Annotated in this window: 48 protein-coding genes and 1 pseudogene (1 of these 49 running past the window's edge); 33 read left to right on the plus strand and 16 right to left on the minus strand. The window is 73.6% G+C overall.

Features of this window, described 5'->3' with window-relative positions:
- Positions 1–571, minus strand: partial view of a transglycosylase domain-containing protein gene (locus tag ONA70_RS00890; protein ID WP_265004352.1) — the 5' portion only. It extends 1565 nt beyond the left edge of the window; only the first 571 of its 2136 coding nucleotides appear in the window; its start codon is at positions 569–571; its stop codon lies beyond the left edge, outside the window.
- A 133-nt stretch (positions 572–704) separates the two neighbouring features.
- Here ONA70_RS00890 and cobC point away from each other — a divergent pair, with 133 nt between their 5' ends.
- Genes cobC through cobA form a run of 3 tightly spaced genes read left to right on the plus strand, consistent with a single transcriptional unit; the run spans position 705 to position 4137 of the window.
- Positions 705–1847: an Rv2231c family pyridoxal phosphate-dependent protein CobC gene (cobC, locus tag ONA70_RS00895; RefSeq protein WP_265004353.1), complete on the plus strand. Its 1143-nt coding sequence runs from the start codon at positions 705–707 to the stop codon at positions 1845–1847.
- The gene (cobT, locus tag ONA70_RS00900; protein WP_265004394.1) at positions 1847–2917 is read left to right on the plus strand and encodes a nicotinate-nucleotide--dimethylbenzimidazole phosphoribosyltransferase; all 1071 of its coding nucleotides are present in this window, start codon (positions 1847–1849) and stop codon (positions 2915–2917) included. The genes cobC and cobT overlap by 1 nt, the downstream gene beginning before the upstream one ends.
- The gene (gene cobA / locus ONA70_RS00905; RefSeq protein ID WP_265004354.1) at positions 2914–4137 is read left to right on the plus strand and encodes a uroporphyrinogen-III C-methyltransferase; all 1224 of its coding nucleotides are present in this window, start codon (positions 2914–2916) and stop codon (positions 4135–4137) included. The genes cobT and cobA overlap by 4 nt, the downstream gene beginning before the upstream one ends.
- A 138-nt stretch (positions 4138–4275) precedes the next feature.
- Here the strand turns inward: cobA and otsB are convergent, their stop codons facing one another.
- Positions 4276–6873 (minus strand): trehalose-phosphatase, encoded by a 2598-nt coding sequence (gene otsB / locus ONA70_RS00910; protein ID WP_265004355.1) that lies wholly within the window; start codon positions 6871–6873, stop codon positions 4276–4278.
- On the minus strand, positions 6870–8273 hold the full coding sequence (locus ONA70_RS00915) for an alpha,alpha-trehalose-phosphate synthase (UDP-forming) (protein WP_265004356.1): 1404 nt from the start codon (positions 8271–8273) through the stop codon (positions 6870–6872). Before ONA70_RS00915 ends, otsB begins: the two co-directional genes overlap by 4 nt.
- 321 nt (positions 8274–8594) lie before the next feature.
- On the opposite strand from ONA70_RS00915, the gene ettA reads away from it, so the two are divergent.
- The 4 genes from ettA to ONA70_RS00935 all read left to right on the plus strand — a co-directional run bounded on the left by ettA (position 8595) and on the right by ONA70_RS00935 (position 12103).
- On the plus strand, positions 8595–10271 hold the full coding sequence (gene ettA, locus ONA70_RS00920; protein ID WP_265004357.1) for an energy-dependent translational throttle protein EttA: 1677 nt from the start codon (positions 8595–8597) through the stop codon (positions 10269–10271).
- Entirely contained in the window at positions 10264–10725 is a 462-nt protein-coding gene (locus ONA70_RS00925) for an acyl-CoA thioesterase (RefSeq protein ID WP_265004358.1), read from the plus strand. The genes ettA and ONA70_RS00925 overlap by 8 nt, the downstream gene beginning before the upstream one ends.
- Positions 10722–11387 (plus strand): hypothetical protein, encoded by a 666-nt coding sequence (locus tag ONA70_RS00930; protein WP_265004359.1) that lies wholly within the window; start codon positions 10722–10724, stop codon positions 11385–11387. Before ONA70_RS00925 ends, ONA70_RS00930 begins: the two co-directional genes overlap by 4 nt.
- A gap of 131 nt (positions 11388–11518) precedes the next feature.
- Entirely contained in the window at positions 11519–12103 is a 585-nt protein-coding gene (locus tag ONA70_RS00935; protein WP_265004360.1) for a type III secretion system chaperone family protein, read from the plus strand.
- A gap of 33 nt (positions 12104–12136) precedes the next feature.
- Here ONA70_RS00935 and ONA70_RS00940 read toward each other — a convergent pair whose 3' ends face one another.
- The 3 genes from ONA70_RS00940 to ONA70_RS00950 form a co-directional block, all read right to left on the minus strand.
- Positions 12137–12547, minus strand: a complete 411-nt coding sequence (locus ONA70_RS00940; protein WP_265004361.1) for a globin — start codon at positions 12545–12547, stop codon at positions 12137–12139.
- 57 nt (positions 12548–12604) lie between these two features.
- Entirely contained in the window at positions 12605–13981 is a 1377-nt protein-coding gene (locus ONA70_RS00945; RefSeq protein ID WP_265004362.1) for an MFS transporter, read from the minus strand.
- A 238-nt stretch (positions 13982–14219) separates the two neighbouring features.
- Complete coding sequence (locus ONA70_RS00950; protein WP_406601123.1) at positions 14220–15356, minus strand: mechanosensitive ion channel family protein; 1137 nt, start codon at positions 15354–15356, stop codon at positions 14220–14222.
- Between the two features lie 208 nt (positions 15357–15564).
- On the opposite strand from ONA70_RS00950, the gene ONA70_RS00955 reads away from it, so the two are divergent.
- Positions 15565–16104: an HNH endonuclease gene (locus ONA70_RS00955; protein ID WP_265004363.1), complete on the plus strand. Its 540-nt coding sequence runs from the start codon at positions 15565–15567 to the stop codon at positions 16102–16104.
- An 8-nt stretch (positions 16105–16112) separates the two neighbouring features.
- Here ONA70_RS00955 and ONA70_RS00960 read toward each other — a convergent pair whose 3' ends face one another.
- From ONA70_RS00960 to ONA70_RS00970, 3 genes are all read right to left on the minus strand, one after another.
- Complete coding sequence (locus ONA70_RS00960; RefSeq protein WP_265004396.1) at positions 16113–16886, minus strand: class F sortase; 774 nt, start codon at positions 16884–16886, stop codon at positions 16113–16115.
- 459 nt (positions 16887–17345) lie between these two features.
- Complete coding sequence (locus ONA70_RS00965; protein WP_265004397.1) at positions 17346–17810, minus strand: hypothetical protein; 465 nt, start codon at positions 17808–17810, stop codon at positions 17346–17348.
- A 171-nt stretch (positions 17811–17981) separates the two neighbouring features.
- The gene (locus ONA70_RS00970) at positions 17982–18452 is read right to left on the minus strand and encodes an Lrp/AsnC family transcriptional regulator (RefSeq protein WP_265004364.1); all 471 of its coding nucleotides are present in this window, start codon (positions 18450–18452) and stop codon (positions 17982–17984) included.
- Positions 18453–18594: 142 nt separating this feature from the next.
- On the opposite strand from ONA70_RS00970, the gene ONA70_RS00975 reads away from it, so the two are divergent.
- Genes ONA70_RS00975 through ONA70_RS01040 form a run of 14 tightly spaced genes read left to right on the plus strand, consistent with a single transcriptional unit; the run spans position 18595 to position 31533 of the window.
- Positions 18595–19479 (plus strand): tryptophan 2,3-dioxygenase, encoded by an 885-nt coding sequence (locus tag ONA70_RS00975; RefSeq protein ID WP_265004365.1) that lies wholly within the window; start codon positions 18595–18597, stop codon positions 19477–19479.
- A 14-nt stretch (positions 19480–19493) separates the two neighbouring features.
- Complete coding sequence (gene kynU, locus ONA70_RS00980; RefSeq protein ID WP_265004366.1) at positions 19494–20771, plus strand: kynureninase; 1278 nt, start codon at positions 19494–19496, stop codon at positions 20769–20771.
- Positions 20768–22099 carry an FAD-dependent oxidoreductase gene (locus ONA70_RS00985; RefSeq protein WP_265004367.1) on the plus strand — a complete coding sequence of 444 codons (1332 nt, stop codon included), beginning with the start codon at positions 20768–20770 and terminating at the stop codon, positions 22097–22099. The genes kynU and ONA70_RS00985 overlap by 4 nt, the downstream gene beginning before the upstream one ends.
- 20 nt (positions 22100–22119) lie before the next feature.
- Entirely contained in the window at positions 22120–23601 is a 1482-nt protein-coding gene (locus ONA70_RS00990) for a 2-hydroxymuconic semialdehyde dehydrogenase (protein ID WP_265004398.1), read from the plus strand.
- Positions 23602–23654: 53 nt separating this feature from the next.
- The gene (locus tag ONA70_RS00995) at positions 23655–24449 is read left to right on the plus strand and encodes a 2-keto-4-pentenoate hydratase (RefSeq protein WP_265004368.1); all 795 of its coding nucleotides are present in this window, start codon (positions 23655–23657) and stop codon (positions 24447–24449) included.
- A 58-nt stretch (positions 24450–24507) separates the two neighbouring features.
- Complete coding sequence (locus ONA70_RS01000; RefSeq protein WP_265004369.1) at positions 24508–25440, plus strand: acetaldehyde dehydrogenase (acetylating); 933 nt, start codon at positions 24508–24510, stop codon at positions 25438–25440.
- Positions 25437–26498: a 4-hydroxy-2-oxovalerate aldolase gene (gene dmpG / locus ONA70_RS01005; RefSeq protein ID WP_265004370.1), complete on the plus strand. Its 1062-nt coding sequence runs from the start codon at positions 25437–25439 to the stop codon at positions 26496–26498. Before ONA70_RS01000 ends, dmpG begins: the two co-directional genes overlap by 4 nt.
- Entirely contained in the window at positions 26495–27268 is a 774-nt protein-coding gene (locus ONA70_RS01010) for a 2-keto-4-pentenoate hydratase (protein ID WP_265004371.1), read from the plus strand. The genes dmpG and ONA70_RS01010 overlap by 4 nt, the downstream gene beginning before the upstream one ends.
- Positions 27269–27303: 35 nt before the next feature.
- Positions 27304–27732 (plus strand): RidA family protein, encoded by a 429-nt coding sequence (locus tag ONA70_RS01015; protein ID WP_265004399.1) that lies wholly within the window; start codon positions 27304–27306, stop codon positions 27730–27732.
- Positions 27729–28253, plus strand: coding sequence for a 3-hydroxyanthranilate 3,4-dioxygenase (locus ONA70_RS01020; RefSeq protein WP_265004372.1), 525 nt, complete (start codon positions 27729–27731; stop codon positions 28251–28253). The genes ONA70_RS01015 and ONA70_RS01020 overlap by 4 nt, the downstream gene beginning before the upstream one ends.
- A complete protein-coding gene (locus ONA70_RS01025) occupies positions 28253–29257 on the plus strand; it encodes an amidohydrolase family protein (protein WP_265004373.1) in 1005 nt (334 codons plus the stop codon). The genes ONA70_RS01020 and ONA70_RS01025 overlap by 1 nt, the downstream gene beginning before the upstream one ends.
- Positions 29258–29307: 50 nt before the next feature.
- Positions 29308–30771, plus strand: coding sequence for an amidase (locus ONA70_RS01030; RefSeq protein ID WP_265004374.1), 1464 nt, complete (start codon positions 29308–29310; stop codon positions 30769–30771).
- Between the two features lie 56 nt (positions 30772–30827).
- Positions 30828–31133 carry an aa3-type cytochrome oxidase subunit CtaJ gene (ctaJ, locus tag ONA70_RS01035; RefSeq protein WP_454557351.1) on the plus strand — a complete coding sequence of 102 codons (306 nt, stop codon included), beginning with the start codon at positions 30828–30830 and terminating at the stop codon, positions 31131–31133.
- Positions 31120–31533 carry a DUF5130 domain-containing protein gene (locus ONA70_RS01040; protein WP_265004375.1) on the plus strand — a complete coding sequence of 138 codons (414 nt, stop codon included), beginning with the start codon at positions 31120–31122 and terminating at the stop codon, positions 31531–31533. The genes ctaJ and ONA70_RS01040 overlap by 14 nt, the downstream gene beginning before the upstream one ends.
- Before the next feature lie 62 nt (positions 31534–31595).
- Here ONA70_RS01040 and ONA70_RS01045 read toward each other — a convergent pair whose 3' ends face one another.
- Together ONA70_RS01045 and pepN are read right to left on the minus strand one after the other, a co-directional pair.
- Positions 31596–31976 carry a Uma2 family endonuclease gene (locus tag ONA70_RS01045; RefSeq protein WP_265004376.1) on the minus strand — a complete coding sequence of 127 codons (381 nt, stop codon included), beginning with the start codon at positions 31974–31976 and terminating at the stop codon, positions 31596–31598.
- A gap of 84 nt (positions 31977–32060) precedes the next feature.
- On the minus strand, positions 32061–34607 hold the full coding sequence (gene pepN / locus ONA70_RS01050) for an aminopeptidase N (RefSeq protein WP_265004377.1): 2547 nt from the start codon (positions 34605–34607) through the stop codon (positions 32061–32063).
- A 227-nt stretch (positions 34608–34834) separates the two neighbouring features.
- Between pepN and ONA70_RS01055 the strand changes: the two genes are divergently transcribed.
- The 4 genes from ONA70_RS01055 to ONA70_RS01070 all read left to right on the plus strand — a co-directional run bounded on the left by ONA70_RS01055 (position 34835) and on the right by ONA70_RS01070 (position 37875).
- A complete protein-coding gene (locus ONA70_RS01055) occupies positions 34835–35458 on the plus strand; it encodes a DsbA family protein (protein ID WP_265004378.1) in 624 nt (207 codons plus the stop codon).
- Between the two features lie 173 nt (positions 35459–35631).
- A complete protein-coding gene (locus ONA70_RS01060; protein ID WP_265004379.1) occupies positions 35632–36003 on the plus strand; it encodes a hypothetical protein in 372 nt (123 codons plus the stop codon).
- 128 nt (positions 36004–36131) lie between these two features.
- The gene (locus tag ONA70_RS01065; protein ID WP_265004380.1) at positions 36132–37340 is read left to right on the plus strand and encodes a DUF1015 family protein; all 1209 of its coding nucleotides are present in this window, start codon (positions 36132–36134) and stop codon (positions 37338–37340) included.
- Between the two features lie 64 nt (positions 37341–37404).
- Positions 37405–37875 carry a ribose-5-phosphate isomerase gene (locus ONA70_RS01070; protein ID WP_265004381.1) on the plus strand — a complete coding sequence of 157 codons (471 nt, stop codon included), beginning with the start codon at positions 37405–37407 and terminating at the stop codon, positions 37873–37875.
- An 87-nt stretch (positions 37876–37962) separates the two neighbouring features.
- Here the strand turns inward: ONA70_RS01070 and ONA70_RS36800 are convergent, their stop codons facing one another.
- Positions 37963–38442, minus strand: a complete 480-nt coding sequence (locus tag ONA70_RS36800; protein ID WP_406601124.1) for a hypothetical protein — start codon at positions 38440–38442, stop codon at positions 37963–37965.
- A gap of 57 nt (positions 38443–38499) precedes the next feature.
- Positions 38500–39717 (minus strand): GNAT family N-acetyltransferase, encoded by a 1218-nt coding sequence (locus ONA70_RS01080; RefSeq protein ID WP_265004382.1) that lies wholly within the window; start codon positions 39715–39717, stop codon positions 38500–38502.
- Positions 39718–39816: 99 nt separating this feature from the next.
- Here ONA70_RS01080 and ONA70_RS01085 point away from each other — a divergent pair, with 99 nt between their 5' ends.
- On the plus strand, positions 39817–40353 hold the full coding sequence (locus ONA70_RS01085; protein ID WP_265004383.1) for a hypothetical protein: 537 nt from the start codon (positions 39817–39819) through the stop codon (positions 40351–40353).
- Between the two features lie 178 nt (positions 40354–40531).
- Here the strand turns inward: ONA70_RS01085 and ONA70_RS01090 are convergent, their stop codons facing one another.
- Both ONA70_RS01090 and ONA70_RS01095 read right to left on the minus strand, forming a co-directional pair.
- A complete protein-coding gene (locus tag ONA70_RS01090; protein ID WP_265004401.1) occupies positions 40532–41824 on the minus strand; it encodes a PQQ-like beta-propeller repeat protein in 1293 nt (430 codons plus the stop codon).
- Between the two features lie 634 nt (positions 41825–42458).
- Positions 42459–43151: pseudogene (locus tag ONA70_RS01095) on the minus strand (Hsp70 family protein); the annotation flags it as partial.
- Between ONA70_RS01095 and ONA70_RS01100 the strand changes: the two are divergent.
- The 5 genes from ONA70_RS01100 (at position 43042) to ONA70_RS01120 (ending at position 47435) form a co-directional block, all read left to right on the plus strand.
- Positions 43042–43329, plus strand: coding sequence for a hypothetical protein (locus ONA70_RS01100; protein ID WP_265004402.1), 288 nt, complete (start codon positions 43042–43044; stop codon positions 43327–43329). The pseudogene ONA70_RS01095 and the gene ONA70_RS01100 overlap by 110 nt on opposite strands.
- Positions 43326–44963, plus strand: a complete 1638-nt coding sequence (locus ONA70_RS01105; RefSeq protein WP_265004384.1) for an MDR family MFS transporter — start codon at positions 43326–43328, stop codon at positions 44961–44963. Before ONA70_RS01100 ends, ONA70_RS01105 begins: the two co-directional genes overlap by 4 nt.
- Before the next feature lie 103 nt (positions 44964–45066).
- Entirely contained in the window at positions 45067–45948 is an 882-nt protein-coding gene (locus tag ONA70_RS01110; protein WP_265004385.1) for a phosphatase PAP2 family protein, read from the plus strand.
- Positions 45949–46053: 105 nt separating this feature from the next.
- Positions 46054–46800 carry a lytic polysaccharide monooxygenase gene (locus ONA70_RS01115; RefSeq protein WP_265004386.1) on the plus strand — a complete coding sequence of 249 codons (747 nt, stop codon included), beginning with the start codon at positions 46054–46056 and terminating at the stop codon, positions 46798–46800.
- 74 nt (positions 46801–46874) lie between these two features.
- Complete coding sequence (locus ONA70_RS01120) at positions 46875–47435, plus strand: DUF305 domain-containing protein (protein ID WP_265004387.1); 561 nt, start codon at positions 46875–46877, stop codon at positions 47433–47435.
- Positions 47436–47452: 17 nt separating this feature from the next.
- On the opposite strand, the gene ONA70_RS01125 is transcribed toward ONA70_RS01120, so the two are convergent.
- Complete coding sequence (locus ONA70_RS01125) at positions 47453–47938, minus strand: anthrone oxygenase family protein (RefSeq protein WP_265004388.1); 486 nt, start codon at positions 47936–47938, stop codon at positions 47453–47455.
- Positions 47939–48042: 104 nt separating this feature from the next.
- Between ONA70_RS01125 and ONA70_RS01130 the strand changes: the two genes are divergently transcribed.
- Positions 48043–48660 (plus strand): cupin domain-containing protein (locus ONA70_RS01130; RefSeq protein ID WP_265004389.1); only part of this gene is annotated, 618 nt, incomplete at its 3' end.

The following is a 48660-nucleotide window of genomic DNA, read 5'->3' on the forward strand; positions in this document are numbered from 1 at the left end:
AGCGCTCCAGGACCTGTTCCTTGCTGAGATGCTTCTCGATCTCCAGCGCCATGCGCATCTCCTTGACCTTGCGCAGGCTGGTCTGCTGGGTGGCCTCCTGGACCTCCTTCGGCGTCTTGGCGCTGTCCCGCAGGGCCATCCGGACGTACTGCATGGTCAGCGTCGAGGCGCCCTGGGAGACGCCGCCGGAGCGGGCGTTGGACACGAAGGCGCGGGCCACGCCCTTCGGGTCGACGCCGTGGTGCTGGTAGAACCGGTTGTCCTCGGCGGCGACGATCGCCTGCTGGACGTTCGGCGAGATGTCCTCGATCTTGGTGTACTGCCGATACTCCTCATAGAACATCGTCAGCACGGTCTTGCCGTCGGGCGCGTAGAGGTACGAGGTCTCGGCGGGTAGCGCGGTCTTCAGGATGTCCGTCTTCTGCTCCACTGCGTGCGCGGTGGCCTTGGCGCCGATGCCGGTGAGGGCGGCAAGCGGGTACGCCACGGCGGCGACCACGATGCCGGCGATCAGCCCGGCGCGGAGGAGGGGAATGGCACGACCAGCGGAGGCAAGGGGTCGGTTGCTCACGAGGTCAAGCTATGACATTTCCGATTCGGAAATGAGAAGAATTCATAAACGGGCGAGCTGGTGCAGTGGTGGTGACGCGGCCCACGCCGGGATCGGCTGTCCCGAGCGACGGCTTCCCGGCAGGATCGCGGACATGCGCGCTCAGCTCACCGGGACCGCGCCGGACGCCGGGCCGGCCGTACGACAACTCCAGCTCGGCGCGTCTGACGCCGCGCCGCGACCTGGAGCCGACGAGCCCGACCTCGGGCACCACGGGGACGTCGAGGCCACCCCCGGCCTGGTCGACCTGGCGGTCAACGTCCGCCGCGCCCCGATGCCCGACTGGCTGGCCGATCCACTGGTCGCCGCCCTCGGCCGGCTCGCCGCGTACCCGGACCCCGGGCCGGCCCGGGCCGCCGTCGCGCACCGGCACGGGCGCCCCCCGGAGGAGGTGCTCCTGACCGCCGGCGCGGCCGAGGGCTTCGTGCTGCTCGCCCGGGCGCTGCGGGGCGCCCGGCGGCCGGTGGTGGTGCACCCGCAGTTCACCGAGCCGGAGGCCGCCCTGCGGGCCGCCGGGCACCCCGTCGAGCGGGTGCTGCTCGACCCGGCCGAGGACTTCCGGCTCGACCCGGCCCGGGTGCCCGCCGACGCCGACCTGGTGATGATCGGCAACCCGACGAACCCGACCTCGGTCCTGCACCCCGCCGAGGCGCTCGCCGCGCTGGCCCACCCCGGCCGGGTGCTGGTGGTCGACGAGGCGTTCGCCGACACCACGCTCGCCCCGGGCCTCGACGGCGAGCCCGAGTCCCTCGCCGCGCGTCGCGACCTGCCCGGTCTCGTGGTGGTCCGCAGCCTCACCAAGACCTGGGGGCTGGCCGGGCTGCGGGTCGGCTACCTGCTCGGCGACGCGGAACTGCTCGCCCGGTGCGCCGCGGCGCAGCCGCTCTGGGCGGTCTCCACCCCGGCGCTTGCCGCCGCGACCGCCTGCGCCGCCCCGGCCGCCGTCGCGGCCGAGCGCGCCATCGCCGCCGGGCTCGCCGCCGACCGCGAGCACCTGGTGGCCCGCCTCTTCGCCCTGCCCGGGGTACGCGTCGCGGGCCGCCCGGCCAGCGCCTTCGTGCTGGTCCACCTGCCCGGCGCCGCCGGGGTGCGGGAGCGGCTGCGCGAGCGCGGCTGGGCGGTACGCCGGGGCGACACCTTTCCCGGGCTCGGCCCGGACTGGTTGCGGATCGCGGTGCGCGATCCGGCCACGACCGACGCGTTCACCGACGTGCTGGCCGAGATCCTGGAGGCATGATGCTGGAGACCACCGTCGCGGCGATCCGTCCGCTCGACGAGGCCGCCATGGCGGCCGCCCGTGAGCTGCAGGGTCGGCTGACCAAGCCGGCCGGCTCGCTCGGCGCCCTGGAGCCCCTCTCGGTACGCCTCGCCGGGCTGGCCGGGAACTGCCCGCCGCCGCTGCCCGAGCCGGCCGCGGTGGCCATCTTCGCCGGTGACCACGGCGTGCACGCCCAGGGCGTCACCCCCTGGCCGCAGGAGGTCACCGCCCAGATGATCGGCAACTTCCTGGCCGGCGGCGCGGTGGTCAACGCGTTCGCCCGGCAGGCCGGCGCCTCGGTCACCGTGGTCGACGTCGGGGTGGCCACCCCGCTGCCGGTGGACGCGGCCGCCGACCCGGCCGGTCCGCGCCTGGTCGCCGCGAACGTACGGCCCGGCACCCGGGACCTGACGGTCACCGCCGCGCTCACCCGCGACGAGGCGCGGGCGGCCGTGGAGACCGGCATCCGGGTGGCCGGAGAGCTGATCGACGGCGGGGCGGGGATCCTGCTCACCGGCGACATGGGCATCGGCAACACCACCCCGGCCGCCGCGCTGATCGCCGCGTTCACCGGCGTCGACCCGGCCGAGGCGACCGGTCGCGGCACCGGAGTGGACGACGAGACGTACGCCCGGAAGGTCGGCGTGGTGCGGGCGGCGCTGGCCCGGCACGCCCCCGACCCGGCCGACCCGCTGGGCGTGCTGGCCGCCGTCGGCGGGCTGGAGCACGCGGCGCTGGCCGGGCTGGTCCTCGGGGCCGCCGCCCGCCGGGTGCCGGTGCTGCTGGACGGGGTGATCGCGGTCAGCGCCGCGCTCGTCGCCGCCGCGTTCGCCCCGGACGCGGTCGGCGCGATGGTCGCCGGACACCGCTCGGCCGAGCCCGGTGCCACGGCGGCGCTGCGGCACCTCGGCCTCGACCCGCTGATCGACCTCGGGCTGCGCCTCGGCGAGGGCACCGGCGCGCTGCTCGCGCTCCCGGTGGTCAGCGGCGCGGTCCGGGTGCTGCACGAGGTGGCCACGTTCGACGCGGCGGGAGTGGCGGAGAAGTGAGCAGTCCGTACCCTCTCGGGCTGCGGCTGGCCGGCCGGCGGGTGGTCGTGGTGGGCGGGGGAGCGGTGGCCACCCGGCGGGTACCCGCGCTGCTCGACGCCGGCGCGGACGTCCTGCTGGTGTCCCCGGAGCTGACCCCGGCGCTGCGCGCCCACGTCGACGCGGGCCGGCTGCACTGGGAGCCACGCCGGTTCGCCCCCGACGACCTGGACGGGGCCTGGCTGGTCCAGGTGGCGGTGGACGACCAGGCCGCCGCGGCCGCGGTCAGCGCCGCCGCCGCCGAGCGCCGGGTCTTCTGCGTACGTGCCGACGACCGGACGGCCGCCACCGCGTGGACTCCGGCAGTCACCCGGCACGGCCCGGTCACCGTCGCCGTGCTCGGCGGCGGCGATCCCCGCCGGGCGATGGCCGTCCGGGACGCCGTCCGCGACCTGCTCAGCGTGCGCCCCGACCTGGCCGGCGGTGGGACCGGCGGCGCGCCCGGACGGGTGGCGCTCGTGGGGGCCGGCCCCGGCGATCCCGAGCTGATCACGCTGAAGGGTTGGCGGCTGCTCACCGAGGCCGAGGTGGTGGTCGCCGACCGTCTGGTCCCCGGGCTGCTCCTCGACGAGCTGCGCCCGGACGTCGAGCTGGTGGACGCCTCCAAGATCCCGTACGGGCCGTCCCGCGCCCAGGAGGAGATCAACCGGATCCTGGTGGACCGCGCCCTGGCCGGGAAGTCGGTGGTACGGCTCAAGGGCGGCGACCCGTACGTCTTCGGCCGGGGCGGCGAGGAACTGCTGGCCTGCGCCGCGGCGGGCGTCCCGGTGACCGTGGTGCCCGGGGTGACCAGCGCGATCGCCGTGCCGGGGGTGGCCGGGGTGCCGGTGACCCACCGGGCGGTGGCGCACGAGTTCACCGTGGTCTCCGGGCACGTGGCGCCCGACTCCCCGACCTCGCTCGTCCGCTGGGAGGCGCTCGCCGGCCTGCGCGGCACCCTGGTGATCCTGATGGGCCTGAAGAACCTGGCCGCGATCGGCGCCACGTTGATCGCGCACGGCCGACCGGCGGACACTCCCGCGGCGGTGATCCAGGAAGGCACGACGGCCTCCCAGCGGATGCTCCGTTCGACGCTGGGCGCGGTGGCCGCCGACGTGACGGCCGCCGGTCTCCGCCCGCCCGCCATCGTCGTCCTCGGCGATGTGGTCGACGCCCTCGTCGGCGGCTGGCCGGGCACCTGAGCCGCCCTCGCCACCCCGCCGGCCCCCTGGCCCCGCCGGCCCCCGACGCCCGGTGTCGGGTCGGTCGTGCGAGGGCCGTGGACGACGACGGCGGCGGAAGACCGAAATCTTCCGCCGCCGTACGGCACACCGCTCAGGTCACTGCTTGAGCATGTTGTCCAGCAGCAGGGCGCAGCGGATCAGGCCGAGGTGGCTGTACGCCTGCGGGTGGTTGCCCAGGCCGCGCTCGGCGAGCGGGTCGTACTGCTCGGGGAGCAGTCCGGTCGGGCCCGCCGTGTCGATCATCTGGGCGAACAGCTCCTCCGCGTCGGTCCGCCGGCCGGTGCGCAGGTACGCCTCGATCAGCCACGACGTGCAGATGTGGAAGCCGCCCTCCCGACCGGGCAGGCCGTCGTCCCAGTGGTACCGGTAGACGACCGGGCCGCTGCGCAGCTCCGCCTCGATCTTGAGCACCGTGGACAGGAAGCGCGGGTCGTCCCCCGGGAGCAGACCCGACAGGCCGATCCAGAGGGACGAGGCGTCCATCTCGTCGTGCCCGTACGCGACGCTGTAGGCCTCGGCCTCCTCGTGCCAGCCGTACTCCAGCACGTTGGATCCGATCCGGTCGCGCAGCTCCACCCACTCCGGCCGGTCCTCGTGCCCGTGCTGCCGCACCACGTGCAGCGCCCGGTCGACGGTCATCCAGCACATGACCTTGGAGAAGATGTGGTGCCGCGGGGTGAGACGGGCCTCCCAGATGCCGTGGTCGGGCTCGTGCCAGCGGCGGCGGACCGCCTCGACCATGTTCTCCAGCACCCGCCACTCGTCGTCGCGGACCGAGCCGCGAGCGTCCGCCACCGCGGCGATCAGGTCCGCGATCGGGCCGAAGACGTCCAACTGGAGCTGGTGGTTGGCGAGGTTGCCGACCCGGACCGGCCGGGACCCGGCGTACCCGGGCAGCGTGTCGATGACCGCCTCGGCGCCCAGCTCGTACCCGTCGACGGTGTAGAGCGGGTGGAGTCGCTCGGGATGCCCGCCGGTCCGGTCGACCACGCCGTCGATCCAGCGCAGCAGGCCCTCCGCCTCCTCGGTGGAACCGAGGTCGACCAGGGCCCGCGCGGTCATCGCCGCGTCGCGCAGCCAGCAGTAGCGGTAGTCCCAGTTCCGCACGCCGCCCAGCTCCTCGGGGAGCGAGGTGGTCGCCGCGGCCAGGATCGAGCCGGTCGCCTCGTGGCAGAGCCCGCGCAGGGTGAGCGCGCTGCGGGCCACCAGGTCGCGGGCGGTGCCAGGCAGCCGCAGCCCGGCCACCCAGTCCTTCCACGGCTGCTCGGCGCCAACCTGCCGCTCGTGGACCGCCACGTGGTGGTGCTCCAGGCTCTGCGTGCCGAAGCGCAGCTCCAAGACCACCTGGCCACCGGCGGCGGAGAGGTCCACCACCGCCTTGGCGGTCTCGTACCCGCCGTCGTTGGTGACCTCCCAGGTCACCCCGGGGGCGTAGAGCGCGACCGGCTCGTTGGAGCCGAGCACCAGCAGCCCGTCGTCCAGCGGCTGGAGCTGCACCTGGACCTGGCCGAACTCGGGGCGCGGCGCGAACTCGATCCGGGCCCGGCCGGTGCCGCTGAGCACCCGCACCAGCGTCGAGTCGCCGGTGACGACCGCCGGGCCGTCCGGGGTGGTCTCCCGGGCCGGGAGGTCCAGCCAGTCGGTGACGGTCAGCCCGGACCAGCGGGTCTCCACGGTCATGGTGCCGCTGCGGTAGCGCTGGCCGAGCGGGATGCCGCCGCGCTGCGGGCCGACGGTGAAGTGCCCGGCCGGGCTGCCGCCGACCAGGTCGGCGAAGATCGCCGCCGAGTCGGGCTTCGGGTGGCAGAGCCAGGTGATCTTGGCTTCCGGGGTGACCAGCGCGACGGTCCGCCCGTTGGCCAGCATCGAGTGCCGCTCGATGGGCACCGCCCGCTCGCCGAAGAGCCAGTGCCGCCGGGTCTCCAGCAGCAGTCCCAGGGCCCGCGCCGCCTCGATCGGCTCGGCCACCCGGTAGTCGGCCTGGGTGTCGCCCGGACCGATCTTGATGCCCACGTCCGGTCCGTGCAGGTTGCCGAAGGCGTTCTCATCGGTGACGTCGTCACCGATGAAGAGCACCGCGCTGGCCGCGAGCTGGGTTCGGAGCTGGTCGACCGCGGTGCCCTTGTGGGTGGCGACCACCGACAGCTCGATGACCTCCTTGCCTTGGGTGACCGTGACGTCATCCCAGGTCGCCGGGCCGCTGCGCACCGCTTCGACCGCGGACGCGGCGATCTGCGGGGGCACCCCGCGGGTGTGCACGGCGACGCTGGCCGGCTTGCGCTCCAGCCGTACCCCGGAATGCTCGGCGGCGATCTCGCGCAGCGCGTCCCGCAGCCGGGTCCGGGTCGCGATCAGCTCGGGGGAGAGCCGTTCGACGAAGCCGATGTCGAACTCGGAGCCGTGGCTGCCGACCAGGTGGACCTCGCTGGGCAGCCGGGAGAGCGCGGCCAGGTCGCGCAGCGCCCGGCCGGAGACCACCGCGACGGTGGTCTGCGGCAGCGAGGCCAGCGCGCGCACCGCGGCCACCGACTCGGGCAGCGGTACGGCCTTGCTCGGGTCCTCGACGATCGGGGCGAGGGTGCCGTCGTAGTCGCAGGCGACCAGGAGCTGCGGCACGCGGGCGATCCGGCCGATGGCGGCGCGCAGCTCGGGATCCAGTACGCCGCCGTGCGGGGTGGTGGCGGGGGAAGTCACGCGGCAGCCTCCGCATCGGGCACGCCGAGTTCGGTCAGGAAGGACTTGGCCCAGTGCCCCACGTCGTGGGTGCGCAGGTGGCGTTGCATTATCCGCATCCGGCGGCGGGCTTCGGGTCTCTCGACGTGCACGGCGCGCAGCAGCGCGTCCTTTACCGCGTCGGGGTCGTGCGGGTTGCACAAAAAGGCCTGGCGCAGCTCTGTCGCGGCGCCGGCGAACTCACTGAGCACGAGCGCGCCGCCCTGGTCGGCGCGCGATGCGACGTACTCCTTGGCCACCAGATTCATTCCGTCTCGCAGCGGGGTCACGATCATCACGTCGGCCGCGGCGTACATCGCGGCCAGTTCGGAGCGACTGTACGACTGATGCAGATAATGCACCGCCGGCACACCCACTCGTCCAAATTCGCCATTAATCCGACCAACTTCGCGCTCCACCTTGACGCGTAGTGCCTGGTAGTGCTCCACGCGCTCGCGGCTGGGCGTGGCGACCTGCACCATAACCGCGTCGGGAACTGTCAACTTTCCGTCAGCGAGCAGTTCGCGGAAGGCCTTCAGCCGGAGCTCGATGCCCTTGGTGTAGTCGAGCCGGTCGACGCCCAGGATGATGGTCTTCGGGTTGCCCAGCTCCTCGCGGATCTGCTTGGCCCGGGCCTGGATCGCCGCGTCGGCGGCGAGCCGCTCCATCTCCCTGGTGTCGATGGAGATCGGGAACGCGCCGGCCTTCACCTGCCGGCCGTCGACCTGGATCATCTGCCCCTCGTAGCGGAGGCCGAGCAGGTGCCGGGCGAGCCGGACGAAGTTCTGCGCCGCCAGCCGCTGCTGGAAACCGACCAGGTCGGCGCCGAGCAGGCCGCGCAGGATCTCGGTGCGGAACGGCATCTGCATGAACAGCTCGATCGGCGGGAACGGGATGTGCAGGAAGAACCCGATCCGCAGGTCCGGCCGCAGCTCGCGGAGCATGGCCGGGACCAGTTGGAGCTGGTAGTCCTGCACCCAGACCGTCGCGCCCTCGGCCGCGACGTCCGCGGCGGCCTCCGCGAACCGGGCGTTGACCAGGCGGTACGCCTCGCGCCAGCGGCGCTTGTAGGCCGGGGTCTCGACCGCGTCGTGATAGAGCGGCCAGATCGTCGCGTTGGACTGCCCCTCGTAGTAGCGCTCCAGCTCCTCGGCGCTCAACGGCACCGGGTGCAGCCGGATGCCCTCCAGGTCGAACGGCTCCGGGGCGGCGCCGGTGCCGCCTGCCCAACCGACCCAGGTCCCCTGGTGCTCGGCGAGGACCGGGTGCAGCGCGGTGACCAGCCCACCCGGGCTTCGTCGCCACTGCCGTCCCTCAGGTGTGCTCACCTCGTCGACCGGCAGTCGGTTCGCCACTACGACAAAGGAGCTACGGACGGTCACGATCGGCCACCTCCGGGTGCTGACGGGTCCACCGCGATGAGCGTACTGAGCGTATCCGCGGCCTCTGTTCCCCCGTGCCGGAGTTACCTACCCGTCCCAGTTCCGCCGAATCCCTGATCGTGATCATGCCAACAACCAGCGCCGACGGCGGCGCGCCCGGACCGTCCGGGCGGGGTGATGTGGGCGGAGCGGGGCGTACCTGTCAGGATTGACGACGGCGTGCGCGCGGCCGGCTCCCGGCCGGCGGCGGCGGGCGGAAGTCGCCGCCCGCGCCCGCGCCCCGCAAACCCGCGATCGCAACCGACGGAGGTAGCCCGCACCGTGGCCCAGTTCATCTACGTCCTGGAAAAGGCGCGCAAGGCGCACGGCGACAAGGTCGTGCTCGACAACGTGACGCTGAACTTCCTGCCGGGGGCCAAGATCGGTGTGGTCGGTCCGAACGGCGCCGGTAAGTCCAGCCTCCTCAAGATCATGGCAGGCTGGGACCAGCCGAGCAACGGTGAGGCCCGGCTGATGCCCGGCTACACCGTCGGCATGCTCGCCCAGGAGCCCCCGCTCAACGACGCCAAGACGGTCCTCGGCAACGTCGAGGAGGCGGTCGCCGAGACCAAGGCCAAGCTGGAGCGGTTCAACAAGATCGCCGAGCAGATGGCGACTGACTACTCCGACGAGCTGATGGAGGAGATGGGCAAGCTCCAGGAGGAGCTGGACAACGCCGACGCGTGGGACATCGACTCCAAGCTCGAGCTGGCGATGGACGCGCTGCGCTGCCCGCCGCCGGACGCCGACGTCACCCAGCTCTCCGGCGGTGAGCGCCGCCGGGTGGCGCTGTGCAAGCTGCTGCTGGAGGCGCCCGACCTGCTGCTGCTCGACGAGCCCACCAACCACCTCGACGCGGAGAGCGTGCAGTGGCTGGAGCAGCACCTGGCCAAGTACGCCGGCACCGTCCTGGCGATCACCCACGACCGCTACTTCCTGGACAACGTGGCCGGCTGGATCCTGGAGCTCGACCGCGGCCGGGCCATCGGCTACGAGGGCAACTACTCCACCTACCTGGAGAAGAAGGCCGCCCGGCTCTCCGTCGAGGGCCGCCGCGACGCCAAGATGAAGAAGCGCCTCGCTGACGAGCTGGAGTGGGTCCGCTCCAACGCCAAGGCCCGGCAGACCAAGTCCAAGGCCCGGCTCGACCGGTACGAGGAGATGGCCAACGAGGCGGAGAAGACCCGGAAGCTGGACTTCGAGGAGATCCAGATCCCGCCGGGCCCGCGCCTGGGCAGCACCGTCATCGAGGCCAACCACCTGGTGAAGGCCTTCGGTGACCGGGTGCTGATCGACGGCCTGTCCTTCTCGCTGCCGCGCAACGGCATCGTCGGCGTGATCGGCCCGAACGGCGTCGGCAAGACCACGCTGTTCAAGACGATTGTCGGGCTGGAGGAGCCGACCGACGGCACGGTCCGGGTCGGTGAGACCGTCTCGCTGTCGTACGTCGACCAGAGCCGGGCCGGCCTGGCCGGGGACAAGACGGTCTGGGAGACGGTCTCCGACGGGCTGGACCACCTCATGGTGGGCAAGGTCGAGATGCCGTCCCGGGCGTACATCGCCGCGTTCGGGTTCAAGGGCCCGGACCAGCAGAAGCCGACCAAGGTGCTCTCCGGCGGCGAGCGGAACCGGCTCAACCTGGCGCTGACGCTGAAGATCGGCGGCAACGTCATCCTGCTCGACGAGCCGACCAATGACCTGGACGTGGAGACCCTCTCCAGCCTGGAGAACGCGTTGCTGGAGTTCCCCGGCTGCGCCGTGGTCATCTCCCACGACCGGATGTTCCTGGACCGGGTAGCCACGCACATCCTGGCCTGGGAGGGCGACGACCAGAACCCGGCCAAGTGGTTCTGGTTCGAGGGCAACTTCGAGGCGTACGAGAAGAACAAGATTGACCGGCTCGGCGCCGAGGCCGCCCGTCCGCACCGGGTGACCTACCGCAAGCTCACCCGTGACTGACAAGTTCGTCTACCACTGCACGCTGCGCTGGTCCGACCTGGACGCGTACGGGCACATCAACAATGCCCGCTTCCTCACCCTCTACGAGGAGGCGCGGGTGGCGTTGATGTTCGCCGGCGGCCGGGCGTGGGGAGTGGGCTCGTTCGCCGACGGGGTCGTCATCCGCCGGCACGAGGTCGACTACCTGCGCCCGGTCGACTACGCGCTGGGTCGGGCCACCGCGGAGGCGGCCCCCACGGTCCGGATCGAACTCTGGGTGGAGCAGCTCCGGGCGGCCTCGTTCAGCGTCGTCTACGAGCTGTACGACGGTGACGTGCTGGCCAGCACCGCCCGCTCGGTGCTGGTCCCGTTCGACCTGGCCGCGCAGCGGCCCCGCCGGATCTCCCCCGAGGAGCGGGCCTTCCTGCTCCGCTACGCGCCGGGGCTGACACCGCCACCCGAGGAAGCGCCGTGACCGGGCCGGCGGCGCACGGGCTGGCCGGGGTGGCCGACGCCGGCGCCTTCCTGGCCCGGCTGGTCCGGCTGGACCCGGCCGCCCTGGTCCGGCTCCGGCCGGTGCCCGACGCGGGGCGTACGGCCCTCTGGGCCCGGCTGCCGTGGGACGTCCTGGTGGTCCGGACGGTCGCCGGGGCCGCTCCCGGCGACGTCACGGTCGCCGCTCGGGAATTGTTGGCCGAGTTGGCCGCGGGCGGCGCGGCGTTGCCCCTGCGCCGGGACGACGGGTGGCGCTGGCCCGTGCCGCCGGCCGCGAGCCGGGCGGTGGAGGCGTTGCCGGCCGAGGACGTCCGTCGGATCGCCACCGCCGCGGCCGGGACGCTGCGCGAGGCGGCCGCACACGGCGTCGCGGGCCGCGCGGTGGGCCAGCGGGCGCTGCGCGACGCGCTGCTGGACCACGTCGCCGTGGTGGTCACCCCCGACGGTGCGCCGGACACTCGGGTGGAGGTGCCGCAGCGGCTGGTCCAGGGCCTGGTCCGGATGGGCTTCCTCGGCGCCGGTGACGTCCAGGTGAGGGTCGCTGGCCGTTGGGCCGGTCTGGTCGGACCGTACGGCGCCGCTTGGTCGCGAAGGGTCGCCGAATTGAGCCTGACGCCCGCAATCACTCGTCCGAACGGATGACCCCCATTCATTCGTCCGGTTTGGTGCGTCCGTTGGGGGGATGTCTCAACCCGGCTGTCCGGGTACCGTCCATCCTCGGATCCAACGCACCGTAGGCGATTGGATCCGCTGGGGAGTGAGGTGCGCGAGCGATGCCGTGGTGGTCATGGCGCCCAGGTCCCGCCGTCGGCGGCGATCCGGAAACTCGAAGCGGGATCACAGTGGATGACGCCGTCCGGGTCGGACCACCGACCCCCCGCCAGCCGGGGGACGACACGGCCGCGGAGCGGCCCGCGACGGCGGACATGCCAGCCGCCGCGGTCGGCCCGGTCACCCTCCGTCGGGTCTGCGATGCGCTCGACCTGCTCGACGTGCGCTACCTGGCCGACGGTGACGGAAACCTGCTGGCCATGTGGGAGCGGCACGCCGTCCTGGTCACCCTCGAGGGGCCGGACGACGAGATCCTGGTGATGCGCGCCCGGCCACACGCGACGGTGCCGCCGGACTGGGCGGACCGGGCCTACCGGGTGGTCAACGAGTGGAACCACACCCGGCGGTTCTGCAAGGCGTACATCGGCGACCCGACCGAGCGCGGTCAGCTCCCCATCTACGCGGAGCTGCAGGTGCCGCTCGGTGCCGGTGCCCACGACGCGCTGCTGGTCGAGATGCTCGACTGCGGGGCCGCGGTGGCGACCACCTTCGTGGACTGGCTGCACGACGAGGGCGCCCTGCTCTGAGTCGCCGCCCCGGGGCGCGGCGGCCGGTCGCCGTCAGGCTCCGGCGGCCGGGTCCTCCATCACGTTGACCATGAAGTAGGCGGCCCGCTCCAGATAGTCCCAGAGCGCGCCGGCGATCTCCGGCGGCAGGTCCAACCGGTCCACCGCCCGCCGCATGTGGTGCAGCCAGGCGTCCCGCTCGGCCGCCCCGATCCGGAAGGGCGCGTGCCGCATCCGCAGCCGCGGGTGGCCGCGCTGCTCCGAGTAGGTGCGCGGGCCGCCCCAGTACTGCATCAGGAAGAGGGTCAGCCGGTCGGCCGCCGGGCCGAGATCCTCCTCCGGGTACATCGGCCGCAGCAGCGGGTCGGTGGCGACGCCGGCGTAGAACTCGTCCACCAGCTTGCGGAAGGTGGGTTCGCCGCCGATCGCCTCGAAGAGGGTGATCGACTCGCCTGGGGAAGTCACCCTGCCATCCTGCCAGGTGCGGTCGGCGCTCGACGCCCGCCCACCGGCCGGCGCGGCTCAGGTCACCGCGTGCCGGCGCTGGCTCCGCTCCCCGGCGGTCGCCGCGGCGGCGGCCCGGCCGGGCAGGTGCGGCTGGGGCCCGGCGCCGACGGCCGCGGCCCGGTCGGCCCCGGCGGCCTCGACCGCCGCGTTCACCTCCGCCGGGCCCGGCCAGGTGAGCGCCGCCCCGAGCATCAGCACGACGCCGGCCGCGCTCCACACGCCGACCACCACCGGGATGGCGAAGCGTTCGGCGAGCGCTCCGGTGACCAGCACCGCCGCACCCTGGATGATCTGCGTCCCGCTGGCCATCACGCCGAACGCCCGGGCCCGGTAGCCGTCGGGCAGCGCGCGGACGAAGAGGCCGTTCGCCACCGGCAGGAGCCCCGCGGCGGCGAAGCCGCACGCCGCCGCGAGGAGCGCCACCACGAGCGGCGGCGGGTCGAACAGCGCGGGGACCAGCACCGCCGGGCCGAGCACCGCGAGCGGACGTATCAGCGCCAGCCGTCGGGTCGGGCCGACCAGCCGGCCGACCGCCAGCCCGCCGAGTACGTAGCCGACCGGGTTGGCGACCATGATGATCGCCTGGGCGGCACCGCTGCCCAGGCTGCCGCCGCGCTCGGCGGCCCAGGCCGCGGCGAGACCCTCCGGCACGATGGAGAAGAGCATCGCGCTGAACACCAGCACCGCGATCGCCCGCAGGACCGGCTGGCCGAAGACGATCCGGAAGCCCTGGCCGGTCTCCCGGAGCAGGTGGCTGCGGTGCGCGGCGGTCATCGCGGGCGGCCGGTCCCGCAGGCCGAACCGGACCAGGGCGGCCGAGACGGCGAAGGTGGCCGCGTTGAACAGCAGGGCGGCGGCCGGGCTCACCGCGGCCATCGCGGCGCCGGCCAGATAGCCGACGACCTGGGCGCTCTGGCCGGCGCTCGTCATCACGGACAGGCCGACCACCAGCCGGTCGCCGGGCAGGATCTGCGGGGACACCGCGGAGCGCGCCGCCTGGCTCGGTGGGTTGGCCAGCGTGGCGGCGAAGAGCAGGGCGAGGATCGCCCAGGGCGGTATCCCGGGCACCGCCACCAGCACCATCAGCGCCATCCGGGCCAGGTCGCAAGCCACCATGACCTCGCGGTAGCGGTGCCGTTCGGCCAGCGCGGCGAGCAGTGGACCGCCGACCAACCAGGGCAGGTAACTGGCCGCGAACGCGGCCGCGGAGAGGGCCACCGAGTCGGTCTGCCGGTAGACCAGCACCGTGACGGCCGCCTTGGCGATGTAGTCGCCGACCCAGGACAGGGCGTTGGCCGCGAAGAGGGCGCGGAACTCGGCCTGGCCGAAGACGTCGCGAAAGGTGGCCGGGCCCTCCGGGGCGGGTCGCTCGTCGGACACCGTCGCCTCCATCGTCCTCGGTGCGGCCACTCGTGATGGCCCGCCCGGGGACCGTCGTCAGATCTACGGATCAGCGAGGACACGACACGCTCCCGTGGGAGCGTGTGCACCGGATTCTGCCCGATCGTCTGAGAGCTGGCTAGGGCGAACGGATTGATCGTCGCATCTCCGACTGAACGAACGGACGATACCCGAGGGGCCGCACGGTGCGGAACCCCGAGGATCGGCCGAGCCGATGCCGGGTGATGGCTCAGGTCGCGCCGCCGGCGCCCGTCTCGCCCGGCGCCGGCGTACGGGTCGGCACTCCCGGGTAGAGCCGCGCCGCCGCGATCCGCGCCGTGATGCCCGAGTTCTCCAGCGCCTCGGCCAGTCGGCGGCGCAGCTCCCGGCCGACCGCGAACTGCCCGTCGGCGGTGGTCTTGACCACCGTACGGATCACCGCGCCGTCGACCGTGATCTGTTCGACGCCGAGCACGTCCGGCTCTTCCACGATCTGTGGCGCCAGCTCCGGGTCCATCGCCACCGAGGCCGCCGCCGTACGCAGCACCGCGGTGGCCTCCTCGGTCCCGGCGAAGCCGATCGGCAGGTCGACCACCACCAGGGCCCAGCCCTGGCTCTTGTTCCCCACCCGGACGATCTCGCCGTTGCGGATGTACCAGAGCACGCCGCGCCCGTCCCGGACCGTGGTGACCCGCAGGCCCACCGCCTCGACCACCCCGGTCGCCTCGCCGAGGTCGACGGTGTCGCCGACGCCGTACTGGTCCTCGATCAGCATGAACAGGCCGGCGATCAGGTCCTTGACCAGGCTCTGCGCGCCGAAGCCGAGGGCCACGCCGGCGATCCCGGCGCTGGCCAGCAGCGGGGCCAGGTCGAAGCTGAACTCCTTCAGCACCATCAGCAGCGCGATGCCGAAGACGAACGCGGTGACCATGCTGCGCAGCACCGAGCCGATCGCCTCGGCGCGCTGCCGGCGGCGCTCGGGCACGAACTGCTCCGGGGCGAGCGAGGCGCTGGGGATCCGCTCGCGCAGCGGCCGGAGCAGGGTGGGCACCGCGCCCTCGGTGGTGGTCCGGATCAGCCGGTTGATCGTCCGGTGCAACGCCCAGCGCGCGACCATCGCCAGCAGCACGATCAGGATGATCCGCAGCGGCTTGAGGATGATCCAGTAGCTGCCCTCGGCGAACCAGGCCGATTTGGTGATCTCGAAGACGTTCTTGCACCAGCTGTCGGTGCGGCAGTCGGCCGACGGGCTGGGGCTCGGGTCGGGTGCGGCGGCCAGGGCGCGCAGCATCAGGTTGGCGGCACTCACCCTGCTTTCGTACCGCAAGGCGGCTGGGCGCCGGCTGTCGACCCACCGCCGTGTCACGGACCGGTCGGCGGTGATCATCTCGCCCGGAACCGGTCATCATGCCACGGTCGGAGAAAGCTTCACGAGGTACCCCGGATTAGTGCGTGCAATCCGGGGCGCGATCAGGGACTATTGGCGCAACGGACGTCGGTGATCCCGGCCGGCGTCGGTGTCGTTCCCCGCTGCCTGCGGGGCGGGGCCCCGGCGCGGCAGCGGCGGGAGCGGCTGGACCGGGAGGGTGAGCGCGATGCCTGACATACGACCCACGGTGGGCTCCGGTGCACTCGTTCTCAACGCCACCTACGAGCCGCTGTGTGTCGTGTCGGTGCGTCGCGCCGCGATCCTCGTGCTCTCCGCCAAGGCCGTCTGTGTCGCCGACGGTGACGGCATCCTGCACAGCGCGCGCAACGCCCTCCCCGTCCCCTCGGTGGTCCGGCTGACCCGCTACGTCCGGGTGCCGTACCGGGCCCACGTCGGGCTCTCCCGCCGGGCGATCTTCGCCCGGGACGGCTGGCGCTGCGCCTACTGCCGTGGCCCGGCGGAGACCATCGACCACGTCTTCCCGCGCAGCCGGGGCGGCCGGCACGCCTGGGAGAACGTGGTGGCCGCGTGCGCCCGCTGCAACCACACCAAAGGCGACAAGACTCCGGCCGAGCTGGGCTGGCGGCTGCACATCATGCCGGCCGCCCCGAAGGGCACCGCGTGGCGGGTGCTCGGCCACCGGGTGCCGGACCCGCGCTGGGCGGACTGGCTCGACCTGCGCGAACCCGAGCCCGAGGCGGCCTGACCGGAGGTTCATCCGTCGCGCGCCTGGATCAGCGACGCGTAGACCACCAGGTTGTCCGCGTATCCGGTCTCGCCGCCCACCCACTGGCCGCCGCAGGTGATCAGGCGCAGGTTCGGCCGGCTGAAGTCGCCGTAGATCTCGTCCACCGGCAGCTTCTCCTTGCCGTACCGCTGCACCGAGGTGACCTCGAAGATCGCCACCGAGTGGTCCTCCCGGGTCACCTCGACCCGGTCGCCGTCGTCGAGCTTCTTGAGATCGTGGAAGACGGCCGGGCCGGTGGTGGTGTCGACGTGGCCGACGATCACGGCCGGGCCGTTCTGCCCGGGGGTCGGTCCCCGCTCGTACCAGCCGGCCTCGCCGGCCTTCTCGAGCGGCGGCACCGCGATGGTGCCGTCGGAGGCCAGGCCCACCCGGTGCACCGGCGCCCGCAGGCCGATCTTGCCGATCGAGACGTCCGTCGGGGCGCTCGCCGACAGCACGGGGAACTTCTTCGGTGGCGGCTGCAGGCCGGGGAACAGCCCGTCCGGCAGCACGCTGAGCCCGGTCACCCGTTCCACCCCGAGCATGGCCACGATCAGCACCATCAGGGCCGCGACCACCAGCACCGGTACGCTGGGGCCGCGGTGCGCGGCGTACCGCCGGCGGCCGGCGGTCGTGGTGGGCCGGACCGCGACCGGGCGGCCCCGCGCATCGGCGGTGGCCACGCTCGCGGTGGCGGCGTGGCCGGCGGCGCGGGCGAACCGGCGGATCGCCGCGGCCGCCAGCCGCAGCGAGGTACGCAGCCGGTCACCGGCCGAACCGCCACCCTGCGGGGTCGTCTCGTCGCTCCGGCCCGTCCGGGCGCCCGCCGGCACGCGGCCGACGCCGCGGGCCGGCCCGGCGCGCTGGCCGATCCGCGCGGTGCGGCCGTCGCCCTGGATCCGGGTCGACTGCCCAGCCCCGGGGATCCGCGTGGTGGGACCGCCGCGGTGGATCCGCCTGGTCCGACCGTCGCCGTGGATCCGGCACGTCCCGCCGGCCGCGGGCCGCGGTACGCGGCCGACGCCGCGCGCCGGCCCGGTGTACCGGCGCGCGGTGCGGCCGTCGCCGTGGATCCGGGTCGTCCGGCCGTGCCGCGGGGTCGGGGTGGTGCGGCCGCCCCGGCGGGTTCCGGTCGCACGGCCGTCGCCGTGGATACGCGTCATCCGGTCGTCCGGCTGCCGGTCGGTACGAATCGGTTGGCGGGCCATGGCCGCACCTCGTCAGAAGCGCGATCCGGTCCTGCGACGGGCCCCGACGCCGGCCACCACCGCCACCGCGACGAGCCCGCCGACCAGCAGCAGCGATCCGGCGCCCCGGCCGCCCGCGGTGCCCCCGCCGCCGGTGGCCGGGCCCTTGCTCGGCGAGGCCATGTTCAGCACGGTGAGCACGGTCGAGGCCCTCTGCCCGTTCGCGCAGCGCAGGTCGACCGGGAAGTCCCCGGCCTGTTTGTTGCCGGGAATGGTCACGGCCCCGGTGAGGAAGCCGTTGTCCGGGCGGAGGATCACCCGCCCGAAGGCGTCCGAGTTCACCTCGGCCTGCCGGTTGTTCGCGTTGTCGCAGCTGGCCCGGATGTTCACCCGGCTGCCGGCCTGCGCCGGATTGGGTGTCACCTCGACGAAGACGTTCTCCCCGGCGCGGGCCGGGCCGACGGTCATCAGGACGAACGCCGCGACCAGTCCGAGCACGCTCAGAACGGCCGACCGGGCGCGATGTGCCACAAGCCCTCGCATGATTCCCCCCTTCCGGTGCGGCGCACCGGAATCCTGCTGACGGGCAGTGGGCGCTGCTTTCCCGGCGGGTCGGGGTGTTAACCGGGGGCCCCTGCTCTACCGGAGGCGTTAAGAGGGGGCCCTTCCTTACCGACGGCGGCCGGGCGAGGGTGGACCCGCGGGCGGCAGCGGGGTGACCGGGTGCCAGTCCAGCGGGGTGGACAGGACCATCGTGCTGGACGGCTGCCCGTACGGGGCGAGCCGGTCGATGACCTGCTCGAACTCGCCCATCGTGCCGGCCGCCACCTTGAGCATGCTGCACGCGTCCCCGGTGATCCGGTGGATCTCCATGATCTCCGGCCAGCCCGCCACCTCCGGGTCGTTGAGGATGCAGCGCGAGCCGTAGCAGGACATCCGGATCAGCGCGAGCACGGTGCGTCCGGCCCGGGTCAGGTCCACGTGCGCGTGGTAGCCGATGATCACCCCGGACTCCTCCAGCCGGCGGACCCGTTCCGCCACCGCCGGCGGCGACAGGTGCACCCGTCGGGACAACTCGCTGTACGAGAGCCGGGCGTCGGCCTGGAGTTCGCGCAGCAGCGCCCAGTCCATGTCGTCCACGCGGTGACCTTTCTTCCGTGAAGTCGAGTGCGGGAGAAGCCTTTGAAGCGGCAGGTGAGACCACCGTACCGCCGTTGAAGAGGCATTCCATCTGCGGATCCACCAGCGGCATCATGTCGTCTACCCCGGCGTACGGAGGGAGATGACGGTGGAACAGACCACGGCGGTACGCCCCGCCACCGCGCAGCAGCGGGCGGCCCGGGCGGCCCGCAACGGCGGCGAACCGACCCTGGAGTTCGCCGAGCGGGTGCCCTACGACGCGTACGTCCGGGCGAGCAGCCTGCACCAGCTCCAGCAGCCGCTCAGCGACGACCCCGGCGAGATGTCCTTCCTGATGGTCAGCCAGATCATGGAGCTGTACTTCGGGCTGACCTGCCACGAGCTGCGGCACGCCCAGCGCGAGCTGCGGGCCGACCGGATCTGGGAGGCGCTGCCCGCGCTGCGCCGCGCCGCGCTGCACCTCGAGGGGCTGAACGCCGCCTGGCAGGGGCTGCGCTGGATGACCCCGGCGGACTTCAACCGCTTCCGGAACATGCTCGGCGAGGGCTCCGGCTTCCAGTCCGCGATGTACCGCCACCTGGAGTTCCTGCTCGGCCTGCGGGACCCGGCGCTGATCCGCCCGTTCCGGCGGCAGACCGAGGTGTACGGCGAACTGACCGGCGCCCTCGCCGCGCCGAGCCTGTGGGACGACGTGGTCGCCCTGCTCGCCCGGCACGGCTTCGACCTGCCGGCCGAGCTGCTGGACCGGGACGTGGCGACCGAGCACGAGCCGCACCCCGTGGTGGAGGCCGCCTGGGTGCGGATCTACGCCGACGGCGGCCCGGACAACCACCTGCGGCTGCTGGGCGAGGCGCTGACCGAGGTGGCCGAGCGGTTCGGTGACTGGCGCTGGCACCACATCAAGGCGGTGCAGCGCACCATGGGCGCCAAGGTCGGCAGCGGCGGCTCCGCCGGGTTGGCCTGGTTGCAGCGCAGTATGGCCCGGGTGGTCTTCCCCGAGCTGTGGTCGGCCCGCACCGCGATGTGACCGGAGAGAACAGCATGCACACCCCCGAAGAAGAAGCCCGCGCGCACGACGCCACCGACCCCGGGCACCGGCACCTGTTCCACGTGCCGCCGGCCGAGGCCGGACGCTACCCCGAGGTGGCGTACCTGGCCGGCAACTCGCTGGGCCTGCAACCCCGGGCCACCCGGGACGAACTCCTCGCCGACCTGGACGACTGGCGCCGGCTGGGTGTGGAGGGGCACCTGGAGGCGGGGCGGCCCTGGCTGCCGTACCACGAACTGCTGACCGCGCCGGCGGCGCGGCTGGTCGGCGCGCTCCCCACGGAGACCGTGGTGATGAACTCCCTCACGGTCAACCTGCACCTGCTGATGGTGAGCTTCTACCGCCCGGCCGGGGAACGGACCCGGATCGTCATCGAGGACAGCGCCTTCCCCTCGGACAGCTACGCCGTGCGCAGCCAGGCCCGCTTCCACGGCCTGGACCCGGATGCCACGGTGGTCCGGCTGAAGCCGCGACCCGGCGAGGACACCCTGCGCACCGAGGACGTCGTCGACCTCCTGGCCCGCGAGGGGCACACCGTGGCGCTGCTGCTGCTCGGCGGGGTCAACTACCTGACCGGCGAGCTGATGGACATCCCGGCGATCACCGCCGCCGGCCGGGCGGCCGGCGCCGTGGTCGGCTGGGACCTGGCGCACGCGGCCGGCAACGTGCCCCTCGCCCTGCACGACTGGGACGTCGACTTCGCCGCCTGGTGCTCCTACAAATACCTGAACTCCGGGCCGGGGGCGCTGGCCGGCGTCTTCGTCCACGAGCGACACCTCGGCGGCCCGGCGCTGCCCCGCTTCGAGGGCTGGTGGAGCACCGAGGCGGCCACCCGCTTCGAGATGACCCCGGTCTCCCGGCCGCCGGCCACCGTCGAGGCCTGGCAGATCTCCAACCCGCCGATCTTCGCGATGGGCCCGGTGCGTACCTCGCTGGAGCTCTTCGACTCCGTCGGCATGCCGGCGCTGCGCGCCCGCAGCCTCCGGCTCACCGGCTACCTGGAGCGGCTGCTCGACGAGGTGACCGCCGACCGGCCGCTGACCGTGGTCACCCCGCGCGACCCGGCCCGCCGCGGCTGCCAGCTCTCGGTCCGGATCGGGGTGGGCAGCGCCAACGAGCTGACCAAGCGGCTGCGACACGAGCACGGCGTGATCGCCGACGCCCGGGAGCCGGACATCGTCCGGTTCGCCCCGGTGCCGCTCTACTCGACGTACCACGACTGCTGGCGGGTCGCCGACGCGCTGGCCGCGACCGTGGAGGCCACCTCATGAACACCCGACGCGACGAGATCGCGGTGGTCGGGGCCGGGCTGGCCGGCTGCCTGCTGGCCTGCTTCCTGGCCCGGCGCGGCTACCTGGTGGCCCTGTACGAGCGGCGGCCGGACCCGCGTACCGGGAAGGTCGAGCGGGGGCGCTCGATCAACCTGGCGCTCTCCGAGCGCGGCCTCGACGCGCTGCGCCGGATCGGGCTGGACCAGCAGGTGATGGCGGACGCGCTGCCGATGCGCGGCCGGATGATCCACCCGGTCGAGGGAGAGCCGCAGTTCCAGTCGTACAGCGTCTCCGGTGACCGGGCGATCAACTCGATCAGCCGGGGTGCGCTGAACAACGCGCTGCTCACCGCCGCGGCCGGGCTGCCCGGCGTGCGGATCGCCTTCGACCACCGGTTGGTCGGCCTCGACCCGGCCGGCGGCGAGATGACCTTCGAGACCCCGCAGGGCAAGGTCACCGAGACCGCCGCGGTCGTCCTCGGCGCGGACGGCGCCGGCTCCGCCGTGCGCGGGCAGCTCCTCGCGTACGGGGTGCTGACCGAGAGCCTCGACTTCCTCGACTACGGCTACAAGGAACTCACCATCCCGCCGATCGGCGGCGAGTTCGCCCTCGACCCGGGGGCGCTGCACATCTGGCCACGCGGCACCTCGATGATGATCGCGCTGCCCAACCCGGACCGCTCCTTCACCTGCACGCTGTTCTGGCCCACCCACGGCACGCAGAGCTTCGCCTCGCTGGGCAGCCCGGCCGCCATCGAGCGGTACTTCGCCACCCACTACCCGGACCTGGTGCCGCTCGCCCCGAACCTGGTCGACGACTACCAGCACAACCCGGTCGGGGTGCTCGGCACGGTCCGCTGCACCCCGTGGCAGGTGGACGGGAAGGTGGGCCTGCTCGGCGACGCGGCGCACGCCATCGTGCCGTTCTACGGCCAGGGCGCGAACTGCGCGTTCGAGGACGTGGTGGAGCTGGACCGCTGCCTGGACGAGTGCGGCGACCACTGGCCGTCGGCGCTGCCGCTGTTCCAGCACCACCGGCAGGCCAACGCCGAGGCGATCGCCCGGATGGCGCTGACCAACTTCGTGGAGATGCGGGACAAGGTCGCCTCCCCGGTGTTCCAGACCCGCAAGCGGATCGAGCATGCCCTGGAGCGGGCGCTGCCCGACCGGTACGTGTCGCAGTACGAGCTGGTCTCCTTCTCCACCACCCCGTACGCCGAGGTGCGCCGCCGGGTGCGCCGGCAGTACGCCGCGGTCAGCGCGGTGGCGGCGGGCGCGGTGGTCTTGCTGGCCGCCGGGATCGGCGTGGCGTTGGGGAGGCGGCGATGAACCTCTGGGACCCCCGGCTGATGGCCGGGCAGGCGCCGGACGGGCCGGGCCTACTGCGCAACTTCGTCGGTGGCTCCTTCGTGGACGCCGGCACCCGGTTCACCAAGCGCAGCCCGGTCACCGGTGCGCCGGTGTTCGAGGTGGTCGAGGCGGACGAGTCCACGGTGGACGAAGCGGTGACCGCCGCCCGGGCGGCGCTGCGCGGCCCGTGGGGGCGACTCGGCGAGCGGGAGCGTGCCGAGGTGCTGCGCCGGGTCGCCGACGAGCTGGAGCGCCGCTTCGACGACCTGGTCGCCGCCGAGGTGGCGGACACCGGCAAGGCCATCTCCCAGGCCCGTACGCTGGACATTCCGCGCGGCGCGGCCAACTTCCGGGCGTTCGCCGAGATCGTGGCGACCGCGCCCACCGAGTCGTTCACCACGGTCACCGCGACCGGCGGTCGGGCGTTGAACTACGCGGTCCGCAAGCCGGTCGGCGTGGTCGCGGTGATCGTGCCGTGGAACCTGCCGCTGCTGCTGCTCACCTGGAAGGTCGCGCCCGCGCTGGCCTGCGGCAACGCGGTGATCGTGAAGCCCAGCGAGGAGACCCCCGCGTCGGCCACCCTGCTCGCCGAGGTGATGGCCGCCGCCGGCGTGCCGGACGGGGTGTTCAACCTGGTGCACGGCTTCGGCCCCGGCTCGGCCGGCGAGTTCCTCACCCGGCACCCGGGCGTCGACGCGATCACGTTCACCGGCGAGTCGGCCACCGGCAGCGCCATCATGCGGGCCGCGGCGGACGGGGTGAAGGCGGTCAGCTTCGAGCTGGGCGGCAAGAACGCCGGGCTGGTCTTCGCCGACGCCGACCTGGACGCGGCGGTCGCCGGCTCGGTCCGGTCCAGCTTCACCAACGGCGGTCAGGTGTGCCTCTGCACCGAGCGGATCTACGTGCAGCGGCCGGTGTTCGAGGAGTTCACCGCCCGGCTGGCCAAGCGCGCCGACGAGTTGGCGTACGGCTGGCCCGCCGACGAGGCGACCGCGAACATGCCGCTGATCTCGCACCCCCACCGGGACAAGGTGCTCGGCCACTACGAGCTGGCCCGCACCGAGGGCGCCGAGGTGCGTGCCGGGGGCGGCGTGCCGCGCTTCGGCGATGCCCGCGACGGCGGCGCGTACGTGCAGCCGACGGTGCTGACCGGGCTCGGGCCGGACGCCCGGACCAACCGGGAGGAGATCTTCGGGCCGGTGGTGCACGTCGCCCCCTTCGACGACGAGGAGGAGGCGTACGCCCTGGCCAACGGCACCGACTACGGCCTGGCGGCGACGGTCTGGACCCGGGACGTGGGCCGGGCGCACCGGGCCGGGTCCCGGCTGGACGCCGGCATCGTCTGGGTGAACACCTGGTTCCTGCGTGACCTGCGCACCCCGTTCGGCGGGGTGAAGGCGTCCGGCATCGGCCGGGAGGGTGGCCTGCACTCGCTCGACTTCTACTCCGAACTCACCAACGTCTGCGTGGACCTCTCATGAGTGCGCGTTCGGGGCAGAATGCACGGCGTCAGCGAGCGAAGCGAGGAGCCGGCATGACTGTCGACATCGAAGCCGCCAACCGGGAACTGGCCGTCGCCCGGCAGGAGGAGAAGCCCTGCCCGCCGCTGCGCGGCCGGCTGCTGCCCGAGGGCGACATCGAGGCCGCCTACCAGGTGCAGCAGGTCTACACCCGGCAGCGGCTCGGCAAGGGCCACCGCCGGGTGGGCGCGAAGATCGGTCTCACCTCCCGTGCCGTACAGGAGAACTTCGGCGTCTTCCAGCCCGACTTCGGGGTGCTGTTCGACGACATGGCGGTCGGCGACGGCGTCGAGGTGCCGCTGGGCCGACTGCTCCAGCCCCGGGTGGAGGCGGAGATCGCGTTCGTGCTCGGCGCCGACCTGCCCGACGAGCGGGTGACGAGCGTCGACCTGATCCGGGCGGTGGACCACGTGCTGCCGGCCATCGAGATCGTCGACTCGCGGATCGCCGGCTGGGATATCTCCATCGTGGACACCGTCGCGGACAACGCGTCCAGCGGGCTCTTCGTGCTCGGCACCGCGCCGCGCCGGCTCGCCGACGTCGACCTGCGGCTGTGCGGGATGGTGCTGGAGCACGCCGGTGAGCCGGTCTCGGTCGGAGCCGGCGCGGCCTGCCTCGGCAACCCGCTGCACGCGCTGGAGTGGCTGGCCGGCACCATGGCCCGCGCGGGCGACCCGCTGCGTGCCGGGGACGTGGTGCTCTCCGGGGCGCTCGGCCCGATGGTGCCGGTCACCCCCGGGGCGGCGTACGAGGCGCGGATCTCCGGGCTCGGCTCGGTGCGGACCTGTTTCTCGAGGGAGGCCCGGTGAGCGCGAGGAGTAAGCCGGGGTTGCGAGCCCCGCAGTCGCGAACGAAAGGCGGCACAGCATGACAGTCGGGGTGGCGGTGCTCGGGTCGGGCAATATCGGCACCGACCTGATGATCAAGGTGCTGCGGCTCAGCACCGAGCTGCGCATGGTCGCGATGGCCGGCATCGACCCGGCGTCCGACGGCCTGGCCCGGGCCCGCCGGCTCGGCGTCGTGACCACGGCCGACGGCGTGGACGGGCTGGTCGCCATGCCGAAGTTCGCCGACGTCGAGCTGGTCTTCGACGCCACCTCGGCCGGCGCGCACCGGCACCACGACGCGGTGCTGCGGGCGCACGGCCGGACCGTGGTCGACCTGACCCCGGCCGCCGTCGGCCCGTACGTGGTGCCGCCGGTCAATTTGGACGAGCACCTGCACGAACCGAACGTCAACATGGTCACCTGTGGCGGGCAGGCCACGGTGCCGATCGTGCACGCCGTCGGCCGGGTCACCCCGGTCGCGTACGGGGAGATCGTCGCCTCGATCGCCTCGAAGTCGGCGGGACCGGGCACCCGGGCCAACATCGACGAGTTCACCGAGACCACCGCCCGGGCGATCGAGGTGGTCGGCGGGGCCGCCCGCGGCAAGGCCATCATCGTGCTGAACCCGGCCGATCCGCCGCTGCTGATGCGGGACACCGTCTACTGCCTCTGCCCGGACGTCGACGCCGACCGCGCGGCGATCGCCGCCTCGGTGGCCGACATGGTCAAGACCGTGCAGGAGTACGTCCCCGGCTACCGGCTCAAGCAGGACGTGCAGTTCGACCGGGTCGAGGCGTACGTGCCGGCGTTGGGTCGGCCGTTCACCGGGCTCCAGGTGTCGGTGTTCCTGGAGGTCTCCGGCGCCGGCCACTACCTGCCCGCGTACGCCGGGAACCTGGACATCATGACCTCGGCCGCGCTGCGCACCGCGGAGCGGCTGGTCGCCCTGCGCGCGAAGGGGGTCCCGGCATGACCGACCTCTACATCCAGGACGTGACGCTGCGCGACGGCATGCACGCCATCGCCCACCGGTACACGGTGGACCAGGTACGCACCATCGCCGCCGCGCTGGACGCCGCCGGGGTGGCCGCGATCGAGGTGGCGCACGGCGACGGGCTCGCCGGCTCCAGCGTCAACTACGGCCACGGCGCGGCCGCCGACGCCGACTGGATCTCCGCCGCCGCCGAGGTGCTGACCACCGCGAAGCTCACCACCCTGCTGCTGCCCGGCATCGGCACCATCGCCGACCTGAAGGCGGCGAAGGCGCTCGGGGTGACCAGCGTGCGGATCGCCACCCACTGCACCGAGGCGGACATCTCCGCGCAGCACATCTCCTGGGCCCGGGAGAACGGCATGGACGTCTCCGGGTTCCTGATGATGTCGCACATGAACGACCCGGCCGGGCTGGCCGCCCAGGCCAAACTCATGGAGTCGTACGGCGCGCACTGCGTCTACGTCACCGACTCCGGTGGCCGGCTGCTGATGTCCGACGTGGCGGCGCGGGTCGACGCGTACCGGCAGGTGCTCGAACCGGAGACCCAGATCGGCATCCACGCCCACCACAACCTGTCGCTCGGCGTGGCCAACAGTGTGGTGGCGGTCGAGCACGGCCGGATCCTCGGCGCCACCCCGGCCGGCCCGGACGCCGCGCACGGACGGACCGTCCGGGTGGACGCCTCCCTGGCCGGCATGGGTGCCGGGGCCGGCAACGCCCCGCTGGAGGTCTTCGTCGCGGTCGCCGAACTGCACGGCTGGAAGCACGGCTGCGACGTGTTCGCGCTGATGGACGCGGCCGACGACATCGTCCGTCCGCTGCAGGACCGGCCGGTCCAGGTGGACCGGGAGACGCTCTCCCTCGGCTACGCGGGGGTCTACTCCAGCTTCCTGCGGCACGCCGAGCGCGCCTCGGCGAAGTACGGCGTGGATGTCCGCTCGATCCTGGTGGAGCTGGGCCGGCGGCGGATGGTCGGCGGCCAGGAGGACATGATCGTGGACGTGGCGCTCGACCTGGCCGGCAAGGAGAACTCATGATCGGACCGGACATCGCGGGCATCGCGGAGAAGCTGGGCGCGGCGGCGGACACGGCCACCGCGATCCCGCAGCTCGCCGCCGAGACCGGCCTCGACGTGGACACCGCGTACGCGGTGCAGACCGCGCTGCTGCAGCGCCGCCTCGACCGGGGCGAGCGGCTGGTCGGGCTGAAGATGGGGCTGACCAGCAAGGCGAAGATGGCCCAGGTCGGGGTGAACGAGGTGATCTGGGGCCGGCTCACCGACGTGATGCGGGTGCCCGACGGCGGCACCGTCGACGTCGCCGACTTCATCCACCCCCGGGTCGAGCCCGAGGTGGCGTTCCTGCTGGACCGTCTGCCCGAGGCCGGTGAGCCGCTCGCCGCGTTCACCGACGCGGTCCGCGCGGTCGCGCCGGCGATCGAGCTGATCGACTCCCGGTACGCCAACTTCACCTTCTCCCTGCCGGATGTCGTCGCCGACAACACCTCGGCCGCCGCGTTCGTCGTCGGGCCCTGGTCTCCGGTGCCGGACGGCCTGGACAACCTCGGCGTGCTGCTGGAGATCGACGGCCGGGTGGCGCAGGTCGGTTCGACCGCCGCGATCCTCGGTGACCCGCGTCGCGCCCTCGACGAGGGCATCCGTCTCGCCGGCCGGCACGGGGTCCGGCTGCGCGAGGGCTGGGTCTTCCTGGCCGGGGCGGCCACCGCCGCCGTGCCGCTGCGCCCCGGCGCCCACGTCCGGGCCGTCGTCGAGAAGCTCGGCGCCGTGTCGTTGAAGGCGGCGGCGTGAGCGAGCGGAGCGCGCGAACCATTCGGCTCAGCAGCGTGAGCGGGCAGGCCCGGGTCGTCGCCGGCAAGGCCGTGCCGCGCGGGGCGTTCCCGCACGTCAAGGTGGCCGGTGGGTTCGTCTTCGTCTCGGGTACGTCGTCGCGCCGGCCGGACAACACCTTCGCGGGCGTCTCGGTGGACGAGTTCGGCACCACCGACCTGGACATCCGGGCGCAGACCCGGGCCGTGATCGAGAACATCCGGGACCTGCTGCGCTCGGTCGGCGCCGACCTGGCCGACCTCGTGCAGGTCACCAGCTACCTGGTCAACATGAACGACTTCGGTGGCTACAACGAGGTGTGGGCGGAGTTCTTCGACGCCACCGGGCCGACCCGGACCACGGTGGCGGTGCACCAGCTTCCGCATCCGCACCTGCTGATCGAGATGCAGGCCGTGGCCCTACTTCCGTCGGGAGGTCCGTCATGAGTGAGATCGCCGAGCCGTTCAGCTTCTCCGGCTGGATCGGGGAGAACCAGCACCTACTCAAGCCGCCGGTGGGCAACAAGGAGATGCTGCCGGGCAGTGACGACTTCATCGTCATGGTGGTGGGCGGCCCGAACCAGCGCACCGACTTCCACGTCGACCCGTACGAGGAGTTCTTCTACCAGGTCAAGGGCAACATGCACATCAACCTGATGCTCCCCGAGGGGCCGCGTACGGTGCACGTGCGCGAGGGTCAGATGTGGATGCTGCCGCGCAACACCCCGCACTCCCCGCAGCGGCCGGAGGCCGGCTCGATCGGCATGGTGATCGAGCGGGTCCGCGAGGAGGGCACGCTGGAGAAGTTCCAGTGGTACTGCCCACAGTGCAGCCACAAGGTGCACGAGGTGGAACTCCAGGTCCGCGACATCGCCGCCGACCTACCCCCGGTCTTCTCGGCGTTCTACGCCGACGAGAAGGCCCGCACCTGCACCAACTGCGGCGCGCTGCACCCGGGCAAGGGCTGATGCGCGGACCGGTCGTGGACGTGCACACGCACGTCGTACCGAAGGGGTGGCCGGATCTCGCCGCCGCGTGCGGCGGGTCCGGCTGGCCCTGGCTGCGGGTGGACTCCGAGCGCGCCGCCATGATCATGGTGGGCGAGACGGAGTTCCGCCCGATCGGCGCGGAGTGCTGGGACGCGGAGACCCGGCTGGCCGACATGGCCGCCGACGGCGTCGACGTGCAGGTGGTCTCACCCACCCCGGTCTTCTTCAGCTACGACCGGCCGGCCGACCAGGCCGTCAAGGTGGCCCGGATCTTCAACGACCGCACGCTGGAGGTCACCGCGGCCGGGGGCGACCGGCTGGTGCCGTTCTGCCAGGTGCCGTTGCAGGACCCGGACCTGGCCTGCGCGGAGCTGGACCGGTGCCTGGCGGCCGGCCACGTCGGGGTGGAGATCGGCAACCACGTGGGTGACCGGGATCTCGACGACGCCGGCATCGTGCAGTTCCTGACCCACTGCGCGCGAGTCGGCGCGCCGGTCTTCGTGCACCCCTGGGACATGCCGGGCGGTCCGCGGCTCGACCGCTGGATGGCCCGTTGGCTGACCGGGATGCCGGCCGAGACGCACCTGTCGGTGCTGGCGCTCATCCTCGGCGGGGTGTTCGACCGGGTGCCGGAGACGCTGCGGATCTGCTTCGCGCACGGCGGCGGCAGCTTCCCGTTCTGGCTGGGCCGCGCCGACAACGCCTGGCACCGCCGGGGCGACCTGGTACGCGGCGCCTCCACCGCCCCGCCCAGCGCCTACGTCGACCGGTTCTGCGTCGACTCGGTGGTCTTCGACCCGGCCGCGTTGCGGCTGCTGGTCGACACCATGGGCGAGGACCGGGTGCTGGTCGGCAGCGACTACCCGTACCCGCTGGGGGAACGGCCGGTCGGCCAGGTGGTCCGCAAGGCCGACTTCCTCACCGCCGACCAGCGCGACAAGCTCCTGTCCCGCAACGCCCTGCACTTCCTCGGCCGGCGCTGACGGTCGTGTCGGGCCGCGCACGCGGCGGCCCGGCACGGCAGGATGAGGGTATGGCCGAGCCGCACGACCTGACTGCCCTGGAACAGGCCGACGCGATCCGCCGGGGCGAACTGTCCAGCGTGGAACTGGTCGAGCACCACCTGCGCCGGGTCGACGCGCTCGGCGACACCGTCGGCGCGTTCGTCACCGTCACGCCGGACCGGGCCCGGGCGGCGGCCCGAGCCGCCGACGCGGTGCCGGCGGACGAGCGCGGGCCGCTGCACGGCGTACCGACGGCCATCAAGGACCTGACACTCACCGCCGGGGTACGCACCACCTTCGGCTCGGCCGCGTTCGCCGACTTCGTGCCCCCGATCGACGCCGACGTGGTCCGGTTCATCGCCGCCGCCGGGCTGGTCAGCCTCGGCAAGACCACCACCTCGGAGCTGGGCTGCTCGCTCTACTCGGAGGGGCTGGTGGCGCCGCCGGCGCGCAACCCGTGGGACCTCGCGTACACGGCGGGCGGGTCCAGCGGCGGCGCGGCGGCCGCCGTGGCGGCCGGGCTGGTACCGGTGGCGCAGGGCTCCGACGGCGGCGGCTCGCTGCGCATCCCGGCGGCGCTGTGCGGCCTGGTCGGCTACAAGCCGAGCCGGGGGCTGGTCTCCGGTGGACCGCTCGGCTTCGGCGCGTTCGGGCTGCCCACCAACGGGCCGCTCGGGCGCACCGTGGCCGACGTGGCCGCGCTGCTCGACGTGCTGGCCCGCCCGGTGCCCGGCGAGCCGTACCTGCCGCCGGCCGCGCCCGCCGGCGGCTATCTGGCCGCCGCCCGCGAGGCGGCCCCGCGCCGGTTGCGGATCGGTCGGTTCATCACCCCGATGCTCGCCGACGAGCCGGTCCACCCCGACTGCGTGGCCGCCGTCGACCGGGCCGCCGAACTGCTCGCCGCGGCCGGGCACGAGGTGGTCGAGGTCCCCGCGCCGCTCGGTCCCGCGGCCTGGCCGCTCTTCGAGACCGTCTGGTACGTCCTGGCGCTCTCCCCGGTGCCGCCCGAGCGGGAGAGCGACCTGCTGCCGCTGACCCGGTTCCTCCGCGAGCGGGGCGCTGCGGTCGGCGCCGGTCCGCTGATGGCCGCGCTCGGCGAACTCCAGGCCCAGGTACGCCTCGGGGTCCGCCGTACCGCCGGATGCGACCTGCTGCTCTGCCCGGCCCTGGCCGCGCCGCAGGCGTCGGTCGGCGCGTTCGCCGCCCTCGATCCGGCGGAGGATTTCGACCGGCAGCGTCGGTTCTCGCCGTACTGCGCCATTTTCAACGTGACCGGTGATCCGTCCGTTTCGCTGCCGCTCGGCCGGACGGTCGACGGGATGCCGGTCGGGGTGCTGCTCACCGGCCGGTACGGCGACGACGCGACATTGATAGCCACTGCCGCGCAACTGGAGCACGGCTGTGGCGGATGGGATCAGCACCCCGCAATCTGGCGGGCGGTCGGCTCCGCTAACGTGAACAGCACAAGCGGCGTCGGGCACCCGTCGACATGATCGTCCACCCGACCCGGAAGATTCCTGGTCTCTCTTTCCGCCTGGGGGCGTTGGGATTGTCTGTTACCGACACGTTGGTGCTCTTCGTCGGCGTCCCGGCGGCCGCGGTGCTGGTGATCGCCGGCCTGGCGTACGCCGGCAGTCGTGGCGCCGGTGGTGGCGGTGCCAAGCGCTACCGGCCGGGCCGGCCCTTCGACTTCACTCCGGTCTGGTTCCTGGGCCGTCCGGAGCAGCTGGCCGACTCGGCCGGCACCGCACTGGCCGCCGGGGCGCAGGCGCCGGCGCTGACCAGCCGCAAGCAGGAGCAGGCCGGCCGGGAGGCACCGGCCGGTGGAACCGGAGGCGCAAGTGACCGTTGGTGAGAAGCACGCCGTGACGGGGACCGGTACCCCGCCCCAGGTGCTGGACGGGCCCTTCTCGACCCGTCAGCTGCTCCGCATCGACGAGGCGCTCCGGCTGGCCGACCAGGGGACCGGCCTGGTCTTCTCGGTCTATGTGGGCGGCCTCGACGAGCCGATCCGGGAACACGCCGAGCGGCTGCACCGGCAGCTCGCCGAGCCGGACAAGTCCGTGCTGATCGCCGTGTCGCCCAACCAGCGGCAGCTGGAGATCGTCACCGGCAAGTACGCCCGCAAGCGCATCCCGGACACGTACGCCAAGCTCGCCGCACTCTCCATGGTGGCGTCCTTCGGCGGCGGCGACCTGGCCGGCGGCATCATCCAGGGCCTCGACCAGCTCGCCAGCCACGCCGGCAAGGGCTGACCCCTTCCGGTACGACGAAGCCCGGCCCGCGAACCGCGGGCCGGGCTCTTTCGTGTCGTCGCTCAGCGGGGCCAGACGCTCGGGTCCAGCCGCATCGGCCACGGCTCGTCGACCTGCACCGGATCGTCCGGCCCGATGGTGCCGAGCAGGTCGTAGTGCACGCCCTTGACCAGTTCGTAGCGGTACACCACCGGTCCGAAGTCGCCCCGTTCCACTCGCCAGTAGTGGGGAATGCCGGCCTCGGCGTAGAGGGCAGGCTTGGTGAACCGGTCCTGCCGTCGGCTGTTCGGCGACTCGACCTCGACGACGAGTGCCACGTCCTCAGCCTGCGTCCACATGCCGTCCGGGATCTCGTAGCGGTTCCCGTCCTCCGGAAGGCCGGACAGGTCCTGCTCCTGCCACGGTCGCTCGGGTGGGCGCCATTCGTAGGTCGGCTGTGCCATCACGTCCACCTCCTCAGCACACGATAACGGCCGGGGCCGGCGTGGGCTTTCACCCACGCCGGCCCCGGGCCGCGTACTCCTCGCTCAGGCGCTCCGGGCGTCCTTCGCGCGGGCCCGCAGCGCGCGGACCACGCCGTCGCGGCCCTCGGCCACCAACCGGCGCAGCGGCGCCGGGTGCCCCTCCTGGGCCAGCCAGGCGTCGGTGGCCGTCACCGTGTCCTCCTCGACCAGGTACGCCGGGTAGGCGAGCTGGACGAACTCCTGCGCCGGCTCGCTGTCCCGCTGCGCCCAGATCTGGGCCACGGTGGCGAAGTACCGCTCCCGGTACGGCGCGGTGAGTTCCACCTGCGCCGGGTGGGTGAAGCCCTGCAGCAGCGCCCGGTTGCGCCAGTTCGGCAGCGCCTCGGGGCCGGTGAGCTCCGCCCACACCGCCGCCTTGTTCTCCGCGGTCGGCACCAGGGTGTGCGCGTACGCGGCCTCGCGCTCGCCGCTCGTGGTGCGGTCGTTCGCCAGTTCGGCCTCGACCTCCGCGGCGGTGGCCGCGCCGTTGGCCACCAGCGACTGGAGCACCGTCCAGCGCAGCTCGGTGTCCACGGTGAGCCCGGCGGGCACCTCGGTGCCGTCCAGCCAGCCGCGCAGCACCGCCAGGTCCTCTGCGGCGCGGGCCGCCGAGACGTACGCGCGGGCCCAGGCGAGCTGGAAGCCGCTGCCCGGCTCGGCCGCCGCGAGGGCGGCCCTGGCGGTACGGGCCAGCTCCGCCCAGCCGGTCGGGGCCCACGCCGGGTCGACGTAGAAGGTGAGCGTGGTGGTGGCCTGCCGCAGGGTGGCGGTGACCAGGTTGATGTCGGTCTCCGCCGGCAGCCCGGCCAGCACCAGGGCCACGTAGTCGCGGCCGGCGAGTTCGGCGTCCCGGGTCATGTCCCAGGCGGCGGTCCAGCACAGCGCCCGGGCCAGCGAGGAGTCGAAGCCGGAGATGTGCTGCACCACCGTGGCCATCGACCGCTCGTCCAGCCGCAGCTTGGTGTACGTGAGGTCCTCGTCGTTGAGCAGCAGCACGTCGGCGGCGGGCTTGCCGTGCAGCGCGGACAGCTCGGTCAGCTCGCCGGTCACGTCCGCCTCGACCAGTTCCCGGCGGACCAGCCGGCCGTCGGTCAGGTCGTAGAGGCCCACGCCGATCCGGTGGGTACGCATCGTCGGGTGCCCGGAGGGCGCCTCCTGGCGGACCAGCACCCGCTCGTACGTGCCGTCGGCGCCGACGGTGACCTCGGGCCGCAGGGTGTTCACCTGCGCGGTCTCCAGCCACTGCGCGGCGAACTTGCGCAACTCCCGGCCGGAGGCCGTCTCCAGCTCGGTCAGCAGGTCGTCGAAGGTGGCGTTGCCCCAGGCGTGCTTGCCGAAGTACGCCCGCAGGCCGGCCAGGAACGGCTCCTCGCCGACGTACGCGACGAGCTGCTTGAGCACGCTGGCGCCCTTGGCGTACGTGATGCCGTCGAAGTTGACCTCGACCGCCTCCAGGTCCGGCATCTCGCAGTAGACCGGGTGGGTGGAGGAGAGCTGGTCCTGCCGGTAGCCCCAGTTCTTCCGGATCGACAGGAAGGTCGTCCACGCGTCGTGGAACCGGGTGGCGTGGGTGTTGCACCAGTGACTGGCCCACTCGGCGAACGACTCGTTCAGCCACAGGTCGTTCCACCAGCGCATGGTGACCAGGTCACCGAACCACATGTGGGCCAGCTCGTGCAGGATCGTGTTGGCGCGCTGCTCGTACTCGAAGTCGGTGACCTGGGAGCGGAAGATGTAGTGCGACTCGGCGTGCGTGACGCAGCCGAAGTTCTCCATCGCGCCGGCGTTGAAGTCCGGCACCCAGAGCTGGTCGTACTTGGGCAGCGGGTAGCGCACCTGGAACTTCTCGTGGAAGAAGTCGAAGCCCTGCTTGGTGATCAGGAAGAGGTCGTCCGCGTCCAGGTAGCGCGCCATCGAGGCCCGGCAGTACACACCGAGGTCGATGCCGTCGTGGCTGTCCCGCACCTCGTGGTACGGACCGGCGCAGAGCGCGGTGATGTAGGTGCTCATCCGCACCGACTCGGCGAAGTGGACGGTCTTCAGCCCCTCGCCGGCCGGCTCCTCCCGCTCCACCGGCATGTTGGAGACCACCCGCCAGTGGTCGGCGACGGTGGCGTGCCAGGTGTAGACGCTCTTCAGGTCGGGCTGGTCGAAGCAGGCGAACACGCGCTGCGCGTCCGCCGTCTCGAACTGGCTGTAGAGGTAGGCCTCGCCGTCCACCGGGTCGACCGTGCGGTGCAGTCCCTGGCCGCTGTTCGAGTACGCGAAGTCGGCGTCCACCACGAGGACGTTCTCGGCGGCCAGGTCGGTGAGGGTGAGGCCCTTCTCGGCCGACCAGCCGGCGAGGTCCACGGGCGCGCCGTTGAGCGTCGCGGAGCGCACCGACTCGGCGGCCGCCTCGATGAAGGTAGTGGCCCCCGGCTCGGTACAGCGGAACCGGACCTCGGTCACCGACCGGAACGTGCGGCCGGTGGCCTGCACGGCGGTGGACAGGTCAAGGCTGATGTCGTACCCGGTCACCTCGAGCAGGCGAGCCCGCTCGGTGGCCTCGACCTGGGTCAGGTTGCGCACTCCCGGCACTGTTCGTCTCCATCCCACTCTGCTCGCCGCGCCCCGCGGCACCGGCCTCGCCGGCCCGCTCGTGACGGCCGGTCCGAAACCGAGTCTTCCATGCACGGACACCCTGCGGTGGCCGAGGTCACGCTCTCATTCCGCTGCCTGTCGATCCCGGGCGGGGTGAGGATCGGAAGGGACAGCGCCGGGGCTCCGGCGCGCGGAAGTCGTGAAGGGATGACACCGTGACCGAACGTGTCGCCGTGGACATGTGGTTCGACCCGCTGTGCCCGTGGGCGTGGATCACCTCCCGCTGGCTGCTGGAGGTCGAGCAGGTCCGGGACGTGGAGATCCGCTTCCACGTGATGAGCCTCTCCGTGCTCAACGAGGGGCGCGACCTGCCCGAGCAGTACCAGGACCTGATGACGAAGGGCTGGGGCCCGGTACGGGTCTGCATCGCCGTGGAGCAGGCGCACGGCGGGGAGACGCTGGCGAAGCTCTACACCGCCATGGGCACCCGGATCCACCTGGGCAAGGAGGAACTCGGCCGGAACATGGTGGTCGGCGCGCTGACCGACGTGGGCCTGGACCCGACGTTCGCCGACGCCGCCGACTCCACCGAGTACGACGAGGCGCTGCGGGCCAGCCACGAGGCCGGGATGCGGCCGGTCGGCACCGACGTGGGCACCCCGGTGATCCACGCCCCCGGTCCGGACGGCGGCAAGGTCGCCTTCTTCGGCCCGGTGATCACCCCGGCGCCGAAGGGCGAGGCCGCCGGCAAGCTCTGGGACGGCGTCCTGCTGGTCGCCGGCACCCCCGGCTTCTACGAGCTCAAGCGCACCCGCGAGCTGGGCCCCATCTTCGACTGAGGTGCAAGGAAGGGCCCCTTGTTAACGCCTCCGGTAGAGCAGGGGCCCCCTCTTAACACCCCGGAACCTCTGCGCCGCCCGGCGTGACCCGGGCGGCGCAGAGTTCGTTTGACCGGGTGTCCCAGCCGGCGGTCCGTCCAGGCCGCACCCCGGCAGCCTCTGGAGGCGTTCCCATGGCCAAGCACCGCCGCACGTCCGACGACGAGCCGCAGCCGGCGACCGAGGACTCCGGTGCGACGTACTGGTCCGTGGCCGAGGGCGACTGGCCGCAGGTCCGGCCCGCCCTGCCGGCCGAGATGGTCGACCTGCTGGCCCCGCCGATCGTGGTCGGGGTGGCCCGGGTGGTGGCCACCTCCCGGATCACCCCGCCGGCCGACGCGGGCGCGCCGGCCCGGACCCCCGGCCCGACCCGGTCCGCCACCTCGGGAGGCCGTCCGGCCCCGGGTGGCGCGACGACGGTACGCCTCGCCACCGGCGCCACCTCGCGTCCGCCCACCCTCGCGCCGGGTCGCCGTCCCGCCGCAGGCCGGCACCGCCCCGCCTGACTCGGACCACGTTAATAAGGGGCCCCTGCTCTACCGGAGGCGTTAACAAGGGGCCCCTCCTTTCATCTGGTGGACGCGGCGTGGGTCCGGCACCGGCCCGGCGGGGAACGCGGGTAGCGTCAGCGGGCATGACGGTCGTGCATCCGATCGCCCGGGCCTGGATCACCACTGGCGGCACCGGCGCGCAGAACTACGACGAGTTCGCCGACGACGCGGAGATCACCGCCATCGTCGAGGCGAACCCGCACAGTGCCCTGGGCATCGAGATGCCCCACCGGGCGCCGGAGAGCCTCGGGAAGTCCTTCCTCGACGCGCTCCCCGATGCGGTGGCCCGCCTCGCCGAGGCCAAGGCGGACGGTAGCTACACCCCGGCCGAGCAGGTCGTGGTGCTCTACCGGATCAGCGCGCCGGGCGAGGAGAACGCGTACGGCCTCTTCGCCATGGTCGACACCGACCAGATCTCCACCCGGGCGGACGAGCCCGGCCTGGTGATCCGCAACGAGGACGTCTTCATCGCCAAGGTGCGGGAACGCGTCGCCCTCGCCGAGGCGCTCGGCCACCTGCTCTCGCCCGTACTCCTGCTGCAGACCGGCCGGGGCGACGAACTGCACGCCGCGCTCGCGGCGGCGACCGAGGCGGCCGGCGCGCCCGCCGCGACCGACGTCGACCAGGCCGGGCGGACGCACGCCATCTGGCTGCTCGGCCCCGGCGCGGCGCAGGACGAGCTGACCGCCCTGGCCGGCGGCGGCGAGCTGGTGGTCGCGGACGGCAACCACCGCAGCCTGGCCGCGCAGACCGGCGGCTACCCGCGCTTCCTGTCGGTGATCACCACGCCGGCCTCGGTCGCCATCCAGCCCTACAACCGGCTGGTCAGCGAGCTGACCACCACCCCGGCCGAGCTGCTCGACCGGCTCCGCGCCGCCCGCGCGGAGATCACCCCGATCGACGGCCCGGTCGAGGTCCCGGCGACCGGCGGCGCCGTCCACCTCTACCTCGCCGGCCGGGGGTACGCGGTCACCCTGCCGCCCCTCGGCGGCGGCCGGCTGGAGAACCTGGACCACGCGCTGGTCGAGCGGTTGCTGCTGCGGGACGCGCTCGGCCTCGACCCGGGCGACAAGCGGATCACGTACGTCGGCGGCGACTACCCGGCGAGCTGGCTCACCGGTGAGGTCGACGCCGGCCGGGCCGAGCTCGCGGTGCTGATCGCCCCGGTGACCGTGGACGACTTCGTCGCGGTCAACCTGGCCCGGGAGAAGATGCCCCGCAAGAGCACCTGGTTCACCCCGAAGGCGCGGGCCGGCCTGGTCGTCGCCGAGCTGCCCCAGAAGATCCTGTGACGAATCCGCCTCCGTGCCGCCGCCCGCGCGCCGGCACGGCGGCGGGCCTGTCAGACTGCGCGGTATGCGCGTCTACCTGGGATCCGATCACGCCGGCTTCGAGCTGAAGGGGCACCTGGCCAACCACCTGGCCAAGCAGGGGTACGAGGTGGTCGACGTCGGCCCGCACGCCTTCGACCCGGACGACGACTACCCGGCGTTCTGCCTGCACACCGGCCAGCGGGTGGTCGACGACCCGGGCAGCCTCGGGGTGGTCATCGGCGGCTCCGGCAACGGCGAGCAGATCGCCGCCAACAAGATCGCCGGCGCTCGCGCGGCGCTCGCCTGGAACATCGACACCGCGCAGCTGGCGCGGGAGCACAACGACGCAAACATCGTCGCCGTGGGTGCCCGCCAGCACACCCTGGACGAGGCGACCGCCCTGGTGGAGGCCTTTCTGACCACGCCGTTCTCGGGCAACCCCCGGCACGCCCGGCGGATCAGCCAGGTGGCCGAGTACGAGCAGACGCGTCGCCTCCCCGACCTGCCGGCCTGACCGCGGCCCCCGCGCCGGCCTGCCACCCCGGCGCCCGGTGCCCGGCCGGCCCGCCCGACGACGGCCCGGCGGCGGGCCAGGCGGCGGTCAGCGCCCGGTGCGGGGCAGCTCGTCGCGGGGGATCCAGTTGCGGCGGACGATCACGACGCGGGCCTCGGCCTCGGCCAGGTCCGCGTCGGTCGGCCGGGCCGCGTCCCGGGCCCGCAGCGCGGCGGTCACGCTCACCTGGGACGACCCCGAGCCGACCAGCCCGCGTAGACCGCGCTCGCCCTCGTCGGGGGCGGGGCCCGCGCGGCGGACCCGGACCTCTGACGGCTCCAGCTCGGCGCGTCTGACGCCACGCCGCGACCTGGAGCCGTCGTCCGACGATTCCAGGTCGGCGCGTCTGGTGCCATGCGGCGACCTGGAGTCGTCGTCGTGCACCGCGGACGTGGTCACGCTCGGCCCGTCCACGAAGGGGCCGGCGGGCTCCTGCCGGCTGGCCCGCCCGGCGGCGCCTTCGCCGTCCGGCGCCCCGCCCTGCCCGTGGTGCCGCAGTCGCCGTCGGCGTCGCTCCGCATCACCCATCACCCGACCGTACCGCCCCGGCCGCCGGGCCGGCCCCCGCCGGCCCGTGCGGCCAGGTCAGAAGACCTCCATGGGGGCGGGGGCGCGGTGCCAACCGAAGGCGGTGGCGGTCGCGGCGACCGTGCCGGGAACGAGTTCGCGTACGTGGCCGGCGGTGGCGAGCGCGGCCAGGCCGGCGCCGCCGAGGTAGAGCGCGCCGAGGGCGCGTACGTCGCAGGCGAGCTGGGCCGGGGCGGTGGTGGCGACGCACTCGGCGCCGGCTGCCCCACCGACCAGCCGCCACCGGCCGGTGTTCTCCGGCAGCAGGTCGTCGGTCACCTCGACCACCACGTCGACGTCGGTCGCGTACCGGCGGGCGGCCAGCGCGGCGGGCACGTCGACCACGCGTACCCAGAGCGCGTCGGCGAGCTGGGCGGCCAGCCTGCGTGGCTCGTTCACCAGCCAGAACAGCGGCTCGTCCACGGCCGCCTGGAACGACACTCGCCGGGTCAGGTCGATCGAGAGCAGCAACCGCCACAGCGCCCGGTACGCCTCCGGCGTCGCGGCGACCACCTCGTCGACCCGCACCTCGCCCCGCGGGCCCTGCCGGTCCCAGTCCTCCTTCGTCCGGTACAGCGCGTACCCGTCGACGCCCGCCGCGCCCTCGTGCAGCAGGACCTGCCGCTCGGTCGCCCCGCCGCGCAGGCTCTTGACGTCGGCGAGCACGTACGCCCACCAGCGCTCGTCCCGGCTCGACCAGCCGGGCCGGTCCGCGCGCACCCGGTCGTACAGCCGGGCCAGCTCGGCCCGGTGCGCGACCGGGCGGTCCAGGCGGAGCCTGCCCCCGGCGGCGGCCGGTTCCGGCAGCCGCAACTCGGCGGTCCCGCACTGGACGGCGTAGCGCTGGGCGGCGAGCCCGTAGCCGAAGCGGGGGTAGATCCGGCCCTCGCTGGCCCAGAGCACCGCCACCGGCTCCCGGCCGGCGTCCCGGATCTCCCGGAGTTGCCGCCGCATCAGGGCGGTGAGCAGCCCCCGCCGGCGGTGCGTGGGGAGGACCGAGACCATCGTCACGTGTGCGGCCGGCACGCTCGCGCCGGGCACCTGGAGATCCCGGGTGAACGCGGCGGCGTGCGCCACCCCCACCCCGCCGTCCCGGACCAGCAGGGCGCGCCCGGGCTCGAACACCCCGCGCTCGATCTCCCGCAGTTCGGGGTCGGGTTCCTCATGGAAGGCGAGCGCGAGCAGCGCGGCGATCTCGTCGAAGTCCTCGGCGCGGGGCACGATCAGGTCCGTCATCGGATGTGTGTAGCCCATCACGTCCGGGGTCGGCGACCGATTTGCCGGCTCGCTACCCTCGGAACCATGGCCGGCGTCGGTCAAGGGGGAGGACACGAGATGGCGGACCAGACACAGCCGTGGGCCGAGCAGACCGTGGAGGTGCCGCCCCGGCCCGGTGCCGGGGTGGTGCCGCCGCAGCGGGACGGGTTCCAGCGCGGGGTGGCCCAGGTCGGGCAGCGCCGAACGCCCCGGACCGAGCAGTTCGGCACCGTCGACCCGGCCAACTGGGCGCACGACTCCGCCCCGCGCCGGCCGGTGAGCTGGCACCTGGCGCAGCTGCGCCGGGGCGGCGAGTGGAGCGCCGCCAGCGGGCTCTTCGCCTTCGTCTGCTGGGGCATCTGGGCGATCTCCGGTCGCGGGGACCTGACCGCTCCGCTGCTCACCTTCGTGCTCAGCCTGCTCACCGCGGTCGGCCTCTTCGCGCTCGCCCGCATGCTCGGCCGGATCGTCTGGGAACGGCAACTCGGCCGGGTCCGCCGGACCGCCCGCGGCGCGCACCTGCTGACCGCGGTCTTCCTGGCCGGGGTGGGGGTGGCCTACCTGCAGCAGACCGAGTGGGTGGTGACCGCCTGGAACTGGGTGACCGGCAACTGATCCTCGTGGCCGCGGGCGGGTCGGCGGTCCGCCGCCCGCCCGCGCGCCCGGTCGCGGTACGCCGCGACGCCGGTCGTAACTCCACCAGGACGGGGGTGGCATTACCCCGCCCGGCCCGGATCATCCCTCGCCGGCGGCGCCGGCGGTCTCCGCGACCTCGACGCCGCCCGGCGCTGACTCAGCCGGCGAAGCGGTACAGCACGAACTCCTTCTCCGCGCCGCAGGCGATCACCTCGGTGTTCCACGAACAGGATTCGCTCCGGACGTCCTTGAGCTCGCCCATCTCGACGGGTTCGGCGTCACCGACGGCCATGCCGGCGAGGCTGCGGTCGCCCTCGACGGAACTCGGCGACTCGGCGAAGAGCAGCACGTTGCCGGCGTCCAGCCGGGCGGCGACCCCGTCCCGGTCCCGTAGCACCGCGGTGCCGTCCGGCGCGAAGAGGGTGACCGAGTCGGGGGAGTCCCGCTCGGCGAGCAGGTGCTCGCCGAGCGGGACCAACGTCTCGGCCTTCGGGGCGGGCCAGCTCCGGGCCTTCTTCCCCGCCGTGACGGCCACCACCCTGGTCCCGTCCGCACCCGAGTTCGGCACCTCCAGCAGGCAGGCGCGGTGCTCGCCGCAGGTCACCAGGGACTTCGCCCGGCTGCCGGCGTCGGTTGAGGAGTAGAGCGTGGCGGGCTCGTCCAGGCTGCCCAGGTCGTAGGAGAGCAGCCGGAAGCCCCGGTTGTCCTCGACCACGTAGAGCCGGTCGTCCCGGGCCGCCACCGGGTTGTCGACGTCGGCGACGTTCTTCCGGCTACGCAGGATCTCCCCGCTGTTCATGTCGATGATCCGCACCGACCGGTCCGCGCCCACCTGGACCAGCCGGTCGGCGTCGCCCAGCCAGGGTGCCCGGGGCGCGCCGTCGAGGTCGGCCGAGCCGTCCAGCGCCGCTCCGGTACCGACCGGCAGGACGGTGGTGCGGGCGTCCCCGTACTCGTTGCGCGGGTTGCCCTGGTCCCACTGTTGCCGGCCGTCGCTGAGCCGCACCCCGACCAGCCGGTTGCCCGTCCGGTCGAGCCAGACCGCTGTCCTGGTCGTGAGGTAGACCGAGTCGTCGCCCTGGATGGTGAGCACCCAACGCTGCTCGCCGGAGCCGTCCAGCACCACGAGGTCGCGCGGCGTGCTGCCGCCCGATGCGTCGGCCAACACCGCCACCCCGTCCGGCAGCGCCCGGATTCCGGCCCACCGCTCCGCCGTCGCCCGGGTCGGTTTGCCCCACAATCGATCGCCGGTCGCCGCGTCGCGCGCGATCACCTGGAGCCGGCCGTCGGGCAGCGGGTAGGCCAGGTAGGCACGGTCGGCCAGCACCGCCGTGAACATCTCGCTCGGCCGCTCGTCGCCCGCCACTTCCGTGGCGATCTCCTTGGGATTGTGGAAGTCCAGTGCCGGATGCCGGTCCCGGAGCACCCACCACGCGGTGGTGGCCAGCACGGCGACCACCACCAGGCCGGCGGCCGGCGCGAGCCAGCGGGCCCGCGGGCCGCGTCCCGGCCCGGGTCGCGCCGGCGGGTGCGGGGGAGACCGGCGACCCCCCGAGGGGTACGCCCGGTTGCCCAGCAGGTTGCGCGGCGGGGCTCGGCTGCGGGGCGACCCCGGGGTGTCCCGCCGGCTCGGAATACGCGCCGGGGTACCCGACGGCGTACCCGGGTGCGGCGCCCGGCGAGGTGGGACCGACGGCCCCGGCGTACCCGGGTGCCGGCGAGGTGGGCCCGGCGGCGTCGGCGACCAGGGTGCCGTGCGGGCCGGCGGTGCCCACCGGCAGGGTGCCGTGCGGGCCGGGGGCCGGCGGGGTGCCCACCGGCACGGTGCCGTGCGGGCCAGCCGGTGCGGCGTACGCGGGCGCGGCGCCCTCGGGCAGCGTGCCGTGTGGCCCGGCGGCCGGCTCGGTCGGCCGGCTGTCGGTCGACGCGGCCGGCTCGGTCGGCCGCGTGTCGGTGGGCCCGGCCGGCGCCGGCACGACGGGCCCGGGCCGCCCGCCGCGGCGGGGCAGCGGAAGGTCCGTCAGTGCCCCCTCGGCGACCGGCAGTTCCGGCTGCTCCAGGACGGTCGGGGCGATCCCCAGGTCGGCGTGGAGCAGCCGGGCCACCAGCGGCACCCGGGTCGACCCGCCGACCAGGAAGAGACCGGAGAGCTGCTCGGGGGTCAGCCCCGCGGCGGTGACCACCCGCCGGGTCTCGGCCACCGCCCGGGCCAGCAGCGGCGCGGCGAGCCGTTCCAGGTCCTCCCGGGGCAGCGGGACCGCCGCCTCCACCCCGGGTACGGCCACCGGCGCGACCGTGGCCCGGGAGAGCATCTCCTTCGCGCCGCGTACGTTCTCCCAGAGTTGCTGCCGGTCCCGCCACTCGGCGGTGCTCTCCGGGTTGCTCAGCCGGGCCCACTGCGGGGGGTGCGCCGGGCCGACCAGTTCGCCGAGCCGCCGCAGGAGCGCGGCGTCCAGATCCAGGCCGCCGAGATCGGCGACGCCGCCGGTGGCGACCAGGTGGAATCCCGAGTCGCCCCAGGGGTCGGCGCCCTCGTTACGGAGCACGGCGACGTCCAGGGTGCCGCCGCCGAAGTCGAACACCGCGACGGTGCCGCCCACCGGCACCGGCCGGCGTAGCACCTGGGTGTAATAGCGAGCCGCCGCGACCGGCTCGCGCAGCAGGCGGGTGCCGGGCGCGATCGGGCCGGCCAGGGTGTGCTCGGTCGCGGTCGGCCAGCCGGCCAGGTCCAGCGCGTCGTGCAGCACCTGCCGGCGCGCCAGCCACCTGACCGTCACCGACGCCGGCCGGGTCGCCCTGGCCGACACCGAGGACTGGTACGGCCGGGTGCTCACCCGCGCGCTCGCCGACTGGTCCCCCGGCGAGGTGGCGGCGCTGTCCGCCGCGCTCGGCCGGTTCACCCGCGACCTTGAGGTCGCCCTCGCACACCACGACAACCTGGAGGACGCGCGATGAGCGCACCCACCGCAACGGCCGACGCCGCGCCGATGAGCAAGCGGCAGACGCTGGAAGCACTCAGCGGCCTGCTGCTCGTGCTCTTCGTCGCGATGCTCAGCGGCACGGTGGTCTCGACCGCCCTGCCGAAGATCGTCGGCGCGCTGAACGGCTCGCAGACCCAGTACACCTGGGTGGTCACCGCCACCCTGCTCACCGCCACGGCGACCACCCCGATCTGGGGCAAGCTGGCCGACCTGTTCAACAAGAAGATCCTCATCCAGGCCGCCATCGTGGTCTTCCTGGCCGGCTCGGTGGCCGCCGGGTTCGCGCAGCACACCGGTCAGCTCATCGGCGCCCGCGCCTTCCAGGGCATCGGCGTCGGCGGCCTCCAGGCCCTCGTCCAGGTCGCCATCGCGGCCATGATCCCGCCGCGCGAGCGGGGCCGGTACAACGGCTACCTCGGCGGCGTGATGGCCGTCGCCACGGTCGGCGGCCCGCTGCTCGGCGGCCTCATCGTGGACACCTCCTGGCTCGGCTGGCGCTGGTGCTTCTTCGTCGGCGTGCCGGTCGCCGTGATTGCGCTGATCCTGCTGCAGATCACCCTGCACCTGCCGACCGCGCGTCGGGACAACGTGAAGATCGACTACCTGGGCGCCACGCTGATCGCCGCCGGCGTCAGCCTGCTGCTGATCTGGATCTCCTTCGTCGACGGCTCGTTCGCCTGGCTCTCCTGGCAGACCGTCGCGATGGTCGGCGGCGCGGTGCTGCTGCTCGCCCTGGCCGCCTGGGTCGAGTCCCGGGCCGCCGAGCCGGTGGTCCCGCTGAAGATCGTCCGGGAGCGCACCACCGCCCTGGCCATCCTCGGCAGCCTCGCGGTCGGCATGGCCATGTTCGGCGGGGCCGTCTTCCTCGGCCAGTACTTCCAGATCGGCCGCGGCTACAGCCCGACCGAGGCCGGCCTGCTGACCATCCCGATGATGGCCGGCGTCCTGCTCTCCTCGATCGTCGCCGGGCGGCTGATCACCGCCAGCGGGCGGATCAAGCCGTACATCGTCGCCGGGTCGATCATCCTGGTCGCCGGCTTCGCGTTGCTCGGCACCATCGACCACGAGACCTCGCTGGCCCTGGTCGGCGCGGCCATGTTCGTCGTCGGGGTCGGCGTCGGCATGACCATGCAGAACCTCGTGCTCGCGGTGCAGAACACCGTCGCGCTCAAGGACATCGGCGCGGCCAGCTCCTCGGTGGCGTTCTTCCGGTCGCTCGGCGGCACCATCGGCGTCTCGGTGCTCGGCGCGGTGCTGGCCCGCCGGGTCACCGACCGGATCACCCACGACCTGGCCGCGGCCGGCTTCCCCACCTCCGGGGGCGGCGGCAACAGCACCCTGAACCTGGCCGCCCTGCCCGCCCCGGTGCAGCACATCGTCCAGGCCGCGTACGGCGACGCCACCGGGCACATCTTCCTGATCTCCGCGGCCATCGCGGTGGTCGGCATCATCGCCGCGCTCCTGCTCAAGCCGGTCACCCTGCGCTCCAGCCTCGACCTGCCCGACACCGGCCGGTCGGTGGCCGTGGCGGCCGACGCGGTCGACGGGGCACCGGCCTTCGACGAGGTCACCGTCGACCCGGTGACCCGGGATCCGGCCCGTCGCTGACGCCGGATCGCCCGACCCAGGGCCGTCGCCGTGACCCGGCGGCGGCCCTGGTCCGTGAGCCGCGCGGGCCGGTGCCCGCCGGCCGTGACCGAATCGAGGAATCGTGGACACGACCGAGGCCGCGCCGCGCCGGGCGGCGGCCGCCGGGACGCGGTGGAGCGCGGCGGTCCGCCGCGCCGCCCGGGAGCTGGCGCTGGTCGCCGCCCTGTTCCTCGCATACAAGGCGGGTCGCCTCGCGGTGGCCGGCCGGACGTCGGCCGCGCTGACCAACGGGGAGCGGGTGTGGCAGCTGGAGCGCCTGCTCCACCTGCCCGGCGAAGCCGCCGTCCAGCAGCCGCTGCTCGCCCACGAGCTGCTGGTCCGGCTGGCCAACAGCTACTACGCCTACGTGCACTTCCCGGCGACCGCCAGCTGCCTGGTCTGGCTGTACGTCCGCCATCCGGCCCACTACCTGCGGCTGCGCCGGGCCCTCGCGGCGCTCACCGCGGCGGCGTTGGCCCTGCACGTCCTCGTCCCGCTCGCCCCGCCCCGGATGACCGTGCTGACCGGCCTGGTGGATACCGGACGCCGGTACGGCCCCGCCGTCTACGGGTCACTCGCGACCGACACCCTGAGCAACCAGTACGCCGCGATGCCGTCCCTGCACGTCGGCTGGGCGCTGGCCGTCGCCGTGGCGCTCGTCGCGGTCACCGCCGGGCGGCTGCGGTGGCTCTGGCTGGCGCACCCGATCGTCACCGTGCTGGTGGTGGTCGCCACCGGCAACCACTACTGGATCGACGGCCTGGTCGCCACGGCTCTGCTCGTCCCGATCCTGGCGGTCCTGCCCCGGCCGCCGGCCACCCGCCGACCGGGGCCCGTGCCGACGCCCGCCGGACCCGTCCGGCCCCACCTGGTGGACACCCGGCGGCACGCCGGACGCCGCCGACGGAGCCGGCTGGACTCCGTCGGCGGCGGCCCGCGGTTCAGGCCGCCCGGCCGGGGGTGACGCACACCGTGCGCCCACCTCAATTTATCGATAAGAGTCTTTACTGTTAACAAGGTTTAATTTATGTTCATGGCATCTCCCGCCGCACCCGAAGGAGTTGCCGTCGTGCGTCGAAGAATCACCCTGCCGCTGCTCACCACGGGCGTGGTCGGCGCCACCCTGGCCGTCGCCGCGCCCGCCCAGGCCCACGGGTACGTCTCCTCGCCCCCCAGTCGCCAGGCGCTCTGCGCCCAGCACAAGGTCCCCGACTGCGGCCAGATCCAGTACGAGCCGCAGAGCGTCGAGGGCCCCAAGGGACTGCGCAGCTGTCACGCCGGGATCGCCCAGTTCGCGGTGCTCAACGACGACAGCCGCAACTGGCCGGCCACCTCGGTCGGCGGGTCGGTGACCTTCACCTGGGTCAACACCGCCCGGCACGCCACCGCCAACTGGGAGTACTGGATCGGCGGCACCCGGGTGGCGGTCTTCGACGGCGGTGGCCGCCAGCCCGACGCGACCGTGTCGCACACCGTCAACCTGAGCGGCTTCTCGGGACGGCAGAAGCTGCTGGCCATCTGGAACATCGCCGACACCGCGAACGCCTTCTACTCCTGTGTCGACCTGCAGATCGGGTCCGGCGGCGGGCCGACGCCCAGCCCGTCCCCGAGCCCGACGCCGGCCCCGACGACCCCGTCGCCCGGCCCGAGCCCGACCGGCTCACCCGCGCCGGGCGGCACCTGGACCGCTGGGCAGGCCTACCAGGTCGGCGATCGGGTCACCTACAACGGCGTGACGTACCAGTGCCGGCAGGCGCACACCGCGCTCCCCGGCTGGGAACCGCCGAACACGCCGGCGCTGTGGCTGGCGGTCTGACCGTACGGGGTGCGGCCACGCCGGCGTGCGCCGCACCCCCGGCCCTGTTCCCGCCACCCGATCGGAGGAACGGCATGCGTCGCGTGCTCGTCGCCGCCCTGCTGGCGGTCCTGCTGCCGGTCACCGGCTGCGCCCGTTATCCGGCGCCGCCGCAGGCGACCTCGCCCGGTCCGGCTTCCGACGTCGCGACCAGCATCGACGTGCTCTTCCTGACCATGATGGCGGCGCACGTCGAGCAAACCCTGCAGATCGTCCGGCTCGGGCTCGACCGCACCGCCGACGCCGAGATCCGTACCCTGATCGCCGCCGTCGCGGCGACCGAGACCGACGAACTGGCCACCATGCGCGGCTGGTTACGCGAGGCCGGGCCGTCGGCGCTGGGCGCCGCCGCCCGGCACGACCACTCCGGGCACAGCGACGCGGTCGCCGGGCTGGCCCGCCTGCGCGCCGCCCCGCCCGCCGCGGCGGACGCGGTGCTGCTCGAGGTGTTGAGCGCGCACCAGCGCCAGGCCGCCGACCTGGCCCGGGCGCAGGTGCGCGCCGGCACCAGCGTCCGGGTGCGCGAGCTGGCCGGGCGCATCGAACGGTCCCGGACCGCCGAGGTCGAGCTGATGGGACGGCTCCGGGCCCGGTAGCCGGAGCGTCCCACCGGTCAGTCGGTCACCGACCGGGCGACCAGCAGCGCCCAGCCGAGGCAGCCGAGGGCCGTGGTGTTCAGCACGGCCCGCACCACGTTCCAGCGCACCCAGGTGCTCTCGAACATCGCCCGCAGCCGGGCCGGGTCGGCCGACCCGGCGGCGAGCCGGTCGTTGAGCGGGACGTTCACCGCGACCGTCACGGCGAGCACCAGCCCGTAGAGCACCAGGGCGGCCAGCAGCCAGGGCAGCGGCGCGCGCCGCCCGTCCGGCAGGTGCAGCAGGACGGCCGCCAGGGTGCAGACCAGGGCGCCGCCGAAGCACAGCGCGAACCAGCCGTTCAGGATGGCCTGGTTGATCGACCGCATGGCGGCCACGAAGGCCCGGTCGTCCACCCGGGCCAGGCCCGGCATCACCGCGTACGCGAAGCCGGCGAACAGCCCCGCCATGAGGCCCGTGGTCAGCGTCGCCAGCAGCAGGCTGGCGGCCCGCAGCGCGTTCACCGGGTGCTCTCTCGTGTCGTCATGGGTCCCATCGCACCCGAACGCCGCTGGACGTTCCATGGCCGGGAAGCCGAAAACCATACGTGACCGTCTACGCTCACCCGATGGACGTCCTCGCCGAGGTGCTGCGCGGGTTGCGCGCCCGGGACGCCTTCCTGCTCCGCACCGTGATGGACCCGCCCTGGTCGATCCGGGTGTGCGACGCGGCCCCGTTGAGCGTCACCACGGTGGTCCGGGGCAGCGCCTGGGTGCTGCCCGACGGCGCCACCCCGGTGCCGCTGCACCGCGGGGACGTGGCGGTGCTGCGCGGGCCCGACCCGTACACCGTGGCCGACCGGCCGGAGACGCCACCGCAGGTGGTGATCCACCCCGGCCAGCGGTGCACCACCCTCGGCGGACAGGAGTTGGGCGACTCGATGGCGCTCGGCCTGCGTACCTGGGGCACCCGGCCGGACGCCGCGGCGGTGCTGCTCACCGGCACGTACGCCAGCAGCGGCGCGGTGGGCGGCGGCCTGCTCGCGGCCCTGCCGCCGCTGGTGGTCCTCACCGCCGACGAGGCCGACCTGCCGGTCGTCCCGCTCCTCGCGGCGGAGCTGGATCGGGCGGAGCCCGGGCAGGAGGTCGTCCTCGACCGCCTGCTCGACCTGCTCGTCATCGCCGTGCTGCGCACCTGGTTCGCCGAGCCCGGCGGCCGGCCACCCGGCTGGTACCGGGCGTACGCG

Source organism: Micromonospora yasonensis (assembly GCF_026013475.1).
Lineage (GTDB): Bacteria > Actinomycetota > Actinomycetes > Mycobacteriales > Micromonosporaceae > Micromonospora > Micromonospora yasonensis.

Bases quoted from the DNA above. Each gene is read 5' to 3' on its own strand.
- cobC (WP_265004353.1), top strand. From the start codon at position 705: ATGCGCGCTCAGCTCACCGGGACCGCGCCGGACGCCGGGCCGGCCGTA.
- cobT (WP_265004394.1), top strand. From the start codon at position 1,847: ATGCTGGAGACCACCGTCGCGGCGATCCGTCCGCTCGACGAGGCCGCC.
- ONA70_RS00935 (WP_265004360.1), top strand. From the start codon at position 11,519: ATGCCGTGGTGGTCATGGCGCCCAGGTCCCGCCGTCGGCGGCGATCCG.
- ONA70_RS00945 (WP_265004362.1), bottom strand. From the start codon at position 13,981: ATGGAGGCGACGGTGTCCGACGAGCGACCCGCCCCGGAGGGCCCGGCC.
- ONA70_RS00950 (WP_406601123.1), bottom strand. From the start codon at position 15,356: ATGATCACCGCCGACCGGTCCGTGACACGGCGGTGGGTCGACAGCCGG.
- ONA70_RS00955 (WP_265004363.1), top strand. From the start codon at position 15,565: ATGCCTGACATACGACCCACGGTGGGCTCCGGTGCACTCGTTCTCAAC.
- ONA70_RS00975 (WP_265004365.1), top strand. From the start codon at position 18,595: ATGACGGTGGAACAGACCACGGCGGTACGCCCCGCCACCGCGCAGCAG.
- kynU (WP_265004366.1), top strand. From the start codon at position 19,494: ATGCACACCCCCGAAGAAGAAGCCCGCGCGCACGACGCCACCGACCCC.
- ONA70_RS00985 (WP_265004367.1), top strand. From the start codon at position 20,768: ATGAACACCCGACGCGACGAGATCGCGGTGGTCGGGGCCGGGCTGGCC.
- ONA70_RS00990 (WP_265004398.1), top strand. From the start codon at position 22,120: ATGGCCGGGCAGGCGCCGGACGGGCCGGGCCTACTGCGCAACTTCGTC.
- ONA70_RS00995 (WP_265004368.1), top strand. From the start codon at position 23,655: ATGACTGTCGACATCGAAGCCGCCAACCGGGAACTGGCCGTCGCCCGG.
- ONA70_RS01000 (WP_265004369.1), top strand. From the start codon at position 24,508: ATGACAGTCGGGGTGGCGGTGCTCGGGTCGGGCAATATCGGCACCGAC.
- dmpG (WP_265004370.1), top strand. From the start codon at position 25,437: ATGACCGACCTCTACATCCAGGACGTGACGCTGCGCGACGGCATGCAC.
- ONA70_RS01010 (WP_265004371.1), top strand. From the start codon at position 26,495: ATGATCGGACCGGACATCGCGGGCATCGCGGAGAAGCTGGGCGCGGCG.
- ONA70_RS01020 (WP_265004372.1), top strand. From the start codon at position 27,729: ATGAGTGAGATCGCCGAGCCGTTCAGCTTCTCCGGCTGGATCGGGGAG.
- ONA70_RS01025 (WP_265004373.1), top strand. From the start codon at position 28,253: ATGCGCGGACCGGTCGTGGACGTGCACACGCACGTCGTACCGAAGGGG.
- ONA70_RS01030 (WP_265004374.1), top strand. From the start codon at position 29,308: ATGGCCGAGCCGCACGACCTGACTGCCCTGGAACAGGCCGACGCGATC.
- ONA70_RS01045 (WP_265004376.1), bottom strand. From the start codon at position 31,976: ATGGCACAGCCGACCTACGAATGGCGCCCACCCGAGCGACCGTGGCAG.
- ONA70_RS01060 (WP_265004379.1), top strand. From the start codon at position 35,632: ATGGCCAAGCACCGCCGCACGTCCGACGACGAGCCGCAGCCGGCGACC.
- ONA70_RS01065 (WP_265004380.1), top strand. From the start codon at position 36,132: ATGACGGTCGTGCATCCGATCGCCCGGGCCTGGATCACCACTGGCGGC.
- ONA70_RS01070 (WP_265004381.1), top strand. From the start codon at position 37,405: ATGCGCGTCTACCTGGGATCCGATCACGCCGGCTTCGAGCTGAAGGGG.
- ONA70_RS36800 (WP_406601124.1), bottom strand. From the start codon at position 38,442: ATGGGTGATGCGGAGCGACGCCGACGGCGACTGCGGCACCACGGGCAG.
- ONA70_RS01080 (WP_265004382.1), bottom strand. From the start codon at position 39,717: ATGACGGACCTGATCGTGCCCCGCGCCGAGGACTTCGACGAGATCGCC.
- ONA70_RS01085 (WP_265004383.1), top strand. From the start codon at position 39,817: ATGGCGGACCAGACACAGCCGTGGGCCGAGCAGACCGTGGAGGTGCCG.
- ONA70_RS01105 (WP_265004384.1), top strand. From the start codon at position 43,326: ATGAGCGCACCCACCGCAACGGCCGACGCCGCGCCGATGAGCAAGCGG.
- ONA70_RS01120 (WP_265004387.1), top strand. From the start codon at position 46,875: ATGCGTCGCGTGCTCGTCGCCGCCCTGCTGGCGGTCCTGCTGCCGGTC.